Origin of the sequence: Rhodococcus sp. PvR044 (genome assembly GCF_040548995.1) — a bacterium.
GTDB lineage: Bacteria > Actinomycetota > Actinomycetes > Mycobacteriales > Mycobacteriaceae > Rhodococcus_G > Rhodococcus_G oryzae.
Genome location: NZ_JBEPSX010000002.1, coordinates 1 through 55640, shown reverse-complemented (window position 1 = coordinate 55640; position 55640 = coordinate 1). Strand labels below are relative to the sequence as shown.

The 55640-nt window shown below is 70.0% G+C and carries 55 protein-coding genes (1 of these 55 running past the window's edge); 33 read left to right on the top strand and 22 right to left on the bottom strand.

Features of this window, described 5'->3' with window-relative positions; all coding sequences use genetic code 11:
- Positions 1–261, bottom strand: partial view of a nuclear transport factor 2 family protein gene (locus ABIC28_RS06420; protein ID WP_097213472.1) — the 5' portion only. 228 nt of this gene lie to the left of the window's left edge; 261 of the gene's 489 nt are visible here — the first part of the coding sequence; its start codon is at positions 259–261; its stop codon lies off the left edge, out of view.
- 102 nt (positions 262–363) lie between these two features.
- Between ABIC28_RS06420 and ABIC28_RS06415 the strand changes: the two genes are divergently transcribed.
- The 7 genes from ABIC28_RS06415 to ABIC28_RS06385 all read left to right on the top strand — a co-directional run bounded on the left by ABIC28_RS06415 (position 364) and on the right by ABIC28_RS06385 (position 6076).
- Positions 364–1161, top strand: a complete 798-nt coding sequence (locus ABIC28_RS06415; protein WP_209928126.1) for an IclR family transcriptional regulator — start codon at positions 364–366, stop codon at positions 1159–1161.
- A gap of 236 nt (positions 1162–1397) precedes the next feature.
- Complete coding sequence (locus tag ABIC28_RS06410; protein ID WP_097213470.1) at positions 1398–2720, top strand: hypothetical protein; 1323 nt, start codon at positions 1398–1400, stop codon at positions 2718–2720.
- A gap of 87 nt (positions 2721–2807) precedes the next feature.
- Complete coding sequence (bphC, locus tag ABIC28_RS06405; RefSeq protein ID WP_209928128.1) at positions 2808–3728, top strand: biphenyl-2,3-diol 1,2-dioxygenase; 921 nt, start codon at positions 2808–2810, stop codon at positions 3726–3728.
- A 71-nt stretch (positions 3729–3799) separates the two neighbouring features.
- The gene (locus ABIC28_RS06400; protein WP_097213469.1) at positions 3800–4531 is read left to right on the top strand and encodes a flavodoxin family protein; all 732 of its coding nucleotides are present in this window, start codon (positions 3800–3802) and stop codon (positions 4529–4531) included.
- Between the two features lie 44 nt (positions 4532–4575).
- Positions 4576–5154, top strand: coding sequence for a hypothetical protein (locus tag ABIC28_RS06395; RefSeq protein WP_354578056.1), 579 nt, complete (start codon positions 4576–4578; stop codon positions 5152–5154).
- Positions 5151–5552, top strand: coding sequence for a hypothetical protein (locus tag ABIC28_RS06390; RefSeq protein ID WP_354578054.1), 402 nt, complete (start codon positions 5151–5153; stop codon positions 5550–5552). The genes ABIC28_RS06395 and ABIC28_RS06390 overlap by 4 nt, the downstream gene beginning before the upstream one ends.
- Positions 5553–5689: 137 nt before the next feature.
- On the top strand, positions 5690–6076 hold the full coding sequence (locus tag ABIC28_RS06385) for a VOC family protein (protein ID WP_209928130.1): 387 nt from the start codon (positions 5690–5692) through the stop codon (positions 6074–6076).
- 73 nt (positions 6077–6149) lie between these two features.
- On the opposite strand, the gene ABIC28_RS06380 is transcribed toward ABIC28_RS06385, so the two are convergent.
- Positions 6150–8135, bottom strand: coding sequence for an acyl-CoA dehydrogenase family protein (locus tag ABIC28_RS06380; RefSeq protein ID WP_354578051.1), 1986 nt, complete (start codon positions 8133–8135; stop codon positions 6150–6152).
- Between the two features lie 70 nt (positions 8136–8205).
- On the bottom strand, positions 8206–10173 hold the full coding sequence (locus ABIC28_RS06375) for an acetyl-CoA hydrolase/transferase C-terminal domain-containing protein (RefSeq protein ID WP_354578049.1): 1968 nt from the start codon (positions 10171–10173) through the stop codon (positions 8206–8208).
- Positions 10174–10355: 182 nt separating this feature from the next.
- On the opposite strand from ABIC28_RS06375, the gene ABIC28_RS06370 reads away from it, so the two are divergent.
- The 4 genes from ABIC28_RS06370 (at position 10356) to ABIC28_RS06355 (ending at position 13934) form a co-directional block, all read left to right on the top strand.
- Positions 10356–10973 carry a TetR/AcrR family transcriptional regulator gene (locus ABIC28_RS06370; protein ID WP_097213466.1) on the top strand — a complete coding sequence of 206 codons (618 nt, stop codon included), beginning with the start codon at positions 10356–10358 and terminating at the stop codon, positions 10971–10973.
- 13 nt (positions 10974–10986) lie between these two features.
- Positions 10987–11874 (top strand): GNAT family N-acetyltransferase, encoded by an 888-nt coding sequence (locus ABIC28_RS06365; protein ID WP_354578047.1) that lies wholly within the window; start codon positions 10987–10989, stop codon positions 11872–11874.
- A 207-nt stretch (positions 11875–12081) separates the two neighbouring features.
- On the top strand, positions 12082–13284 hold the full coding sequence (locus ABIC28_RS06360) for a lipid-transfer protein (protein WP_097213464.1): 1203 nt from the start codon (positions 12082–12084) through the stop codon (positions 13282–13284).
- Positions 13284–13934, top strand: coding sequence for a PaaI family thioesterase (locus tag ABIC28_RS06355; protein ID WP_209928133.1), 651 nt, complete (start codon positions 13284–13286; stop codon positions 13932–13934). The genes ABIC28_RS06360 and ABIC28_RS06355 overlap by 1 nt, the downstream gene beginning before the upstream one ends.
- Before the next feature lie 25 nt (positions 13935–13959).
- On the opposite strand, the gene ABIC28_RS06350 is transcribed toward ABIC28_RS06355, so the two are convergent.
- Positions 13960–16812: an FAD-binding and (Fe-S)-binding domain-containing protein gene (locus ABIC28_RS06350; RefSeq protein ID WP_354578401.1), complete on the bottom strand. Its 2853-nt coding sequence runs from the start codon at positions 16810–16812 to the stop codon at positions 13960–13962.
- 231 nt (positions 16813–17043) lie between these two features.
- Between ABIC28_RS06350 and ABIC28_RS06345 the strand changes: the two genes are divergently transcribed.
- A complete protein-coding gene (locus ABIC28_RS06345; protein ID WP_097213462.1) occupies positions 17044–17478 on the top strand; it encodes a hypothetical protein in 435 nt (144 codons plus the stop codon).
- 21 nt (positions 17479–17499) lie between these two features.
- Here ABIC28_RS06345 and ABIC28_RS06340 read toward each other — a convergent pair whose 3' ends face one another.
- Entirely contained in the window at positions 17500–18003 is a 504-nt protein-coding gene (locus ABIC28_RS06340) for a nuclear transport factor 2 family protein (RefSeq protein WP_257017706.1), read from the bottom strand.
- Between the two features lie 211 nt (positions 18004–18214).
- Between ABIC28_RS06340 and casI the strand changes: the two genes are divergently transcribed.
- Both casI and ABIC28_RS06330 read left to right on the top strand, forming a co-directional pair.
- Positions 18215–19870 carry a steroid-22-oyl-CoA synthetase gene (gene casI / locus ABIC28_RS06335; RefSeq protein WP_097213461.1) on the top strand — a complete coding sequence of 552 codons (1656 nt, stop codon included), beginning with the start codon at positions 18215–18217 and terminating at the stop codon, positions 19868–19870.
- 90 nt (positions 19871–19960) lie between these two features.
- Entirely contained in the window at positions 19961–20842 is an 882-nt protein-coding gene (locus tag ABIC28_RS06330; RefSeq protein ID WP_097213460.1) for an LLM class F420-dependent oxidoreductase, read from the top strand.
- A 32-nt stretch (positions 20843–20874) separates the two neighbouring features.
- Here the strand turns inward: ABIC28_RS06330 and ABIC28_RS06325 are convergent, their stop codons facing one another.
- From ABIC28_RS06325 to ABIC28_RS06315, 3 genes are read right to left on the bottom strand one after another with little or no spacing between them, the layout of a single operon-like run.
- Positions 20875–21288, bottom strand: a complete 414-nt coding sequence (locus tag ABIC28_RS06325) for a DnaJ family domain-containing protein (RefSeq protein WP_097213459.1) — start codon at positions 21286–21288, stop codon at positions 20875–20877.
- Between the two features lie 32 nt (positions 21289–21320).
- Positions 21321–21728, bottom strand: a complete 408-nt coding sequence (locus ABIC28_RS06320) for a DUF2628 domain-containing protein (RefSeq protein ID WP_097213458.1) — start codon at positions 21726–21728, stop codon at positions 21321–21323.
- Positions 21729–21787: 59 nt separating this feature from the next.
- A complete protein-coding gene (locus tag ABIC28_RS06315; RefSeq protein WP_097213457.1) occupies positions 21788–22348 on the bottom strand; it encodes a helix-turn-helix domain-containing protein in 561 nt (186 codons plus the stop codon).
- Between the two features lie 66 nt (positions 22349–22414).
- Between ABIC28_RS06315 and ABIC28_RS06310 the strand changes: the two genes are divergently transcribed.
- Positions 22415–23092 carry an AzlC family ABC transporter permease gene (locus tag ABIC28_RS06310; RefSeq protein WP_097213456.1) on the top strand — a complete coding sequence of 226 codons (678 nt, stop codon included), beginning with the start codon at positions 22415–22417 and terminating at the stop codon, positions 23090–23092.
- Entirely contained in the window at positions 23089–23412 is a 324-nt protein-coding gene (locus tag ABIC28_RS06305) for an AzlD domain-containing protein (RefSeq protein ID WP_179800673.1), read from the top strand. The genes ABIC28_RS06310 and ABIC28_RS06305 overlap by 4 nt, the downstream gene beginning before the upstream one ends.
- 19 nt (positions 23413–23431) lie before the next feature.
- Here ABIC28_RS06305 and ABIC28_RS06300 read toward each other — a convergent pair whose 3' ends face one another.
- Positions 23432–23890, bottom strand: coding sequence for a nuclear transport factor 2 family protein (locus tag ABIC28_RS06300; protein ID WP_097213455.1), 459 nt, complete (start codon positions 23888–23890; stop codon positions 23432–23434).
- Positions 23891–24059: 169 nt separating this feature from the next.
- Here ABIC28_RS06300 and ABIC28_RS06295 point away from each other — a divergent pair, with 169 nt between their 5' ends.
- The 8 genes from ABIC28_RS06295 to ABIC28_RS06260 all read left to right on the top strand — a co-directional run bounded on the left by ABIC28_RS06295 (position 24060) and on the right by ABIC28_RS06260 (position 31225).
- Positions 24060–25487, top strand: coding sequence for an MFS transporter (locus ABIC28_RS06295; RefSeq protein ID WP_307861309.1), 1428 nt, complete (start codon positions 24060–24062; stop codon positions 25485–25487).
- A 60-nt stretch (positions 25488–25547) separates the two neighbouring features.
- Positions 25548–26714: an acyl-CoA dehydrogenase family protein gene (locus ABIC28_RS06290; RefSeq protein WP_097213453.1), complete on the top strand. Its 1167-nt coding sequence runs from the start codon at positions 25548–25550 to the stop codon at positions 26712–26714.
- 13 nt (positions 26715–26727) lie between these two features.
- Entirely contained in the window at positions 26728–27843 is a 1116-nt protein-coding gene (locus tag ABIC28_RS06285; RefSeq protein ID WP_354578040.1) for an acyl-CoA dehydrogenase family protein, read from the top strand.
- Complete coding sequence (locus ABIC28_RS06280) at positions 27840–27989, top strand: hypothetical protein (RefSeq protein ID WP_179800670.1); 150 nt, start codon at positions 27840–27842, stop codon at positions 27987–27989. The genes ABIC28_RS06285 and ABIC28_RS06280 overlap by 4 nt, the downstream gene beginning before the upstream one ends.
- The gene (locus ABIC28_RS06275; RefSeq protein WP_097213451.1) at positions 27989–28807 is read left to right on the top strand and encodes a MaoC/PaaZ C-terminal domain-containing protein; all 819 of its coding nucleotides are present in this window, start codon (positions 27989–27991) and stop codon (positions 28805–28807) included. Before ABIC28_RS06280 ends, ABIC28_RS06275 begins: the two co-directional genes overlap by 1 nt.
- 5 nt (positions 28808–28812) lie before the next feature.
- Positions 28813–29595, top strand: coding sequence for an SDR family oxidoreductase (locus ABIC28_RS06270; protein WP_097213450.1), 783 nt, complete (start codon positions 28813–28815; stop codon positions 29593–29595).
- A gap of 34 nt (positions 29596–29629) precedes the next feature.
- Positions 29630–30391 carry an SDR family NAD(P)-dependent oxidoreductase gene (locus ABIC28_RS06265; protein WP_097213449.1) on the top strand — a complete coding sequence of 254 codons (762 nt, stop codon included), beginning with the start codon at positions 29630–29632 and terminating at the stop codon, positions 30389–30391.
- A 114-nt stretch (positions 30392–30505) separates the two neighbouring features.
- Complete coding sequence (locus tag ABIC28_RS06260) at positions 30506–31225, top strand: phosphatase PAP2 family protein (RefSeq protein ID WP_097213448.1); 720 nt, start codon at positions 30506–30508, stop codon at positions 31223–31225.
- Between the two features lie 24 nt (positions 31226–31249).
- On the opposite strand, the gene ABIC28_RS06255 is transcribed toward ABIC28_RS06260, so the two are convergent.
- Together ABIC28_RS06255 and ABIC28_RS06250 are read right to left on the bottom strand one after the other, a co-directional pair.
- Complete coding sequence (locus ABIC28_RS06255) at positions 31250–32953, bottom strand: FAD-dependent oxidoreductase (protein ID WP_354578036.1); 1704 nt, start codon at positions 32951–32953, stop codon at positions 31250–31252.
- A gap of 69 nt (positions 32954–33022) precedes the next feature.
- Positions 33023–33934 carry an AurF N-oxygenase family protein gene (locus ABIC28_RS06250; protein ID WP_097213446.1) on the bottom strand — a complete coding sequence of 304 codons (912 nt, stop codon included), beginning with the start codon at positions 33932–33934 and terminating at the stop codon, positions 33023–33025.
- 179 nt (positions 33935–34113) lie between these two features.
- Here ABIC28_RS06250 and ABIC28_RS06245 point away from each other — a divergent pair, with 179 nt between their 5' ends.
- On the top strand, positions 34114–35379 hold the full coding sequence (locus tag ABIC28_RS06245) for an Nramp family divalent metal transporter (RefSeq protein WP_373560287.1): 1266 nt from the start codon (positions 34114–34116) through the stop codon (positions 35377–35379).
- Positions 35380–35421: 42 nt separating this feature from the next.
- Here the strand turns inward: ABIC28_RS06245 and ABIC28_RS06240 are convergent, their stop codons facing one another.
- Positions 35422–36996 (bottom strand): MFS transporter, encoded by a 1575-nt coding sequence (locus tag ABIC28_RS06240; protein ID WP_097213532.1) that lies wholly within the window; start codon positions 36994–36996, stop codon positions 35422–35424.
- 91 nt (positions 36997–37087) lie between these two features.
- Here ABIC28_RS06240 and ABIC28_RS06235 point away from each other — a divergent pair, with 91 nt between their 5' ends.
- The 5 genes from ABIC28_RS06235 (at position 37088) to ABIC28_RS06215 (ending at position 41449) form a co-directional block, all read left to right on the top strand.
- Complete coding sequence (locus tag ABIC28_RS06235) at positions 37088–37765, top strand: TetR/AcrR family transcriptional regulator (RefSeq protein WP_097213444.1); 678 nt, start codon at positions 37088–37090, stop codon at positions 37763–37765.
- A gap of 144 nt (positions 37766–37909) precedes the next feature.
- Entirely contained in the window at positions 37910–38563 is a 654-nt protein-coding gene (locus ABIC28_RS06230; protein ID WP_097213443.1) for a chymotrypsin family serine protease, read from the top strand.
- Positions 38564–38569: 6 nt separating this feature from the next.
- The gene (locus ABIC28_RS06225; RefSeq protein WP_354578032.1) at positions 38570–39424 is read left to right on the top strand and encodes a translation initiation factor; all 855 of its coding nucleotides are present in this window, start codon (positions 38570–38572) and stop codon (positions 39422–39424) included.
- Between the two features lie 45 nt (positions 39425–39469).
- Complete coding sequence (locus ABIC28_RS06220; protein WP_097213441.1) at positions 39470–40642, top strand: acyl-CoA dehydrogenase family protein; 1173 nt, start codon at positions 39470–39472, stop codon at positions 40640–40642.
- Between the two features lie 75 nt (positions 40643–40717).
- Complete coding sequence (locus tag ABIC28_RS06215; RefSeq protein ID WP_097213440.1) at positions 40718–41449, top strand: oxygen-binding di-iron domain-containing protein; 732 nt, start codon at positions 40718–40720, stop codon at positions 41447–41449.
- Between the two features lie 29 nt (positions 41450–41478).
- Here the strand turns inward: ABIC28_RS06215 and ABIC28_RS06210 are convergent, their stop codons facing one another.
- The 8 genes from ABIC28_RS06210 to ABIC28_RS06175 form a co-directional block, all read right to left on the bottom strand.
- The gene (locus tag ABIC28_RS06210) at positions 41479–42135 is read right to left on the bottom strand and encodes a GNAT family N-acetyltransferase (RefSeq protein WP_097213439.1); all 657 of its coding nucleotides are present in this window, start codon (positions 42133–42135) and stop codon (positions 41479–41481) included.
- A 69-nt stretch (positions 42136–42204) separates the two neighbouring features.
- Positions 42205–43245 carry an adenylate/guanylate cyclase domain-containing protein gene (locus ABIC28_RS06205; RefSeq protein ID WP_257017703.1) on the bottom strand — a complete coding sequence of 347 codons (1041 nt, stop codon included), beginning with the start codon at positions 43243–43245 and terminating at the stop codon, positions 42205–42207.
- Positions 43238–44950: a dihydroxy-acid dehydratase gene (ilvD, locus tag ABIC28_RS06200; RefSeq protein ID WP_179800672.1), complete on the bottom strand. Its 1713-nt coding sequence runs from the start codon at positions 44948–44950 to the stop codon at positions 43238–43240. Before ilvD ends, ABIC28_RS06205 begins: the two co-directional genes overlap by 8 nt.
- Positions 44951–44952: 2 nt before the next feature.
- Positions 44953–45540, bottom strand: a complete 588-nt coding sequence (locus ABIC28_RS06195) for a TIGR03086 family metal-binding protein (protein ID WP_097213437.1) — start codon at positions 45538–45540, stop codon at positions 44953–44955.
- Positions 45541–45558: 18 nt separating this feature from the next.
- Complete coding sequence (locus ABIC28_RS06190) at positions 45559–46338, bottom strand: VOC family protein (protein WP_097213436.1); 780 nt, start codon at positions 46336–46338, stop codon at positions 45559–45561.
- A gap of 137 nt (positions 46339–46475) precedes the next feature.
- The gene (locus ABIC28_RS06185; protein ID WP_209928139.1) at positions 46476–47939 is read right to left on the bottom strand and encodes an MFS transporter; all 1464 of its coding nucleotides are present in this window, start codon (positions 47937–47939) and stop codon (positions 46476–46478) included.
- A gap of 85 nt (positions 47940–48024) precedes the next feature.
- Entirely contained in the window at positions 48025–48873 is an 849-nt protein-coding gene (locus ABIC28_RS06180) for a 3-hydroxybutyryl-CoA dehydrogenase (RefSeq protein ID WP_269588743.1), read from the bottom strand.
- Between the two features lie 49 nt (positions 48874–48922).
- On the bottom strand, positions 48923–50542 hold the full coding sequence (locus ABIC28_RS06175; protein WP_097213434.1) for a long-chain-fatty-acid--CoA ligase: 1620 nt from the start codon (positions 50540–50542) through the stop codon (positions 48923–48925).
- A 95-nt stretch (positions 50543–50637) separates the two neighbouring features.
- Between ABIC28_RS06175 and ABIC28_RS06170 the strand changes: the two genes are divergently transcribed.
- From ABIC28_RS06170 to kstD, 3 genes are all read left to right on the top strand, one after another.
- Positions 50638–51486: a response regulator transcription factor gene (locus tag ABIC28_RS06170; RefSeq protein ID WP_354578026.1), complete on the top strand. Its 849-nt coding sequence runs from the start codon at positions 50638–50640 to the stop codon at positions 51484–51486.
- A 182-nt stretch (positions 51487–51668) separates the two neighbouring features.
- A complete protein-coding gene (locus ABIC28_RS06165; protein ID WP_269588742.1) occupies positions 51669–52289 on the top strand; it encodes a TetR/AcrR family transcriptional regulator in 621 nt (206 codons plus the stop codon).
- Between the two features lie 46 nt (positions 52290–52335).
- On the top strand, positions 52336–54051 hold the full coding sequence (gene kstD, locus ABIC28_RS06160; RefSeq protein WP_354578023.1) for a 3-oxosteroid 1-dehydrogenase: 1716 nt from the start codon (positions 52336–52338) through the stop codon (positions 54049–54051).
- An 8-nt stretch (positions 54052–54059) separates the two neighbouring features.
- On the opposite strand, the gene ABIC28_RS06155 is transcribed toward kstD, so the two are convergent.
- A complete protein-coding gene (locus ABIC28_RS06155) occupies positions 54060–54740 on the bottom strand; it encodes a sterol desaturase family protein (RefSeq protein WP_354578021.1) in 681 nt (226 codons plus the stop codon).
- On the bottom strand, positions 54737–55459 hold the full coding sequence (locus ABIC28_RS06150) for a FadR/GntR family transcriptional regulator (RefSeq protein WP_097213430.1): 723 nt from the start codon (positions 55457–55459) through the stop codon (positions 54737–54739). Before ABIC28_RS06150 ends, ABIC28_RS06155 begins: the two co-directional genes overlap by 4 nt.
- Positions 55460–55640 lie beyond the last annotated feature (181 nt).

The window sequence follows — 55640 nt, the reverse complement described above, 5'->3', positions numbered from 1 at the left end:
GATCAGGTGGCCGCTGCCCGCCTGGATGTAGGACTGGTGAGGCTTGGACAACACCATGGCCTCGATCTCGACGTGTCCTCGCAGGGAACCGGTGTCCACGTCGTAGACGCCGTCCTCGGTCCACATCCCGGCGACGGCCGCGCTCTCGCCGCTGTCCACCGCGGGCCCGTACGCGCTGATGATGCGCATCAGGTCGAGCTGGTCCTCGAGGAGCTGGACCCGGGCGGCGAGGGCGATGAGCAGGGTTTCGGTATCGGTCATGGATGAATCCTTCCTCACGATGGAGGTCGGTTGCTAGAGTCAGAATTGATTTCAGTTGTGGCGATCGGGCGGCCCCCCGATCAGGGCCGGAGGAGAATCCCCATGACGGTCGTCACCGAGTACGCGGTGCGCAACGACGCCGGTGAGGCGCCGCCCTCGATGATCGAACGCATGACCCTGATCCTCGATGCGTTCGACGGGCGGTCGGCGCGGTTGACGTTGGCGGAGGTGGCCAGCCGGGCTCGGCTGCCCCGATCGACGGTGCATCGGATTCTCGATTCGCTGGTGAAGCTGAACTGGGTGGAGCACGCGTCGTTCGGGTACCGGTTGGGTCGCCGCGCGCTCGCGATCGGCGGCGGGGACGGCGGGCAGGCGGAGGTCCGGGAGGCGGCAGCGCCGCTGCTGCACGAGCTGCACCTGCAGACCAGGATGGTGGTGCACCTGTCTGTCCTGGACGGGCACGAGGCCGTGTACCTCGACAAGATCGGCGGCCCGCTCGCCTCGTCCGTTCCCTCCCGGGTGGGCGGACGGGTGCCTGCGCACTCCACCGCGGGCGGGAAGGCGATGCTCGCCTGGCTCGCACCCGAACGGGTCGATGCGCTGTTCGGAAGCGGGATGACCGGGTGCACCGACCAGACCATCTCGGATCTCGGGGTCCTGCATCAGGAGCTCAGCCGGATCAGGCAGCGCAGGGGGCTGGCGTTCGAACGAGGCGAGTCCGCGCGGGGGATGGCCTGCGTCGGCGTCGGCATCCGCGGTCACGATGGCCCCGTGGCCGGGCTCTCGCTGTGTGGGGATGCGCGCACGGCGCCGCTGGAGCGGGTCGCGCCGCTGGTGGCCGAGGCCGCCCGAGAGATCACCCGAACGCTGTTCCCCGAGCTCGGTCGCGGCTGGAGCTAGCGGGTCCGGCATCGCTTGGGGCGGCGTCGAATGTCCGGTGAGTGAACCCTTCGTTAATGTTGCGAAGCACCCCGTCCTTGAGTTGAACGATCGTTCATGAAGGGGTGTGATTACCCCGGCCGAGCGGCATCGTCGCTGGCAGCAGGCTGCCGACGCAATCGCCCGCAGTCCTCCACTTCGATCAGTCGGGAACGAGCATGAGCCGGGTTTCACGTCATAGAGGGTTTCGGTCCGCGGTGGCCGCGGGGGTTGTCGCGGTGGCGCTGGTCGGTGGACCGCTCTCGCAGCTCGCCCTCGCCTCGCCCGCGCAGGCCGCCGAGACCGTTCGCCAGGACGAGCCGGTCTGCGTGGGATCCAAGCAGGCCACGATGAGCGCGGTCTTCGACGCGGTCCTGCAGGCGTCGAAGCCGATCCTGCCCCAGCCGTACCTCGACAACTACGAGGGCATCCGCGCGGAGGGGCAGGCGCGGCTCAAATCGGTTGGCATCAGCACCCTCAGCGTGTCGAATCCCGCTTCCGTTTACTCGACCGACGACGAGGCGGGGATCAACAAGTACGGCGATCCGATCACCCAGTACATCGTCACGCAGCTCATGAACGTGAAGGCCGGGCGCGAAGGCGCGGTCATCCGCGCCGAGAACCTCACCCTCGGTCAGGCGATCGAGACGGCCTACGCCGTCATCTACACCACCGCCGTCATCCCGGCGAACATCGTCGCCGGCATGATCCCGTCGATGTTCGCGGTCGGGCCGGTCAGCGCCGGGACGCTCATCAGCCTCCCGCTGAAGCTGGGGACCAAGGGCTTCACCGCCATCTACGAGGCGGCCCGCGAGCAGCTCGAGACGAGCTGCGTGGTCTGGACGACCAAGGCCGTCGCCGACCGGGCAGGCGAGCCGGACCCGGCACTCGACTACGGGTTCCGGGCCCCCGCCTTCGTCGAGGCACTGGCGAGCGAGCTGGACATCGCCGGTCCCGACTGCCTGGCGGTGTCCGGCATGCCGCTGTCTCGGGTGCTGTCGCGGACCACGAGCCACCTGACCTCCGTCGAAGCCGATCCCGCCCGTCGTGCGCAGATCGAGGATCAGCGCTCGCGGCTGGAGTGGATCATGGCCAACGCGATGGTGCCTGCGAGCCTCATCCCCGCGCACCCGGACGACTTCTCGTCGATCGAGAAGTTCCTGTCCATGGGCCTCGGATTGGTCCCGAAGGTCGGCGGCGCGGCGACGGATGCACTGATCGGGTTGGGCCACAATGTCTTTGCCGGGAAGGACTTCAGCAAGCTGGTGCCGCTCGGCACTCTCACGGTCGGGGATTCGCTGACCGCCGCCTACTTCTCGTACGCACTGACCAGCCAGGTGATGGAACTCGTCTTCGACGAATCCATGAACGCGATGTCTGCCGCCTGGACCGGTGCCTCCGGCGGTGTCGGCGCGCTCGTCAACCCCTTCGAGTGGATTCCCTCGCCGTTCCCTCTGATCAATGCGCCGAACGTCTATGGGCTGGTGACGTACCACCACGTCCTGAACTCGGTCTGCATCGCCTCGGAGGCCGACAAGTAGTCCCAGCGGCATGTGTTCCCCAATCGCGGCGATCGGACGATGATCGAGACCACACTCACCCGCGCAGCAGAGGGATTGGTGGAGAACATGTCTGACATCCGTTCGCTCGGCTATCTCAAGGTGCAGACGCAGGACGTCGATCGTTGGCGCGGACTCGTGGTCGACGGCCTCGGCATGGCCGTCGGTTCCGGCCCCGACGAGGACGGGCTGTACCTGCGGATCGACGAGCGCCGGTCACGGCTGCAGGTGTTGCCGGGCGAGGTGGACAAGGTGCTCGCGGTCGGCTGGGAGGTGCGTGACCAGTTCGCGCTGCGAGCCGTGCACGATGAGTTGGAGAAGGCGGGCGTGGAGGTCCGCGAGCTGTCGCAGGGGGAGGCGGACCAGCGCGACGTGGAGCGCGTGATCACCTTTGCCGATCCGGCAGGAACCACCGTCGAGGTGTTCTTCGGTCCGGTGCTCGACCACAGCCCGGTGGTTACCCCGCACGGCGGCCGGTTCGTGACCGGGCCCGCGGGCCTCGGCCACGTCGTGCTGCCGACGCCGCACTTCCAGGAGACCTACGACTTCTATACGGAGGTCCTCGGCTTCCTGCCCCGCGGTGCCATGCGCCTCGGTGGGCCGGGCGCACCCGGCCCGGCCCTGCGGGTGCGGTTCCTGGGCGTCAACCAGCGGCACCACAGCCTGGCGATCTGTCCGGCGCCGCCGTCGGAGGCCCCCGGGATGGTGCACCTGATGATGGAGGTTGACACCCTCGACGCGGTGGGCCAGGCGCTGGACCGGGTCGGCAAGCTCGGGTTCTCGATCTCGTCCACCCTCGGTCGGCACACCAACGACAAGATGGTCTCCTTCTACGTTCGCGCGCCCGGCGGCTGGGACCTCGAGTTCGGCACCGAGGGCATGCTGGTGGACGAGACCCACTACACCGCGGAGGAGATCACCGCGGACAGCTACTGGGGTCACGACTGGTCCGGCTCGGAGCCCCTCGCGGCGTTCACTCCCGAGTCGTAGCGTTCGGCGCCCCGGGGGCCGGGCGGACGCATATCGTGGATTGCCGGGGGCCACTCGCGGAGGAGTCCGGGATGACAATTCCATCGGCACAGGGCATCGCGCCCAGGTTCGACGGCCTGCTGGCCGCCGTCGTCAACTGCACGCTGAAGCGGTCGCCGGAGGTCAGTAACACTCAGGGGCTGATCGACCGGAGCGTCGGGCTGATGCGCGACGCGGGCGTCGCGGTCGACGAGATCCGCGCGGTCGATCACGACATCGCCACCGGCGTGTACCCCGACATGACCGAACACGGCTGGCCGAGCGACGAGTGGCCGCAGCTGTACGGGCGGATCATCGCAGCGGACATCCTGGTGCTGGCGGGCCCGATCTGGCTCGGCGACAACAGCTCGGTGATGAAGAAGGTCATCGAGCGCCTGTACGGCTGCTCGTCGATCCTCAACGACCGGGGGCAGTACGCCTTCTACGGGCGGGTCGGCGGCTGCCTGATCACCGGCAACGAGGACGGCGTCAAGCACTGCGCGATGAACATCCTCTACAGCCTTCAGCACCTGGGCTATGTGATCCCGCCGCAGGCGGACGCCGGCTGGATCGGCGAGGCGGGCCCGGGTCCGTCCTACCTGGACGAGGGGTCTGGCGGGCCGGAGAACGACTTCACCAACCGCAACACCACCTTCATGACCTACAACCTGATGCACGCGGCGGCGATGCTGAAGGAGGCCGGCGGGTTCCCCGCCTACGGGAACCAGCGGTCCGAGTGGGACGCCGGTTGCCGGCCGGACTTCGCGAACCCCGACTACCGCTGACAGCGTCCGCTGCGGCGGGGGTGTCGCTGGGATAACCTCTCGCCATGGTGTCAGCGGCCTCGGTGGGGCGATCGGCCGCGTGGACCGCTATGGCCATCGCGATGACCTTCGGCGCCACGGCCTGTATCGGAGCCGTGGACCGGGCCGACTTCGATGCGGCGATGCGAGCGCGCGGCGGCGGGATGACCACGGCCGTGGTCCGGGACGCGATGGCCGCCCTCGCGCTCGAGTACGGCGTCACCGAGTTGCAGGTCACCTCGGTGAACATCGGACCGGTCGAGACGGTCGAGGTGACCGTACGGAACCCTGCGCGTCCCGATCAGCTGGACAGTTTCACCTTCGACGGCCGATATCTGAGTGAACCGACCCCGGTACCGGTCAGTGCCCACGACGATCTCGACGCGCAATCCTTCAGTCTCGGAGAGGTTCCCGCGCTCGACCGCGTCGAGAGCCTGGTCGACGACGCCCTTGCGGACACCGCCTTTGACGACGGCCAGGTCACCGGCATCTCGGTCAACAGAACCGAGGCGATACGGCCGACGGTCATGGTCGAGTCGCCGCGGTCCCGGGCACTTGTCGTGTTCGATGCCGACGGGGCGATCTCGGGGGTACATCCGCTGTGACCGAACCCGTGGAACTCGGCGTGAACGCCGAGCGCGCGCGGCGACCGGTTGTCGCGCGGGCGTTGATCTGGGGAATGGTGATCGTCTTCGGCGCAGGCTTCCTCACGTTGACCTCCTCGGTGATCTGGCCGGGGCAGGCGCTCTACCTGGCCCCGTTGTTCTGCGAACAACCCATCGCTGAGGCCGTCATCGTCTCGGACACCTACGCCTCGGGGGACGGCACCTCGACGGACTTCACGCTCTACTGCATCGGCGATCGCGGGCAGACGATCGATGAGGGCTGGCTGCGGCCCTTTCTGATGCTCTGGGGTTGCTATGCCGTCGAGATCGTCGTGTTGGTGGTTGTGGTGGCGATCATCTCGCGGAAACCGACTACACCGGAGCAACACTCGCTGTAGCAGACCGTCCACGCATTCGGTGTGGCAGCGGTGGCGGACTTGCGCGGGCGCCGCGGTCGAGGTATTTCTGGATACAGCGTCGCGTGTCGATGACGGACTGCGTCAGGCATGGAGGCGTCGGACCGCAAGGGGTTTCCTTGACCATCTCGTTCAACCACACCATCGTCGCCGCGAAAGACAAGCAGCTCTCGGCGTACTTCTTCACCACGCTGTTCGGCCTCCCGGATCCGGTTCCGGCCGGCTTCTTTCTCGCGGTTCAGCTCGACAACGGAGTCACCCTGGACTTCGCCGAACCACCGCCCCACCTCGACGTGACCCCACAGCACTACGCGTTCCTGGTCTCGGAGGACGACTTCGACAGCATCTACGGTCGAATCCTCGAGCGGAAAATGGAGCACTGGGCCGATCCCCGGCAATCGGCCACGGGAATCAACAAGAATGACGGCGGTCGTGGGACCTACTTCCTCGACCCCGCCGGGCACTTTCTCGAGATCATCACCCGGCCATATGGTTCGGGTAGATAAGGTTCGCTGACACGGTGGTGGCGGCACCCCCGATCGCGGGGTGTGGCCGCCACCGGCCAGAGGATCGGGCTTCTCAGCCGCTCGTCGTCGGAGAGCCACCGCTTCGGGTCGGCGGCAGGAACCTGCGCGCGACGTTCTCCTCGGTGGACGCGCCCGGCGACCACTGCGAGATCCAGGGGCCGGTGCCCTCGCTCGGGTCGAGCACCCCGGCCTCCAGCCAGGTGTACCGGCCGTCGAGGATGCCGTCGGCGAGCCGGTGGTCCACCTCGTCGCTGTTGTCCCACAGGGCCGCGAACAGCCGATCGATCCGGATCCGGGACTGCTGGCAGAACGCGTCTGCCAGCTCGTAGGCGGCGTCGCCCTGGCCGGGGTCCTGCCCGCGCAGCATCTCGGCTCGCACGCAGCTCGCCGACATCGCGAACAGTTCGGCGCCGATGTCCACGACCCGGCCGAGGAACGCCTGGTGCTTCTCCATCCCGGCCTGCCAGCGGGCCATGCCGTAGAAGGTGGAGCGCGCCAATTTGCGTGCGTTGCGCTCCACGAAGCGCAGATGCGTTGCGTTCCCACCGAATTCGCCGTACGACGTCGGGAGCTGGCCCTTGCCGGAGACCAGGTGCGGCAGCCACTTGGCATAGAAGCCGCTGGCGCCGAGCGCAGCCTTGGCCTTGTGCTGCAGGTCCGCCTTGGGGTCCGCGAGGTCCCCCGCCGCGGCCAGGTGGGCGTCGACGGCCTCGCGGGCCACCAGCAGCCGCATGATCTCGCTGGACCCCTCGAAGATCCGGTTGATCCGCAGGTCGCGAAGCTGCTGCTCGGCGGGCACCGCCCGCTCACCCCGCGCGGCCAGCGACTCGGCGGTCTCGTAGCCACGACCACCGCGGATCTGGATCAGGTCGTCGGCGATCAGGCAGGCCATCTCGCTCGACCACAGCTTGGCGAGCGCGGCCTCGATCCGGATGTCGTTGCGGCCCTCGTCGGCCATCTGTCCGGACAGCTCCAGCACCGCCTCCAGCGCGAACGTGGTGGCGGCGATGAACGACAGCTTGGCGGCGACCGCCCCGTGCTTGCCGACCTGCCTGCCCCACTGCACCCGTTCCGCGGACCACTTGCGCGCGATGAGCAGCGACCACTTGCCCGCGCCCGCGCACATCGCTGGGAGGGCGAGCCGACCGGCATTGAGGGTGGTCAGCGCGATCTTGAGCCCGTCGCCCTCGCGCCCGATCAGATTCGCGGTCGGCACCCGCACCTGGTGCAGACGGGTGACACCGTTCTCGATCCCGCGCAGGCCCATGAACGAGTTGCGTCGCTCGACGGTGATGCCGGGTGAATCCGCTTCGACCACGAACGCCGTGATCCCGCCGCGGTGCTCACTGCCCGGCTCGCCGGGGCGCCCCTCGCTGCGGGGCACTCGCGCCATCACCACGAGCAGCTCGGCGACCACGCCGTTGGTGGTCCACAGCTTCACGCCGTCGAGGAGATAGGCGGAGCCGTCCTCGGTCGGGGTCGCGGTGGAGGCCATCCGGGCCGGGTCCGATCCGACGTCGGGCTCGGTCAGCAGGAACGCGGACACCGCGCCCTTCGCGCAGCGGGGCAGGAACTCCCGCTTCTGCTCCGGGGTGCCCGCGAGCTTGAGCGGCTCGGGCACGCCGATGGACTGATGCGCCGACAGGAGCGCTGCGATGCTCGGGTGCACCGTCGCGACGAGCATCAAGGCCCGGTTGTAGGCGACCTGCGACAGACCGAGCCCGCCGTACTCCTCGGAGACCTTGAGGCCGAAGCAGCCGAGCTCGGCGAATCCCTTGACGTAGTCGTCGGGGATCCGGGATTCGCGCTCGATCACCGCCCCGTCCAGGGTGGCGCAGTACTTCTCGAGCTCGGCGAGGAACCGGTCGGTCTTGGCGGCCTCCGCGGGCGGCGGCTGGGGGAAGGGGTGCACGAGGTCGAGCCGCAGCCGCCCGAGGAAGAGCTCCTTCGCGAACGAGGGCTTGTCCCACCCGCTCTCCCTGGCTTCCTCGGCGACCGCTCTCGCCTGTTCCTCGGTGACCTCGGCCGGTGCAACCATGATCCGCCTCCTGGAAGGACGTGCCAGTTGTTACTGGCGAGTATCCTCCGGCGACGCCGGTTTGGGAACCCTACGACCGGGCGAGAATCACGAGTGCGGTCAACCCCGCGTCTCGCGCAAAGCCAATGCGAGCAGGCGCGACTCGATGATCTCGCCCGGGCCGCTCGGGTTCTGCAGCGACATCCGCTCGGCCGCCTCGTGGTCGTTCGTGGCCCCGCCGGGCAATGCGCGTAGCACCGTTCGTAGCCGTCCGGATCGGTCGGCGGTCCTGCCCTTGAGCCAGCCGAGGGCCCGCGCCAGGCGCTGCTCGACGGGGGTGAAGTCGCTGCCGAGCGGGTAGCAGGGTGCCCTCCCGGCGCAGGGGCGCCAGCGCGGATCGCAGTCGCGCGGGGGTGTTCCCCGCGGTGCCTGCGGGCAGGGCGAAGTCCCGCGGCAGTTTGCCTGCGCGGGTGGCCGCCTCGATCAGCGCTGCCTGGAACCGGGTGTCGGTGATCGCGGTCATCGCCGCGATGCAGTCCTCGTCGGTGCGGCCACGCACGTCGGCGACCCCGTACTCGGTGACGTACACGTCGCGCAGGTGCCGGGGGACGGTGGTGTGGCCGTAGTTCCAGAGCACGTTCGAGCCGGCCTTGTCTCCCGCCCCTCGGGTCGAGCGCAGCATCAGTACCGAGTGCGCCTGCGGCAGCGCGTGCGCCATCGCGACGAAGTTGTACTGGCCGCCGACGCCCGATACCAGCCGGCCGTCGTCCAGCGCGTCGGACACGGCGGCTCCGAGCGCGGTGGCCATCATGCAGGTGTTGAAGAACCGCGCGTGGCGGCGCTGCAGCCGTTCGAGCGTTTCGTTGCCGCCGTACAGCTCGTTGACCTCGCTGACGCGCTTCATGCCGATGCCGTCGCGGTCCGGGTACGGGAGATCGCGCAGCCAGCCGTAGAACTCCGGTGAGCCGAGATAGAAAGCGCCGTGGAGGAATTCGCCGTCACGCGCCACGATCGTGTGGTCGTCCTCGGTGGCGGTGCCCGCGTTGATGCGGGACATCACCTCGGCGTCGTCGACCACCCTGCGCTTGACGACACCGACCTCGACCAGTCGCTTGAAGCCCTCGTTGATCATCTCGATGCACCCGTACAGGCCGTCGGTGAACGGTGCCAGCGCGGTGTCGTCCGCGTGGGGTGACCCGAGGGCGTGCAGCACCCTCCGGTAGGTGGCATTGTCGGTGTGCCGCAACGCGAGCGCGTGGCACAGTGCGTCGGCCAGGGCGCCGATGCCGATCTGCAGGGTGCCGCCGTCCAGCACCAGGGTGCTGGCGTGGAAGCCGATCGCGTAGTCGGCGTCGGTGACCGGTTCGCGGGGCAGGCCGAACAGCTTCGGGTGCGGGCCCGGCGGGGTCAGCACTGCGTCGAAGAAGTCGGGATCGACGGCCGCGGTGCCGCCGAGCCACGGCAGTTCGGGGTCCACCTCGGCGATCAGCACCGGCCGCGGCAGGCCGCGCGCCGCGATCTCGTCGAGGGTGTCGAAGGTCAGGTCGGTGTTGCAGGACAGCGAGAGTCGGGTCCCGCCCGGCTCGCGGGCGACCTTCTGCAGCACCGCGTTCACGCCGCGGTCGGCGAGTGCCCGTGCGACGTGCGTGTAGTTGAGGCTCGCGTAGCGCTGCTGCGCCTGGGGCGAGGCCAGCAGCGCGCCCGATTGCAGGTAGAACTCCTCGACCTCGATGTGCGCAGGCAGCGCGTTGCGCTTGAGTGCCCGCACGTACGCCAGCCGCGGGAAGTCGTCGCCGAAGTGCCGCTGCAGGAACGGTCCGAGGAAGCGTGCCTGCAGGCCCTCGCCCGCGGCGGGCGGGTCCAGCGACAGCGCGGTGTAGAGGTGCAGGCGTTGCGACGGGTCGGCTTCGACCCGCTCGTACAGTGCGTTCAGCAGGCGGTGCGGCTTGCCGAGCCCGAGCGGACCCGCCACGTGCAGCGGGCCGTCGGTGCGGGTCAGCAGCCATTCCGTGGCGTCATCGAGCGAATCGAACTGCACAGGCTCCCGGCGTGTCGGCATGGGCACACCCTAGGAGGCGCTCCGCGCCTGTGCGCGGTTGACGAGTCCCTGCCCTCGTCAACCGCGCACAGGCGGCGCAGCCGCCTACTTGTCCCACTGAGCGGAGTCGCCCGGACGGTGGTCCGCGCTTGATGTCAGGATCTATCCTGCGGGGACGGAATGCGGACAGAAGGCGGGGAGACATGCCCAGGCTTGCGGAGGCGCGCGACGCGGCCGAGCCCAGTTCGGTCGAACAGCGGGCGCGGTACGGCCGCATCCTGGACGCGGCCGCCGTGCTGGCCTCCGAGAAGGAGCTCGAGCGCGTCCAGATGCACGAGGTCGCCAAGTCGGCAGGCGTGGCCATCGGCACCCTCTACCGCTACTTCCCGTCGAAGACCCACCTGTTCGTCGCGGTGATGGTCGACCAGATCGACCAGATGGGCGTCGGCCTGACCAAGCGCCCGAAGGGCACCGGCTCGCCCGCGGACGCGGTCTACGAGATCCTGCTGCGCGCGACCAGGGCGCTGCTGCGCAGGCCCATGCTGGCGACGGCGATGATCCAGTCCGCGGCCACCTCCAACGCGGCCACGATTCCCGACGTCGCCAAGATCGACCAGCATTTCGACGCGCAGCTGCTCGACGCCGCGGGCATCGCGAACCCCTCCGTCCGCGACACCACGGTGATCCGGTTGATCGTGTCCCTGTGGTTCGGGCTGATCCAGTCCAGCCTCAACGGACGGGCGTCGATCCCCGAGATCGAATCCGACCTGCGGATCGCGTGCGACCTGCTGCTCGCGGACCTCACCGGCACCGTCCACTAGCGGACCACTCCGCATGCCGCACATACGTCCGTTCCGCCGCTCCGACCGCCGGCAGGTCACCGACGTGGTGAACGCCCACATCTCGGCCGTCGTGCCGGGATGGGCCATCTCGACCGACACCCTGATCTCCCAGCTCGAGGCCGATCCCGGTCAATGCGTGACCGACCCCTTGGTGTGGACCCGCGAAACCCTGGTGGCCGTGGTCGACTCCCGGGTGGTCGGCGCGGCGCACCTGCGGTGCTATCGGGATTCCCCGCACGTGGCGCCCGACCACCGCGGCTCGGGCGAGGTCGCCTGGATGGTCTGCTGGCCGAATCAGGCCGACGCCGCAGCCGAGCTGTTGGGCGCCGCGCTGCGCGTGTTCGAGTCATGGGGCGCACGACGAATATTCGCTGACGGCGACCTTCCGACGCCCGTCACCTTCGGAATCCCGGACTGCTGGCCGCACCTCGAGGAGTTGCTGCTCGGCGCGGGGTTCCTGCCCGCCGAGGGCGCCGTCGAGATACTCCTCGCGGGCGGGATCGAGACCCTCCCGGTGTCGGATGATTCTGCGTCCGAACAGATTCGGCGATCGGTGGGGGAACGCGGGGTTCGATTCACGCTCGGCGACGGCGGGACGGGGCAGGGTCGCGTCGAGACGATCGACGACTGCACCAGGGGCGGAACACTGTTGCGGCTCGCCGGATGGGCGGAGCTGGCAGACCTGAAGCTGCCCCCGGATCCCGGGGCAAGGGGTGCGCTCATGGGGATCGTCGCGGACTGGCTCCGAACTGGCGGCGTCGCGAACCTCTTCATCGCTCTCGGGCGGGGGGACGTCGAGCAGATGGAGTACCTCGAGGACCTCGGGTGGCGGCGACTGGCGACCGTCCGGCGCGGGTGGGAACGTACGTCGCGGCCGTAGCCGGGCATGCCGTTGCCAGGCCCGAGGAAATGGAATACATTCCAAAAAGTGGTCCTGCCACCCCCGGGTGCCGGTAACCCTCCCTGATGTTCGTGAACTCGCAGTGCGTGTCCGTTGCGGGTGATACCACCAATGTGCAGCTGAACACCATCGGCGAGCGCATCCCGGGTCTCCCCGAGACCCCCAGCCCGGAAAGTAGCAACTGTTATGAATCGCACCTTCGTTGTCGGCGTCGGCATGACCAAGTTCGAGAAGATCGAGAGCCGCGACTGGGAGTACCCGGACATGGTGTCCGAGGCGGTCGGCGCCGCGCTCGCGGACGCAGGCATCTCGTACGACCAGGTGCAGCGCGCAGCGGTTGGCTACGTGTTCCAGCCGTCGGCCGCAGGCCAGCGCGCGCTCTACGAGACGGGCCTGACCGGCATCCCGATCGTCAACGTCAACAACAACTGCGCCACCGGTTCGTCGGCGCTGATGATGGCCCGCGAGTGGGTGCAGGGCGGCATCGTCGACGTCGCGCTGGCAGTGGGCTTCGAGAAGATGACCAAGACCGCCCTCTCCGGCACCGGGGAGATGCCCAAGGTCTCCACGCTCGACGATCACCTGAAGGTCATGAAGGCGAAGCACGACTGGGGTCGCGGCCCCATGACGGCGCAGCTGTTCGGCAACGCCGCGCTCGAGCACATGGAGCGCTACGGCACCACCGCCGAGCAGATCGCATCCGTCGCGGTGAAGAACCACAAGCACTCGGTGAACAACCCGTACGCGCAGTTCCGTGACGAGTACACGCTGCAGCAGGTGTTGGACGACAAGATGATCCACGCGCCGCTCACCCGCTCGCAGTGCTCGCCGACCTCGGACGGTGCGGGCGCAGCGATCGTCGTCAGCGAGCGCTTCGTCCGCGAGCACGGACTCGAGGACCAGGCGATCGAGATCGTCGCGCAGGCGCTCACCACGGACACCGCGGAGGCCTTCGCCGACCAGTCGATGATCGACGTGGTCGGGGCCCCGATGACGCGTGCGGCAGCCGCGCAGGTGTTCGCCGAGTCCGGGCTCACGATCGAGGACGTGGACGTGATCGAACTGCACGACTGCTTCGCGATCAACGAGATCATCACGTACGAGGGCCTCGGCCTGTGCGAGGCGGGCGAGGGCGGCAAGCTGGTCGAGTCCGGTGCCACGACCTATGGCGGTCAGTGGGTGGTCAACCCCTCCGGCGGCCTGATCTCGAAGGGCCACCCGCTCGGCGCCACCGGCCTTGCGCAGTGTGCCGAGCTGACCTGGCAACTGCGCGGCAAGGCGGACGCCCGTCAGGTCGACGGTGCCCGTGTGGGTCTGCAGCACAACCTCGGCCTCGGCGGCGCGTGCGTGGTCACGCTGTACCGGGCCGGAACCCTGGAGCTCAGCTGATGGACCTCGGCAGCCACCCCACCTTCGACAGTCATGACGACGGAACGGTTCTCACCTCCGCCCCGCAGGACGCTCCGGTGGACCGGGCCACCGCCGCGGCCCGCCGGGTCGTCGACGCGATGCTGCGCACCGACCGCGCGAACGCGAACCTCGACCGGGTTGCCGAGGAGCTGAACAGCATCGCCGATCACCTCGAGGAGCACGCTCCCGCCGTGGCGGAACGTCTGATCGACATGTGGAACGGCGAGGGCGTGACCCGGCACGACCCCGTCACCGGCCCAGAGAACGCCATCGCGCCGCCGATCGTGCTCGAGGGTCTGAGTGATGGCTCGGTGCGGGGCGAGGTCACCCTGACCATGCCCTACCAGGGGCCGCCGGGGTGTGTGCACGGCGGCGTCTCGGCGCTGATCCTGGACCACGTGCTCGGCGTCGCGAACGCATGGGGCGGCCAGGCGGGCATGACCGCGCAGCTGAACGTGCGGTACCACCGCCCGACCCCGCTGTTCGAGCCGCTCACCGTCACCGGGAAGCAGATGTCCGTGGAGGGTCGCAAGATCAACACCGTCGGCAGCATCACCACCGCGGACGGCGAGGTGTGCGTCTCGGTGGAGGGACTGTTCATCGACGCCGCGGTGCCACGCCCCCGGTAGGCCGCCGCGCCACCCGTGAGTCCTTCTAGCCCTCTGGCGGACCAGAAGGACTCACGGGCGGCGCAGCCGCCTCAAGCAGTTGCGCCAGGTGGACGCCCTCGCGTCCGGCGAGCTGATCGGCCTGGGTCCGGCAGGAGAAGCCGTCCGCCAGCAGCACGGCATCGGGTCCCTCTTCCCTGAGCACGGGCAGGATCCCGTTCTCGGCCACCGCGGTCGAGACGTCGTAGTGGCCGCGTTCCATCCCGAAGTTCCCGGCCAGACCGCAGCACCCGGCGATCTCCCGGACCTCGGCGCCCGCCCGCGCCAGCAGCGCCCGATCGGGGGCGAAGCCCATCACCGCGTGCTGGTGGCAGTGTGGCTGCACGACGACCCGGACCCCGTCGAGCCGAGGTGGCGACCACGGCCTGCCGTCGGCATCGGTTGCGGTGGTCAGGAATTCGGCCAACGTGCGGGTGGACGCGGCGACGAGGGCAGACCGGGGATCGTCCGGGAGCAGCTCGGGCAGGTCGGACCGCAGCACCGCGGTGCAGGACGGCTCGAGGCCGATGATGGGGCGGCCAGCCTCGAGGTGGGGCTGCAACTGATCCAGGGTACCGAGCAATTGCCTTCGCGCGCCGTCCAATTGACCGGTGCTGATCCATGTGAGTCCACAGCAGGCCGACCGTCGCGTGATCAGGACCTGATAGCCGACGTCCTCGAGCAGGGCGACCGCCGCACGGCCCACCGCGGGGGAGAAGGAATCGGTGAAGGTGTCGATCCACAGCAACACCTCGCGGCCGGGCCCCGCGGGGGCGGGCCTGCGCCGCCACCATCGGCGGAAGGTCTGGTCGGCGAAGCGGGGGACCCCGCGTCGCGGGTCGAGTCCGGCCACTCGCAGTCCCGTGCGGCGCAGCGGCCCGATTGCGCTCGCCGCATTGACGATCGACGGCAGCCGTCCGCCGATCCGCGACCACCGCGGCAGCATCCCGAGCGCGTAGTGGGTCCGCGGACGCGGCCGCCGTCGATACCGCCGATACAGCACCTCGGACTTGTAGGCGGCCATGTCAACCCCGGCCGGGCAGTCCGAGCCGCACGCCTTGCAGGACAGGCACAGGTCGAGCGATTCCTCCAGTTCCGGCGAGCCGAAGCCGCCCGTCACCAGTGACCCGTTGATGGTCTCCTGGAGTACCCGGGCACGGCCGCGGGTGCTGTCCTTCTCGTCGCCGGTCGCGAGGTACGACGGGCACATGAAGCCGCCCGCGCCCGAGGTGTCCGCGCGGCACTTGCCGATGCCGACGCAGCGGTGCGCCGCCATGCTCAGGTCGCCGCGGTCCGCGGTCAGCGACAGGCCACCCGCGAAGGGGACCGGCGGCGCCTGCGCCACCCGCAGACCGGCGTCCACGGGCGCCGGGTCCACCAGCACGCCCGGGTTCAGGACATTGCTCGGGTCGAAGACCGCCTTGAAGCCGGCGAACGCGGCCAGGGCCGACTCGGTGTACATCAGCGGGAGCAGTTCGGAGCGGGCACGACCGTCGCCGTGCTCGCCGGACAGCGATCCGCCGTGCCCCGCGACCAGCGCGGCGGCATCGACCAGGAATGCCCGGAAGCGTTGTGGGGCATCGGCGATGGGCAGGTCGAGTCGAACGTGTACGCAGCCGTCGCCGAAATGCCCGTACAGCAGGCCGTCCACCCCGTGCCTGCCGGTCAGCTCCGCGAAATCGCGCAGGTAGGCGCCGAGGCGCTGCCGGGGGACCGCGGCGTCCTCCCAGCCCGGCCAGGCGGGCTGCCCGTCGACGGTGCGGCCGGCCAAACCGACGCCGTCCGCTCGGATCCGCCACAGCGCGGCCGATTCCGGGCCGGTCGGCACTACGCGGCTGTCCAGTGCTCCCGCGTCGCGACAGATCTCGGCGGCCCTCGCCAGTGCCTCGGCCGGCGTCGAGCCGTCGACCTCGACGAACAGCCAGCCGGCGCCGCGAGGCAGGTCCGGGACCGCGCCGGCACCCTTGTGCCTGCGAACCACGTCGACCAACCGGGCATCGATGCCCTCGATCGCCAGGGGGCGACCGGTCAGCACCATGGCGGCACCGTCCGCCGCGGCAGGCATGTCGGGGTAGCCGAGGACCGCGAGCGCGGTGGCGGCCGGGACCGGCACCAGCCCCACCGTCGCATCGAGGATCAGGCCGCAGGTGCCCTCGGAGCCGACGAGGGCACGGGCCACGTGGTGCCCGCGCTCGGGGAGCAGGTGCTCGAGCCCGTACCCCGACCCCTGCCGTTCGAAGCGGCCCAGTTCGGTGCGGATCAGCGCGAGGTTGTCGGTCACCAGACGGTCGAGTCCGGGCGCGGCCGAGAGGTCGTCGGCCAGGCGCCGCTCGACCCCGGTGCCGTCGAGGATCCGCAGGGCATGGACGTTGTCGGCGGTGCGGCCCCAGGCGACGGCCCTGGGTCCGCAGGCGTTGTTGCCGATCATCCCGCCGAGGGTGCAGCGGTCCTGTGTGGACGGATCCGGGCCGAACCGCAACCCGTGCGCCGCGGCCGCCCGCTGGAGGGTGCTCAGCACCACGCCGGGCTGAACGACGGCGGTCCGGAGGTCAGGATCGAGCGCCACGATGCGGTCGAGGTGTCTGCTGAAGTCGAGGACCAATCCGGACCCGATCGCGTTGCCCGCCACGGAGGTTCCGGCCCCACGGGCGGTCACCGGAAGGTTGTGGGTGCGGCCGACCTCCAGGACCGCCGCCACGTCCTCGTCGGAGCGCGGGAACACCACCACATCGGGCACGACACGGTAGTTGGAGGCGTCGGTGCTGTACTCGGCCCGGCGCCGGGTGCTGTCGTCCACCTCGCCCGCGACCCGCGCGTGCAGCGCGGCGATCGCCGAGGTCAGATCGTCGGTACCGCTGATCTGCGACACCCTGCCGATACTACGGCTCCCGCAGAGGCTCCTGCCAGCGTCGGGCGCTCGCCGCCGAATGATCGAGGTAGGCACATTAATTCGATGGATCACCGCAGGTGATGAAAATGCGGGAAGTCCGGATGTGGCCCCGAGAGCCCATGCATGATGGCAGCCGCAGTTCGACTAACCCCGTTTGTCCAGGTCGGAGATCCCGGACAAACCGATATGAAAGGTCATGCAGTGAGGACATCCCGTAAGAGCATCGCCCGTGCCGGCGCCGTCACCGGACTCGCCGCCATCGCCCTGCTCGCGAACCCCGCGCTCGGTTCCGCCGCGGTCGCCGGTAGCGCCGCCGTACACACCGAGGGTCAGCGCGTCATCGTGGACGTCACCGGTGTCGGCTCGCCGAGCCTGCTGATGTGCTTGGTTCAGGTGAAGAACCCCATGGGGGATCTGTTGGAAGGCAATCCGGTCTCACTGACCGGAACGCCGGGCGCGGGCACGTATCGGTCGCAGGCGCTCAGAGACGGGACGTACCGGATCGAGGTGCTCTGCGCCGATGGCGACGGCCTGACGTTCCTCACCCCCTTCGGCGGTGAGCGGGTCGTCGTCGGCGGCGGCTCGGGCAGCAGCGGCAGCTCCTCGGGCAGCGCGGACTCCCCGACCGGAAGCTGACCCACGGGGCTCCCGAGCGCGCTACCGCGCGGTCAGTCGCGACCGCAGCTCGACCAGCAGGTCGGCGCCGTCGCGACGGCCGCGCGGTCCGTCGGCCTCTGGGGTGATCATCCGACCCTCGTCGGAACGGGTCCACTCGCGCACCGCCCAGCGTTCCGCGATCGCCCACCGGCCCGCGCGGCGCTCCATCAGGTCGACATAGCGCGCGCCGCTGGTGAAGTCGCCCCCGGTGGGGTGGCCCCAATGTGTTGCCGTGGAATATGACTCGCTGATCGCGAGGTCGCCGTGCAACTCGACGAGGTGGTTCCCGATGTGGTGCATGGTGCCGCCGAGAAGCTCCAGCTTGGGGCGTACCCAGGCGATGTACTCCTCGACGCCGCCGTCGAATCCCGTGTGGTGATCGATGCCGTCCGGGTGATAGGCGCCGCGTACCAGGTCGAAGTCGAGTCGGTCGATGCCGCGGCAGTAGCGCATCACCACCTCGTAGATGGCCTGTTTGTCGAGGAGTTCATCGAGCGCCGTCACCGCCGTCCCCTTCCTGTCGCCCCGTCACGTTTGCGCTCACGAGTTCTACCGCAGGGCCAGTCCGTGGGTCATGACCTTCCCGGTCACCGGGAGAAGGGAAACCGGTGGTCGCACCGCTGACCGGGACTTCGGACGCCGAGCAGCGGCGGGGTGGCTAGTGTCGAAGCCGCCGAAGCTGTGAACACCGGGACACCCAGTTACAGGAGTCGAGTTGGAACGCGCCACGATCGCCGAGATGCTGCTGGACCGCGTCGATGACGAGCACCTGGGCGTGCGCACCCGCGAGCGGGACTGGACCTGGGACGAGACCGTCCGCGAGAGCGCGGCCCGCGGCGCCCTGGCCGCCGCGCTGCGCGTCGACGGTCCGTTCCACATCGGCGTGCTGCTCGAGAACACCCCGGAGTTCCTTTTCTGGCTCGGCGGCGCCGCGCTGAGCGGGGCCGCGATTGTCGGGATCAACCCGACGCGGCGCGGCGCCGAGCTCGAGGCCGAGGTTCGCTATGTCGACTGCCAGCTCATCGTCACCGACGCGGCGGGCATGGCACAGCTGCGCGGGCTCGATCTAGGGCTGACCGAGGACCGGTTCCTCCTCGTCGACGACCCCGCGTACGCGGAACGCGTTGCGGCGCATCAGGTCGCGGACCCCGCCGCAGATCCGGAGGTCTCCGAGTCGACGCTGTTCCTGTTGCTGTTCACCTCCGGCACCACCGGCATGTCCAAGGCCGTGCGATGCAGCCAGGGCAGGCTCGCGCGCCTCGCGCACGCGAACACCACTAAGTACGGTCACGTCCGCGAGGACGTGGACTACTGCTGCATGCCGTTGTTCCACGGCAACGCCCTGATGGCTCTCTGGGCGCCTGCCCTGGCCAACGGCGCGACGGTCTGCCTGACGCGTAAGTTCTCCGCGTCCAGGTTCCTGCCGGACGTGCGGTTCTTCGGCGCCACCTACTTCACCTACGTGGGCAAGGCGCTGGCGTACCTGATGGCCACGCCGGAGCGGCCGGACGACCACGACAACACGCTGGTCCGCGGCTTCGGCACGGAGGCCTCCACGGAGGACAGGGCGGAGTTCGTCCGCCGGTTCGGCGCCGAACTGTTCGAGGGCTACGGGTCGAGCGAGGGCGCGGGCTCGGTTCGCCTCGACCCGGCCGCGCCCGACGGCGCGCTCGGGCGTCCGGCGCACGCGGAAATCGCGGTGGTGAATCCGGACAGCCTGGTGGAGTGCGAGCGGGCCCGCCTCGACGAGCACGGCCGGGTGCTGAACCCGGACGAGGCGATCGGGGAGATGGTCGACAAGGGCGGCGCCAAGCGGTTCGAGGGGTACTACAAGAACGAACAGGCCGTGGCGGACCGGATCAGGCACGGTTGGTACTGGACAGGCGATCTCGGCTACGTGGACGAAGCCGGGTTCATCTACTTCGCCGGGCGCAAGGGCGACTGGATCCGCGTCGACGGCGAGAACACCTCGGCGCTGATGATCGAGCGGATCGTGCGCAGGCACCCGAAGGTCATCGCGACCGGGGTGTACGCGGTGCCGGATCCGCGCTCGGGCGACCAGGTGATGGCGGCAATCGAGGTGGCCGACGCCTCGGACTTCGATCCGGTCGAGTTCGCCGCCTTCCTCGCGGCCCAGGACGACCTGGGCACCAAGGCGGCCCCGCGTTTCGTCCGGGTATCGAGGAACCTGCCGGTGACCGGGTCGAACAAGGTGCTCAAACGCGAGCTGCAGTCCGAGCTCTGGCGGTGTGTCGACCCGGTGTTCCGCTGGGAGGGACGCGGCGAACCGGAGTACCGGCTGATGTCCGAGGATGACAAGGTCGCACTGGAGGCGGAGTTCGCCTCGTACGGGCGCCAGCGCTATGTATAGGCAGCTGCGCTGCCCGTGCGTGGTTGACGAGTGTGTGGACTCGCCAACCGCGCACGGGCGGCGCAGCCGCCTCTGTCGAAAGGATGTTCCATGAAGCTGGGAGTCGTGATCCCGGTCGAGCTCGGTGTCACCGGAGAGCCCGACAAGATCCTCGAGTTCGCCAGGGCCGCCGAGTCTCTCGGGTTCGACGAGATCTCGGCGGTGGAGCATTCCGTGGTCATCGGGGACACCGACAGCGCGTACCCGTACTCGCCGACGGGCAAGTCCCACCTGCCCGACGACTGCGACATCCCGGACCCGCTGGAGCTGCTGTCCTTCGTGGCGGGGGCCACCACCACACTCGGCCTCGCGACCGGGGTGCTGGTGCTGCCGAACCACAACCCGGTGGTGCTGGCGAAGCGGCTCGCGACCCTTGACCGGCTCTCCGGCGGGCGCCTGCGGATCTGTCTCGGCGTCGGCTGGATGCGGGAGGAGATCGAGGCCTGCGGCGGCCGGTTCGACCGCCGTGGGAAGGTCGCCGACGAGGCCATCGCGGTGATGCGCGCGCTGTGGGCCGGTGGGTCCGAGGGCGTCGACCACGCGGGCGAGCACTATCGGTTCGAGCGGGCGTATTCGTTCCCGAAGCCGGCGCGCCCGTCCGGCGTGCCGCTGTACATCGGCGGCCACAGCAAGGCGGCGGCGCGGCGAGCGGGGCGGTTGGGCAACGGTTTTCAGCCGCTCGGGCTCGGCGGCGAGGACCTCGACGCGGCGGTGGCGCTGATGCGCTCGTCCGCCGTCGAGGCGGGGCGTGACCCGTCCGAGGTCGCGCTGGTGCTCGGCCACCTGCTGACGAGGGTGGACGGGTCGAAGATCGAATGGGCGACCTCGCTCGGGTCCGATCGGATCCTGCTGTCCGCGTCCCGCCACGCGACCACCTTCGAGGCGGTGCTCGACGAGATGGCCGAGTGCTCGAAGCGGCTGGGCCTGGCCTGACCGGTCGTACGGAGCCGCGGGGACGGCAGCCGTCACCGGGTTCGGGGGCGGCGGCCGGTCCGCCACCCGGCCACCGCCGCCTCTGCGTCCACCCGGTGCACCGGCACCCGCGGCGCGCTCGGGGCGCGCAGGTAGTCGGCGATGCGACGGTTCAGTTCCGCGACAGCCTCCCGCACGTCGGCCTCCGTCGGCAGGTCCGCGACCGTCTCGGGCAGTCGCGCGACCTCGCGCCGCAGCTGCAGCGACGGCGGCAGCAGTGCCTCGGTGGACAGGCCCTCGGCCCGCAGCTTGTTCTTCACCCACCACAGCTCGTCGTCGTCGGCGAGGTGCGGGATCGGCTTGCCCGCGCCGGGCAGGTCGTCGAAGTCGCCGCGTTCCTGGGCGACCCGGATCTGACGCTCGACCCACGACTCGAACGGGACGTCCCACGGCTTGCGCTCGGTCATGCCTCAAGGATGCACCGACCCAGTAGGCCCTGCTACAGCGACCAGGTGTGCTTGCCGAGGACCTTCTTCTCGTAGACGTACACGTTCGCCCGCGTCGCGCAGAAGACGGTGAGGCCGATTGCGGCGCCCCGGTCCAGCCACACGGGGGTGTCGGCGAACGTCGCGACGACGCCGTAAGCGACGCCGAGCGCGATGAATGCCACGGCCTTTCGCCACAGGCCCTTGGCGAACAGGTAGACGAAGCCGAAAAATGCTGCCAGCCAGTTGAACTGGAGGATCATGCGTCGACCGAAGGGCAGTGCCTTGAACGCGGCGACCCACTCGGGGCTGTTCTTCCATAACCCGGGCAGTCCGTGCTGGGCGAAGAAATCGAACCGGAACATCCACCTCTCGCCCAGTCCGGAAGCGGGGGCGGTCGGGTTCAGGTGAGTCGGCGTCATGACCAGTTGGACGCACGCCGACGAGATTCGGTTCCGGTCGAGCGCTGGGGTGGTGGAGCTCAGGTGTGCTCGGAGATCATCACAGCGCGGGTGCCGGGTTCGAGTGCCTGGAACACGTGCGCGACATCGCCTGGGTACGCGATGTAGTCGCCGGGGCCGAGTTCGACGGGATCCGGGGTCACCCCCACCAGGGCCCGGCCCGCGCTGAGCACGACGTGCTCGATGACACCGGGCGGGTGCGGCTGCGACTCACGGGCGGGACCGGGTTCGGCCGCGATCCGGTAGACGTCGCGGCGCGCGTTCGGCGGGCAGGAGGCGACCAGCGTCGCCTGGTAGTCGGCCCGATCCGAGTGCAGCGCCGGGCCCTCGTCGGCGCGGATCACCTGGACCCGCGGTCGCGGCGGATCCAGCAGTCGCGAGATCTGGATGTCGAGCGCGGTGCACAGCGCCCAGAGCGTCTCCACGCTGGGATTGCCGGTGCCCGCCTCGAGCTGGGACAGTGTCGACTTGGCCACGCCTGCGCGCCGGGCGACCTCGGTGAGCGAGAGCCCGGCCCGTTCGCGTTCCTGCCGCAGCGCCGACGCGATCGCGTCCAGCGGGGCCTTCCCCTCCGGTGCCATGTGTTCACTGTATCGGTCGTATTGTTCGACTTGACGAACACTTGCCACCTGTTCATTATAAAAGTCATGCGTTCGACATGGCGAACACTTGATCGCGGGCTCCGGGCAGACATCGCCCTCGTGTGCCTCGCCGACGGGATCGTCGGCGTGTCCTACGGCGCCATCGCGGTCGGTCTCGGGTTCGCGCCGTGGCTGCCCGTGCTGATGGCGGGGCTCGTCCTCGCGGGCGCCTCGGAGTTCCTGTTCGTCGGCATCGTCGCGGCAGGCGGCAGCCCGCTCGCTGCGCTCGCCGCGGGCCTGCTCGTCAACGCGCGGCACCTGCCGTTCGGCCTGGCGGTCGGCGACGTGACCGGCGGCGGCTGGCGACGGATGCTGGGCAGCCACGTCCTCAACGACGAGAGCGCGGTCTTCGCGCTCGGTCAGGACGACGCGGTCCGCAGGCGCGCCGCCTACTGGCTGTGCGGAATCGGGATCCTGGTCTGCTGGCCCGCCGGGGCGCTGATCGGCGCGACCGCGGGCAGCGTCATCGGCGACACGGACGTTCTCGGGCTCGACGCGATGTTCCCCACGGTGCTACTGGCGCTGGTGATTCCGGCGCTGCGGGATCTGGCCACCGCCCGGGCGGCACTGGTCGGCGCGGGCGTGGCGCTCGCCGCGACACCCTTCCTGCCCGCGGGCATCCCGGTGTTGCTTGCGCTCGTGGGGCTCTGCGCCGGCGGCGTGCGAAAGGTGGCGGTTCGGTGAACGTGTCTGCGGTACTGATGATTTCGATACTCGTGTTGGCGGCGGGAACGTTCGCCTTCCGATTCGCGGGCCCCGCGCTGCGGACCCGGGTGGTCGTGCCGGATCGGGTGGAGAAGCTGATGGGCACGGCGGCAGTGGTGTTACTGGTCGCGGTCGCCGCCACCACGGCGCTGACCCAGGACCAGGGCGCGGCCGGCATCGCACGACCGCTGGGCGTGCTGGTCGGCGGGGTGCTCGCCTGGCGCAAGGCGCCCTTCCTCGTGGCCGTGCTCGCCGCCGCGGCCACGGCGGCCGGACTGCGCCTCCTCGGCGTCCCCTGATCGGTCCCGGGAAGGTCGGTCAGGCGCCGGGCACCGTCACCGGTCGGTCCTCCGCGAAGTCGACCGTCAGCTCGCGGCGCGCGACCAGCCATCGACCGTCCACGCGCCGGTAGCTGTCCCGGTAGCGGATGGCGAGGCTGTTGTCGCGGAATCCGTCCTCGACCCGGTAGATGTGGTGCGCCTGGCAATAGACCAGGCCGTCCGCGGCGTCGCCGTCCACGGAGAGCATCTGCTGCCCGACCGCGTGATGCGTCGAGTGCAGGTGCCCGACTGCCCCGAGCACCGTCGCGGCGATCTGCTCGGGACCCGCGACGGTGGGGCTCTGACCGCGCCGGACGAGCGCGGCGGGCTGCACGAACTCGGCGTCCGTGGTGAACAGCGCGGCCAGGGCGGCGGTGTCACGGCCGTCCACCGCCGACGCGTATCGTCCGGCCAGATCGGCGAGATCGAGCCGGTCGGCGTGGTTTTGAGTGCTCATGCCCCGAGTATGCGACGCCTGCTGCGGGTGCGGGCCGCGCCCGCGCCCGCTGAGCGGGAAAAGTGCTCCGGGATCCGGCTGCGCGGGCGCATGATCGGGGTCGAGAACTCTGTCTGGAGGAATGTTGGCCGCACAACCGATTGTCGGGAGGCCGACTTCCGCCCGACTCGTGGTCATCGCCCTGGCCTCCTGCGGCATCGCGGTCTCGCTGATGCAGACGATCGTGATGCCGCTGCTGCCCGAGTTCCCGCGGCTGCTGAACACCTCCGCCTCGAACGCGGCCTGGCTGGTGACCGCGACCCTGATCGCGGGCGCGGTCTGCGCTCCCGTGCTGGGCAGGCTCGGCGACATGTTCGGCAAGCGCCGGATGCTGCTGATCGCGCTGGCAGTGATGGTGCTGGGCAGTGCCCTCGGTGCGGTCTCCGACGAGTTCGCGGTGGTGCTCGTCGCCCGGGCGCTGCAGGGCACCGCGATGGGCGTCATCCCGCTTGGCATCAGCATCATGCGCGACGAGCTGCCCGAGGATCGGGTCGGCTCGGGCATCGCGTTGATGAGCTCGACCCTCGGCGCGGGCGGCGCCATCGGGCTGCCGCTGACCGGCGTGGTCGCGGAGCACCTGAGCTGGCATTGGCTCTTCGGTGGCGCGGCCGTGCTCGGGATCATCGAGATCGTCACCGTCTGGGCGCTGGTACCCGAGTCGCCGGTGCGGACCGGCGGGAGGTTCGACCTGGTGGGGGCTGTGGGGCTGTCCGCGGCGCTGGTCTGCCTGCTGCTCGCGGTGACGCAGGGCAACAACTGGGGCTGGTCCAGCGCGGTGGTCCTCGGGCTGTTCGCGGGGTCGACCGCATTGTTCCTGCTCTGGGGCGTCTACGAGCTGCGGCTGGCCTCGACCGGCGTCAAGCGCCCGCTGGTGGACCTGCGTGTCTCCGCCCGACGGCAGGTGCTGCTGACGAACATCGCCTCGATCCTGATCGGCTTCGCCATGTTCACCTCGTTCATGGTGAGCGCGCAGATCTTCCAGGCGCCTGCCGCGACGGGGTACGGATACGGGATGTCGCTGACGCTCAGCGGGATCGCGCTGCTGCCCGGCGGCCTGATGATGATCGCCTTCTCGCCGGTGTCCGCGCACATCTCACGGCGCAGGGGGCCGCGGACGACGTTCATGCTCGGCGCCGTCATCCTGCTGGTCGCCAATCTCACGCGCGCGCTGGTGCCGCACCGGCTGGGCGTGATCGTCGCGTGCATCGCGGTGACCGCGATCGGCGCCGCCTTCGCCTACGGGGCGGTCCCGGCGATGATCATGCGCGCCGTTCCGGTTTCCGAGACCGCGGCCGCGAACAGCCTCAACTCGTTGGCGCGTTCCATCGGTACCTCCGCATGCAGCGCGGTCGTCGCGGCGGTCACCACGGCGTCGATTATGCAGGTCGCGGGCGTGCAGTTCCCGACGGCGGGCGCGTACGCGCTGGTGTTCGGGATCGGATCGGCCGCGGCGCTTGTCGCGCTGCTGGTCGCGGTGTTCATCCCAGGCGACGAAGTCCGCCCGCAGGATCTGCCGCTGAGTGAGACTGAACCGGACCGGATCCGCGCCGCTCAGTAGCGTCCCGTTGGCGCGAGCGCACGTGACCTGCTCGAGTGCCGCGAGATAGGGAGAGCATCGATGGACCTGAGGGAGTCGGCCGCGCAGACCGAGCTGCGCCGCGAGCTGCGCGCGTATTTCGCCACGCTGCTGCCGGAGCAGAAGCGCCGCACCGCCGGTGAGCAGGGCGTCGGCGGCGAGTACTTCCGCGAGATCGTCAGGCTGCTCGGCCGCGACGGCTGGCTCGGCATCGGCTGGCCGGTCGAGTACGGCGGCCAGGGCCGCTCCATCGAGGAGCAGTTCGTGTTCTTCGACGAGGTCCAGCGGGCCGGTCTGCCCTTCCCGTTCGTCACGGTGAACACCGTCGGCCCGACCCTGATGAAGTACGGCACGCAGGAGCAGAAGGAGAGGTTCCTCCCCGGTATCCTCGCCGGGGACATCGTCTTCGCGATCGGGTACACCGAACCCGAGGCCGGCACCGACCTCGCCTCGCTGACGACCCGTGCGGTCCGCGACGCCGACGGCTGGGTGATCGACGGCAACAAGATCTTCACCTCCGGCGCGAACACCGCCGACTACGTGTGGCTGGCCTGCCGTACCGATCCCGAGGCGCCCAAGCACAGGGGCATCTCCATCCTGATCGTCCCGACCGACGACCCGGGCTTCTCCTGGTCGCCGATCAACACGGTGGGCGGTCTCATGGTCACCTCCACCTACTACACCGGTATCCGCGTCACGGACCAGGAAGTCGTCGGCGAGGTCAACGGCGGCTGGCAGCTGATCACCGCGCAGCTCAACCACGAACGGATCGGTCTGGCGGCCCTCGGTGGCCGGACCTACGGGCTGTGGAACCAGGTGCTGGAGTGGTCGCGCGCGAACGGGACCATCGAGATTCCCTGGGTACAGCAGGATTTCGCGCGCACCCACGCCAAGCTCGAGGCGATGCGGCTGCTGAACTGGAAGATGACCTCGGCGGTCGCTCGGGACGCCCTCTCCGGCGCCGACGCCGGGGCGACCAAGGCGTACGGCACCGAGACGCACGTCGACGTGTACCGCACCCTGCTCGGCATCCTCGGCGCCGCGGGCCGGATCCGGCCGGAGTCGCCGGGCGCGATCCTGGCCGGCCAGATCGAACAGATCTCCCGCCAGGGCGTGGTGAACACCTTCGGCGGCGGAGTCAACGAGGTGCTGCGCGACATGGTCGGCACCATCGGTTTGGGCCTGGTCCGGGAGAAGAGGGTCAGATGAGCGAGGAGCACTGATGGACTTCGACTTCAGCGAAGAGCAAGAGGCGATCCGCGCCCTCGCCGATGAGGTTTTCACGAGCAAGGCGGGCATCGACCGGGTCAAGGAGGTGGAGGCCACCGAGGACCGCGTGGACCGCGACCTCTGGCGTGAGCTGGCGGTCACCGGACTGCTCGGCGTCGCCCTGCCCGAGGATCTCGGCGGTGGGGGACTGGGCGTCGCCGAGCTGTACGTCCTGCTCGAACAGCAGGGTCGCCACGTCGCGCCCGTGCCGATCTGGCCGACCGCCATTGCGGCGCTGGCTGTTTCCGAGTTCGGGACCGCGGATCAGCGCAGCGCGCTCGTGCCGGGCGTCGCCGAGGGCAGCACCTTCCTCACCGTCGGTCTCGAGGAGTTCGGGCCCTACGTCGCGGGTGACCCCGAGACCACCGCCGCGTCGTCCGCCGACGGTGTGTGGCGTCTGGACGGCGCGAAGGCCGCCGTGCCGGTGGCGCACCTCGCGCACCGGGCGGTCGTGTCGGCGACGACCGGGTCGGGCGCCGCCCTGTTCCTCGTCGACCTCTCCGGCGACGGCGTGAGCGTCGTGCGGACGCAGTCCACCACCCACGAGATCTGCGCCAACATCGAGTTCTCGGGTGCCACGGCGGAGTTGCTCGGCCCGGCCGACGGATCCGCGGTCTCCTGGCTGCTGGACCGCACCGAGCTCGCGCTGGCCGCGATCCAGCTCGGTGTCGGCTCCGGCGCGGTGTCCCAGGCCGTCGCCTACCTCAACGAGCGCAAGCAGTTCGGGCGCCCGCTGGCGACCTTTCAGGCCGTGAGCCACCAGCTAGCGGACTGCTATATCGACCTCGAGGCCATGCGGGTCACTCTGTGGCAGGCGGCGGTGCTGCTCGCCGCGGGCGCGGAACCCGGTACCTCGGTGCTGGTCGCGAAGTGGTGGGCGACCGACGGCGGTCAGCGCGTGGTGCACCGGACCACCCACGTACACGGCGGCATGGGGGTGGACACCGATTACCCGGTGCACCGGCACCTGTTGTGGGGCAAACAGATCGCGGCCACCCTCGGCGGCGCGAGCTCGGACCTTGCTCGTCTGGGCGCACTTCTCGCATCGGGCATCGAGGTGGGGGCATGACCGCGGCGAGGGTGGTTCCCGCCCAGTGGGTCGCGATGGTCGCCCGGCACCACATCCATCAGTACGGTGCGACGAGAGTGGACAACGTGCTGGTGACGGCTGGAACAGCCGTGCCGACCAGCGGACTGATACTGGGAGCAGCCTGATGAGCACCACCGAGACCAACACCTCGAACGCGGGCCGCTGGCGCGGCGCGGACCTGGGCACCAGAACCGTCAGCTACACCGAGCGGGACGCGATCGTCTACGCGCTCGCGGTCGGTGCCGCCGCGAGCGAGCTGGACCTGGTGTTCGAGGACCGGCTGCGCGTGCTGCCGACCTTCGCGCTGACCCTTGCACAGTGGGCCCCCGACGAGCTGGGCTCCCGCGGCGCCTTCGACACCAAGACCGCGCTGCACGGGTCGCAGGACTTGAAGGTGCTCATGCCGCTGCCGCGCAGCGGTGAGCTGACCCTGACGGCCTCCGTTGGCGAGGTCTGGGACAAGGGCGCCGCGGCGGTGTTCGAGGTGCGCGTCGAGTGCGAGTACTTCGTGGCGACCTGGTCGCTGTTCGCGCCCGGGTACGGCGGCTTCGGTGGCGAGCGGGGCCCGTCCAAGCCCCCGGCACCGGAGGGCGAGCCGAATCTGTCGACGGAGCTGGCGACCTTCGAGAACCAGGCCGCGCTCTACCGGCTGACCGGCGATCTCCACCACATCCACATCGACCCGGCCGCCGCCGAGCGCATCGGCCAGCCGCGTCCGATCCTGCAGGGGCTGTGCACCCTGGCCGCGAGCACGCTGCCGCTGGCGCGCGCGCTCGGCGCGCACCCCGCCGACCTGGTCGAGCTGTCGGGGCGGTTCTCCGCACCGGTGTTCCCCGGGCAGGTCCTGCCCGTGCGGGGCTGGCGAGACGGGGACGCGGTCGAGTTCGAGGTCGGCGCGGACACGGTGGCGATCGCGGGCGCCCGCGCCCGATTCGCGGGCTGACCGCGATGGGTGTCGCCAATCCCGCCGACTTCGCCGGCCGTGCCGTCCTGGTGACCGGCGGGACCAAGGGCATCGGGCGCGTGGTCGCCGAGACCTTCCTGGCCGCTGGCGCGCGGGTGCTGGTGTGCGCCCGCACGGAACCGGACGCGCTACCGGAGGCGGACGGTCGCCGGGCCGAGTTCCGGTCCGTCGATGTGCGCGACCCGGATGCGGTCCGGGCGATGGTCGAGGACGCGCATCGGGCGATGGGCCGGCTGGACGTGCTGGTCAACAATGCCGGCGGCTCGCCCGATGCGGGCGCAGCCGAGGTCTCGCCCCGGTTCGTGGAGAAGATCGTCGCGCTGAACCTGTTGGCGCCCTTCTACGTTGCGCAGGCCGCGAACCGGCTGATGCAGGCGCAGGAGGACGGCGGGTCGATCATCAACATCGGCTCGGTCTCCGCGCACGACCCGCAGCCCGGCACCGCCGCGTACTCGGCCGCCAAGGGCGGCCTGCTGGTGCTGACCAGGGCCCTGGCGCTCGAGTGGGCGCCGAAGGTCCGGGTCAACCACATCACCACCGGGCTGATCCGCACGGAGGCCGCCGCGTCGGTGTACGGCGCGGACGGGGGAGCGGCGGTCACCCGGACGCTGCCGATCGGCCGGATGGCGGTGCCTGCGGACATCGCAGGCGCCTGCCTGTTCCTCGGTGGTCCGCTGTCCTCCTATGTGAACGGCGCCGACATCGCCGTTCACGGTGGCGGCGAGTACCCGGCGCGCTACATTGCAACCCATCCCGAGCTCGGCTGAGCCACACGCATTCTCAAGGATCGGAGCACTGCACATGGGGACTCTCGACGGAAAGGTCGCGCTGATCACGGGTGCGGGTCAGGGGATCGGTCAGGGCATCTCGTTCGCCCTCGCCAAGGAGGGCGTGGCCATCGCGGTGGCCGGACGGACCGAATCCAAGCTCGACACCACGGTCGCGGCGATCCGTGAGTTCGGCGGCACCGCGATCCCCGTGCGCTGCGACGTCTCCGACAGCGACGACATCGCGGCGGCGGTGGACAGGACCGTCACCGAACTCGGCGGCGTCGACATCCTGGTCAACAACGCCAACGACGCCATGCCCGGCAAGCTGCTCGACGTCAAGGACGGGGAGTTCGAGCGGGCGTTCGCCTCCGGACCGCTCGCGACGCTGCGGCTGATGCAGGCCTGTCATCCGCACATGGTCGCGCGCGGCGGTGGCTCGATCATCAACCTGGTGACCTCGGCGGCGGTTCGGTGGGACGCGGGCGGTTACGGCGTGTACGGCTCCATCAAGGAGGGCATGCGGGTGCTGACCCGCGCCGCCGCGTCCGAATGGGGCCGCGACGGCATCCGGGTGAACAACGTTGCCCCGCATGCGCTCACGCCCGCGCTGAAGTGGTGGATGAACAAGAACCCGGAGGAGGCCGCCGAGTTCGTCGCAGGCATCCCGCTCGGCCGCGTCGGCGAGCCGGAGGCCGACATCGGCCGGGCCGTGGTGTTCCTGGTAGGCGAGGACGCCCGCTACCTCACCGGCGCCACCATCCCGCTCGACGGCGGTCAGTCCCGCTGGGGATAGGCGCCTTCGGCGCCCGTGAGTCCTTTCGGCCCGGATAGGGGCCAGAAGGACCCACGGGCGGCGGAGTTGTTCACTCTCAGTTTCCTGCCAGTTTCTCTGGGTAAATTCCCGCGGATGCGTGATCGCCTTCCCTCCCCACCGCGGCACTGGCCGCTCGCCGTTGCCGCCCTGATCCTCGCCGCGGGGATCCTCGCGGTGTTCGGCCCGTCCGAGGTCGCCACCAACCCGGTGTTCGGCGCCTCGACCTCGCTGTACCGACAGGTCGACGCCGTCACCAGCACGTGGCCGAGCGAGATGGGCACCCTGACCGAGCTGGCGGCGGAGGCGCTGCTGTTCGCGCTCGCGGCCATGCTCGCGGCGGCGCTGTGGTGGGGTCGCGGCGATGCCAACACCCTCGCGGTCGGGCTCGCGGGCGGCGCGGGCGCGGCGGCGTCGGCGCTCGCGACGCTCGCGGTGAAGTCGGTCGTCACCGAGGAGCGGCCGTGCACGGCGGTCCCCGGGGTGCACGCCCTCGCCGAGTGTCCGCCGATGGGGGACTGGTCGTTCCCGAGCAACCACTCGGGCATCGCCGCCGCGCTGGCGACCGCGGTGGTGCTCGCGAGCTACGCCGCGCGCCGGATATGGCTGTGCGTGCTCGCGGCCGCGTCGGCGGTCGTGGTCGCGATGCTGCGCGTCGTCAGCGGGGTGCACTACCCGCACGACGTGGCGGCGGGTCTGGTGTTCGGCGCGTCGATCGCGGTGGCGGTCGCGATCGTGTTGACCCCGGTGACCGCGCACCTGTTGCGGAGGGTCGGCCTCGGCGGCCGGGTACCGGCGGGCGAGCCCCGGTACTGAGGGGCGCGTGCGCGCCCCTCCGGGTCAGCGCCGGATCAGCGGGAGGCGGCGGCGGACCCTGGCCACACCGAGCATCTCGTCGACATCGGTGATCTTGACGCGCGGCCGACCGGATGCGGCGCCACCTGCACGCTCGGCGGCATCGATCGCCTGCCAGCCGCGGTAGTCGATCCGGGCGGGCTGGCGCTGCGTAACCAGCTTGGTCAGGTCCTTGCGGCTGCCGACTGGCCTGCTGAGGCTGCCGGACTGGAAGTCCTCGAGCAGCCCGCGGACGGTCTCCTTGGCGCAGGCCTTGTTGGTCCCGATCACCCCCGACGGTCCACGCTTGATCCAGCCGGTGACGTAGACGCCGTCGACCGGCGCACCGCCCGCGGACTCGAGCACCCGGCCGTTGTCGTTGGGGATCGTCCCGTGACGCTCGTCGAACGGGACGCCCGCGAGTGGCCGCCCGCGGTAGCCGATCGAGCGCAGGACCAGGGATGCCCCCAGCGTCTCGGAGTCCGCGGTCGGCCGGGCGCTCGGCGAACCGTCGGTCCCGGCGACCAGCTCGTTGCGCGCGACGGTGACGGCCTCGACGCGGTCGGTGCCGAGCAGCGCCGTCGGCGAGGCCAGATAGCGGAAGACGATCCGCTTGCGGCCGGGGGTGCTCGCGCGTTCGGCGAACTCGCGGGCGAGCTGCACCTTGAACTCGGCGGACGGTTCGTACTCGCCGCTCTCGAGCAGACGGGCGCTGAGCTCGTCGAGCTCGAGCTCGGCAGGGTCGATCACCACGTCGACGTTCTCGAGCTCACCGAGGGCGAGGAACTCGGGGGTGGAATACGCGGCCTGGGCGGGCCCGCGACGCCCGAGCAGCACCACCTCGCGGATATTGCTGTGGCGCAGGGCCTCCAGCGCGTGATCGGCGATATCGGTCGTGGCGAGCTCGGCGATGTCCATGGTGAGCACGCGGGCCACGTCGATCGCGACGTTGCCGTTGCCGACGATGACCGCGCGCTCGCCGGACAGGTCGAACTCGCGATCGGCGTAGTCCGGGTGGCCGTTGTACCAGGCCACGAACTCGGTGGCGGCGTGGCTGCCGGGCAGGTCCTCGCCCGGGATGTCGAGTCTGCGGTCGCTGGAGGCGCCCACCGCGTAGATCACCGCATGGTGGTTGGCCAGCAGCTCGTCGTGGCTGAGGTGCTTGCCCACCTCGACGTTGAGGTGGAACTGGAAGCCGTCCTTGGCCGCCGTCCACTCGAACGCGTCGGTGATGACCTTGGTGCCGGGGTGGTCGGGCGCGACTCCCGCGCGGATCAGCCCCCACGGGGTCGGCAGCTTCTCGAACACCTCGACCTCGACGTCCGAGTGCACCAGGAGTTGCTCGGCGGCATACGACGCGGCAGGCCCGGCACCGACGATGGCGACGCGCAGGGTGCCCAGGTCCACGCGCTTGGCCTCGGTCGCCTTGAGGGGCCTCCAGCCCTCCTGGAGCGGGTATTTCTCGTAGTAGTTCGCGTTGATCTCCGCGTATCGCGCATCCGCCTGGGACAGCTGGTCCGCGGGGAAGATCGCGGCGACCGGGCAGGCGTCCACGCAGGCCCCGCAGTCGATGCAGGTGTCCGGCTCGATGTACAGCATCTCGGTGGTCCTGAACTGCGCCTCGTCCGGCGTCGGGTGAATGCAGTTCACCGGACAGGTCGCAACGCAGGAGGCGTCGTTGCAGCACGCCTGGGTGATCACGTATGCCATGAGAGTCGTTCCTAGGTGCGGGAGCTGGGCTGCGGGGCGGATGACGGTCGGGGGCGGCCCGACCGGCGATCAGAGCAGGTTCACCCTCTTGTAGAGGCGCTTGGACGGGCCGCCGACGAGGCCGGAACTGTCGAGGAACTGCATGAGCTTGGTGCCCGACGTGCGGACCTTGTCCTTGTAGTGCGGATTCGCCTTGGCCTCGGCGATGGCGCGCTCCGGATCGAGACCGGCGTTCGCGTAGACGTCCTTGTTGATCATCGACTTCATCACGAAGTAGACGACGACCGCGGTGTTCACCCGCTCCACCGCCAGCCGCGCCCGGCTCGCGCCCTGCAGGCGGCGACCGACCTCCTCGCGGGCGAAGCGGATGTGCCGGGCCTCCTCGAGGACATGGATCTTGCTGACCGTGCGGGTGATCGGCTGCACGCGCTCGTCCTTCATGAAGTCGCGCTGCATCATGTCCAGGATCTCCTCGGCGGCCATCACGCTGGCGTACGCGTTGGCCCCCTTGAAGAAACCGCCCCAGATCCGGCCCAGCTTGTGGATGACGGGGTGCGGGCCGTAGCTCGGCATGCCGAGCCGCTCGCCCGCGCGGCCGAACATCACCGAATGCCTGCATTCGTCGGCGACCTCGGTGAGGGCGAACTGGACGTGCCGGGAGTGCTTGTCGCGGCCGTACACGTCGCGCAGCAGCATCTGCATGAGCAGGATCTCGAACCACAACCCGACGCCTGCGACGCTGGCGCACTCGTGCTTGGTGAGCTCGACCTGCTGCTCGAGGGTCATCTCCTCCCACAGCGCGGTGCCGTAGAGGGTGCTCCACTCGGGGGTGAGGCCGTACTTGTCGTCCGGTACAGGAGCCTCCCAGTCGACCTCGATCATCGGGTCGTAGGACTTGCGGGCCGAGGACGCCAGCAACCGCTTCGCCGTCTCTTCGCGGTCGGAGATCGCGGGGCGCTGCAGCGGCATCGCGGTTGTCATTGGCAGTCCTCCATTTATGTGACACCGGGTAACAGGTACTGCGACTGTACATCTACCCCCGTGGTGTGACAACTGTCACCGGACAGCTGTCCAGTTAGATCAGAGTTTGGCTGGCCAAACTTCCTGATATGGTCTAGCGAACTAGAGTGGTGGATGCGCGGATAGACAGGGGGACGGCGTTGTCAGTGGAGGAGCTCGGCGTCACGACGCCGGAGAGCGCGCCAAGGGCCACCGGCTCTGCCAAGGGCCGCCTCATCGCGCTGGCCGGGCCGGCATTCGTCGCCGCGATCGCGTACGTCGATCCGGGCAATGTCGCCTCGAACCTGACCGCGGGCGCCAAGTACGGCTACCTGCTGGTGTGGGTACTGGTGCTGGCCAACGCGATGGCCGTACTGGTGCAGTACCTCTCCGCGAAACTGGGCTTGGTCACAGGGCGCTCGCTCCCGGAGCTGCTCGGCGACCGACTCCGCCCTGCCCAGCGCAAGGCATTCTGGGTCCAGGCCGAACTGGCCGCGGTCGCCACCGACCTCGCCGAGGTGATCGGCGGCGCCATCGCCCTCAACCTGCTGTTCGGGGTGCCGCTGCCGCTCGGCGGCCTCATCACCGGCGTCGTGTCGATGGCGATCCTCGCCACCCAGAGTCGCGGCCAGCGGACCTTCGAGTTCGTCGTGATCAGCATGCTCGCGATCATCACGCTCGGCTTCGTCAGCGGGCTGGCGTTCACCGACGTGTCGGGCGGCGAGGCGCTGGCCGGGCTGGTGCCGCGCTTCGAGGGCACCGAGACCGTGCTGCTGGCGGCGAGCATGCTCGGCGCCACCGTGATGCCGCACGCGATCTACCTGCACTCGGCGCTCGCGCGCGATCGGCACGGACGGGACATCGAGCCGGGCAGGCTGCCCCGGTTGCTCAAGGCCACCAAGATCGACGTCGTGGGCGCACTGATCGTCGCAGGCTCGGTCAACATCGCGATGCTGTTGCTGGCCGCGTCCGCGCTGCGCGGGATCGAGGGCACCGACACGATCGCGGGAGCGCACGCGGCCATATCCAGCGCCCTCGGCCCCGCGGTCGCGGTGATCTTCGCGATCGGTCTGCTCGCCTCGGGCCTCGCGTCCACCTCGGTCGGCTGCGCCGCGGGTGCCGAGATCATGTCGGGCCTGCTGCACTTCCGGATCCCGATGCTGCTGCGCCGGACCCTGGTGCTCATCCCGGCGCTGGTCGTGCTCGCGATGGGCGCCGATCCGACGCTGTCGCTGGTGATCAGTCAGGTGGTGCTGAGCTTCTGCATCCCGTTCGCGCTCGTGCCGTTGGTGCGGATGACATCCGAGCGCGGGCTGATGGGCGAGCATCTCAACCGGCGAGGGACCACCGTCGCGGCCTGGGCGGCCACGGCCGTCATCGTCGCCCTGAACCTCGCACTGCTGGTCCTCACCGTCACCGGCGCCTGACGCCCACCCGCCCCGAAAGTGGTTCCAGCACTGCCCCCTTGATCACTCGGGTTCGGTCGCCGCGACCAGGCTGGGGGCGGCTACCTCGGCATCGGTTCCGGCGGGCCGCTCGCGCCCCGGCGCCCAGATGCCGACGAGCACGGCCGACACCAGCATCACCGCGGCCAGCACATACGACGAGTGCGACATCCCCGCCATGAAGGCGTCGCGAGCGAACTCGGCGAGCTGCTCGCCTTGCGGGCCTGCATGTTTCGCGACCTCGAGCGCCGACGCGAGCGACGCCCCGACCGGATCCTTGGCGACCTCCGGCACCGCGGCGACGGCGGGCGCGATCTCGCGGGTGTAGGTGGCGGCGAGCAGGCTGCCCGCCACCGCGATGCCGATCGCCGCGCCGACCTCGCGCGCGGTGTCGTTGACCGCGGACGCGACGCCCTGCTTGTCGTCGGGGGTGTTCTCCATGATCGAGGTGGTGGCCGGCGCCGAGCACAGACCGAGGCCGGTGCTGAACATCAGCAACGCCACCACCGCCTGGCCGTACCCGCCGTCGATATCCAGTCCGCCGAGCAGGATCAGGCCAACCCCTGCCAGCCCCAGTCCGCACAGGGCCAGCACGCGCTGGCCCACCCTCGGGATCAGCCACGGCGTGATCGCGGAGACCGCGACCATCGGGACGACCATGGGGGCCAAGGCGATTCCGGCCTGCAGCGGGCTGTAGCCGAGCACGAGCTGCATGTACTGGATGACCAGGAAGAACAATCCGAAGGAGGCCAGGAACTGCAGCGTCAGCGAGGCCGCACCCGCACCGAACCCGCGCACGCCGAACAGTCGGACGTCGAGCAGCGGATGCGCGCGCCGCATCTCGACGACCGCGAACGCGACCGCCGCGAGCATTCCGCCGACCACGGCGAGCAGCACCAGGGGGTCGAGCCAGCCGCGGGCCGGACCCTCGAGCAGGCCGAGCACGACCAGTCCGACGGCCGCGACGGCGAGCACCGCGCCGAGGAGGTCGAACTGCGGCGAGTCCTCTTCCCGCGACGACGGCACCGTCCAGGCGATCGCGAACAGGGCGACCGCGGCCGCGGCGAAGCCGACGAAGATCGACTGCCACTGCCATTTCTCGAGCAGCAGGCCGGACACCAACAGTCCGGCGATCCCCCCCGACGCCGCGACGCCCGCCCAGATCGCGACGCCGCGGGAACGCTGCTCGGGCGGGAAGCTCGCGGTCAGCAGCGACAGGGTCGCGGGCATCACCAGTGCTGCGCCGATGCCTGCGATCGCCCGCGAGCCGATCAGCCATTGCGGGGAGTCGAGCCAGATCGGCAGCGCGGAGGCCGCCGCGAAGATCAGCAGCCCGACCAGCAGCACCCCGCGACGGCCGTACCTGTCGCCGAGCGCCCCGGCGGGCAGCAGCAGCGCGGCCAGCGTCAGGGTGTAGCCGTCGACGATCCAGGTCAGTTCGCTCTGGGTGGCGCCGGTGTCCAGCGCGAGGGCGGGCAGCGCCGAGTTCAGTCCGGCGGCCGCGGCGATGACCATCGCCACCGCCGAGCACACCACCGTCAGCGTCCATACTTCTCGTAAGGACATCCTGGCTTCGGCGGACTCGGTCGGACGGTTCATCAGCACCTCCGGGGGAGAAAACAAGACTGTCAGTATCGTTTGAAGACCGACGGTTCCACAACCCCGCATACCCGCAGTCAATGGAGGTGACATGGTCGACGAGCCCGCCGAGGCGGCCGAAACCGATTCCCGCGAGGACCCGCGCAAGGTCCGCTCGCGGGCGCGACTGCTCGACGCGGCAACCGCGTTGTTGGCCAAGGGTGGCACCGAGGCCGTCACCATCGACGCGGTGACCAGGGCGGCGAGGGTGGCCCGCGCGACGCTGTACCGGCATTTCGACAGCGGGACCGAACTGGTCGCGGCCGCGTTCGGGCGGCTGATCCCACCGGCCGCGACGGTGCCGGAGGACGGTGACCTCCGGGGGCAGCTCATCGCACTGCTCACCGACCAGGCGAGGCTGATCGAGGCCGCGCCGATGCAGCTGACCGCGCTGTGCTGGCTGGGGATGGGGCCCGGCCTCGACGAACGTGCCGCCAGGGAGGGCGCGGGCGGCATCGATCGCCCGGAGCTGCGGTCGTTGCGCAGCCAGATCGCCGAGCAGTACCGGACCCCGTTCGACCGGATCTTCGCGAGTGCGGAGGCGAGGGCACTGCTCGGGGACACCGATTACGAATTGGCCCTGGCGCAGCTCCTCGGGCCGTTGGTGTTCACCAAACTCGCGACGCTGCGGCCGCTCGGTCCGGAGGCCTGCGCGCGGATCGTCGACGACTTCCTGGCGGCCCGAGTATCGGCGGGACAACCCTCCCCCGCTGAATCCTCCCCCCTCTAAAGGCTGGGTGCCGACGCTGTCGCGGATCTATGATCGAAGGCACCCCACGGTTCGATCGTGAGGCCCAGCCGACAAACCAGTCGATCTTCAATGGTGAGATGGGGCCGAGACATGACGACGACAGACGTCCGGAGGGGACAGACGATGTTGAAAAGACTCGCAGTGCTATTTGCCATGGCGGCGGCCATGGTTGCCCTCGTCGGTGTCGGTCCCGCGGCGGCCGCCGGTCCAGCGGTGCTTGGAGGTGGATCCGGGATCATCGTCGGCGGTGAGGCGTTGTGCACGTTGACCACCATCGGGCACGACGGGGCGGGTCGACTGGTCGGTATCACGGCAGGCCACTGCGGTGAGCCGGGCATGGCAATCGTGTCCTCGCACAACGAGGAAGCCGGCATCGTCGGTCACATGGTCAGCAAGAGCACCCAGTGGGACTACGCGGTGATCGAGTTCAACCCGGCCGCGGTGACCCCGGTCAACCGGGTCGGTGGCGTCACCATCACCGGCATCGGCGCACCGGCCAACTTCCCGGACATCGTGTGCAAGGAAGGCCTTCGCACCGGCAACACCTGCGGTGTCACCTGGGGCGACCTGGTCCAGACCCACGAGACATGGACCCAGATGTGCGTTATCGAGGGTGACTCCGGAAGCCCGGTTGTGCGGGGCACTACCCTGGTCGGCATGGTCAACGCCTACGTGGGATTCGCATGCATCGGACCGGAACTCGGCACAAATATCGATGTGATCATGGCCGACATCAACGCCCAGGGTGGCGTTGGCGCAGGCTATCGCCCGATCTAACCCGGAATGCCACCACGTAAGCGAAGCGGCGACGGCCTCACCGCACAGAACCTGATCGAGCTGACCGAGGCACTCGCCGCGGGCAAGCGCGCCACCGTCTATCTGATCGAACCCACCCCGAGCCTGAACCTGGCCGCGGGCTGTTCCGCGCGGGTGCTCTCCGTGCAGGGCACGACGCTGATACTGCGGCCGAAGGGCGTCAACGACGAGTTGCCGTTCGAGGCCGACGAGCTCCGGTTCACCCGGATCCCGCCCGTGCAGGCAAAGGCGAAGGGCGCCAAGGCTGCTCCCGCCAAGGCCGCGCCGGCGAACGCCGCTCCCGCCAAGGCCGCGCCGGCGAACGCCGCTCCCGCCAAGGCCGCGCCGGCGAAGGCTGCACCCGCGAAGGCCGCAGTCCCGGCGAAGGCCGTCGTCGAGACGACCCCGGCCGAGCCCGTGGCACCCGCAACCACACCGACCCGACCGAAGGCACCCGTGACCGCACCGAAGACCCCCGCATCGATGACGCTGGTGCCGAAGCCGGAGTCGGCTCCCGCGGACGGACCGGCCGCCGCGCAGGCGAAACGTGCACGCAGGCCGAAGGATCCGGCGAGCGTGAGCGTCACCCTGCACGCCGAGGCAGGCAACGAGTGGACGGTGACCGTGACCCACGGTGAGCGTCGCCCTGGCCGCGCGGCCCCCGTGTCGGCCGATGCCGTGGAGCGCGCGGTGCGTGAGCTCGGTGATCCCGCCGCCGAACAGGCGGTCGCGTCCGTGCTCAGCGCGGCCCGTGATGCCGCCGCCAAGCGGGTCGAGGAACTGAGCAGGCAGCTCGCCGAGGCGCAGAGCACGCTGGCTGCGCTCGGCGCCGACGGCGCCTGATCGAACCAGCGCCGACGGGCGCCTGATCGCAGCGGAGGTAACTCGATGCCCGTGCCCAAGAGCGTCTCCCAGCTGTTCTCGCTCGATACGCTGCTCGACGAGGAGGAGCTGGCGATCCGGGACACCACCCGCCGGTTCGCCGCGGAACGGATCCGGCCGCACATCGCGGGATGGTTCGAGGCGGGCACGTTGCCCGCGCGTGAGCTCGCGGCCGAGCTCGGCGGGATGGGGCTGCTCGGCATGCACCTCGAGGGCTACGGCTGTGCCGGGATGAGTGCGACTTCCTATGGGCTGGCCTGCCTGGAGCTCGAGGCGGTCGACTCGGGGATCCGGAGCCTGGTGTCCGTGCAGGGGTCGCTGGCGATGTTCGCCATCCACCGCTACGGCTCGGAGGAGCAGAAGCAGCAGTGGTTGCCCCAGATGGCCGCGGGCGAGGCCCTCGGCTGTTTCGGGCTGACCGAACCCGACTTCGGCTCCAACCCTGCCGGAATGCGTACTTCCGCCCGGCGGGACCGCGGCGACTGGGTGCTCAGCGGCACCAAGATGTGGATCACGAACGGATCGGTCGCCGACGTCGCCGTGGTGTGGGCACGCACCGACGACGGCATCCGCGGGTTCCTGGTCCCCGCCGACAGTCCCGGCTTTTCCGCGCCCGAGATCAAACACAAGCTGTCGCTGCGGGCCTCGGTCACCGCGGAGCTCGTACTCGAGGACGTGCGGCTGCCCGAATCGGCGATGCTGCCCGAGGCGCGTGGGTTGTCGGGACCGTTGAGCTGCCTCGGCGAGGCACGGTTCGGCATCGTCTTCGGTGCGCTCGGCGCCGCTCGCGACTGCCTGGAGACCGCGATCGACTACGCAGCCGGCCGCGAGGTCTTCGACAAGCCCCTGGCCGCCTTCCAGCTGACCCAGGCGAAGCTCGCCGACATGGCGCTCGAGCTCGGGAAGGGACAGCTGCTGGCGCTGCACCTGGGGCGGCTCAAGGACCGCGATGGGTTGCGGGCGGAGCAGGTGAGCCTCGGCAAGCTCAACAGCGTCCGCGAGGCCATCGCGATCGCCCGCGAATGCCGGACCATCCTCGGCGCCAACGGCATCACCCTCGAGTACCCGGTGCTGCGGCACGCGAACAACCTGGAGTCGGTGCTCACCTACGAGGGCACCTCCGAGATGCACCAACTGGTGATCGGTCAGGCCCTGACGGGCGAGTCGGCGTTCCGGTAGCCGCGGCGGGCCTTGTGCTCGCCCTCGCGGACGCGCACGCTGATCCAGGGGGCCGTGAGGCGAGCGGAGCCGGACATGGACACTGAGACGACCGAGATCGCACCGGATGTCTACCGATTCTCGACCTACGTCAGCGACGCCAACCTGGTCATGAACCAGTACCTGATCGACGGCGACGAACCCCTGCTGTTCCACATGGGCCAGCGCGCGCTGTTCCCGTTCACCTCCGCGGCGGTCGGCCGGGTGCTCCCACTCGACCGGTTGCGGTGGATCGCGTTCGGCCACGTCGAGGCCGACGAGTGCGGGTCGATGAACTCGTGGCTCGCGGCGGCGCCCCACGCGGAGGTGGCCCATGGCGGACTGAGCTGTTTCGTCCAGGTCGACGACCTGGCGGACCGGCGGCCCCGACCGTTGCAGGACGGCGAGGTGATCGAGGTGGGCGCTCGGCGCGTGCGTCACATCGACACCCCGCACGTGCCGCACGGGTGGGACGCCTGCCTGGTGTACGAGGAGACGACGTCGACCCTGCTGTGCGGAGACCTGTTCACGGCGTTCGGTCCGCACCCCGCCGTCACCGACAGCGAGATCGTCGGCCCCGCGCTGGCGGGGGAGGAGATGGGCCACGCGACGGCGCTGACCCCCGCCCTCGGCCCGACCATCCGGGGGCTGGCCGACCTCGCGCCCCGGACACTCGGGCTCATGCACGGACCCGCATTCACCGGGGACTGCGCAGGCGCGCTGCGCGAGCTGGCGGCGGCCTACGAGGATCTCCTAGAGGCAGAGGGGGAGCGACTGCGCGGGCAGTGACCGCGGCGGTTGGCTACGGTCCGAGTCGGTCAGGCGGTGAGCGCCTCGTCGACGGTCCGGTATCCGATGGGTTCGCCGCCGAGCGCATCGAGCCGCGCGTGCAGTCCGGACCGCACGGCCGGCCATTCCGCGTGGAGCACCGAGTAGATGGCGGTGTCGCGCCAGGCGCCATCCGCCCTCCGCTTGTCCCGCCTGTGCACGCCCTCGAGCACGGCGCCGAGCCGCTCGATGGCCGAGCGCGAGCGGACGTTCGCGGCATCTGCCTGGATCTTGACTCGGCCGAAGCCGCTCTCGAAGGCGAGCCCGAACAGCAGGAGCTTCGCCTCGGGATTGACCGCGCTGCCCCAGACCCGGGGGTCGTAGGCGGTCCAGCCGATGTGCGCGGATTCGGTGGCCTCGTCGAAGTCGCCGAGGGACGTGGTGCCGACGAGGGCGCCGTCGTGCGCGCCACCGCGGATCCGGACGCCGTAGACGTTGCAGCGGTCGAACTGCAGGTACTCCCTCGCCCAGGCCAGGAAGTCGTCCCGGTCGGCCCGATAGCCCGCGCTGCCGCCGCCGAAGCCGCCCGCGAACACCCGGGGGTCCGCGATCGCCGTGCAGAGCTCGGGAAGGTCTGCGGGAGAAAGGGGTTCGAGACAGATATACCGGCCGCGGAGGGGTGAAACCGGGGGTCGTACTGCTGGCATGGGCCGCAGTGTGCAGGTCTGAGGTGACGGGCCGGTGAATACAGATTTGACGCTCGGCGTCGGTCCGGTTCAGGTGTCGCGAGCCCGCCGCAGCGCGTACGCCTTGAGGCGGCTGAACCCCCGCACGCGCAGCGACCGCAGGGACCTGAGCTGGAGGTCGTCGTCGCCCTCCAACGCGGTGGCGAGCGTGGCGTCGACGAGCACGGCGCCGGGCCGGGCCGAACTCGTCAGGCGCGCAGCGATGTTCACCACCGACCCGTACACATCGCCGAACCTCAACAGGACCGGGCCCATGGCCAGGCCCACCCGCAGGGCGGGCAGGTCCACGGTGGCGAGGGCGGCATCCTGCAGCGCGAGCGCGATCCGCGCGGCGTCGGCCGGGTCCTCGACCGCGAACATCACCTCGTCGCCGAGGTTCTTGATCACCCAGCCGCGGCCCTGATTGATGACGGTCATCGCGGTCGACTCGAAGTCCTCGAGCAGGCGGGTCAGTTCGTCGATGTCGATGCGCCGGGTCAGGCTGGTGTAGCCGACCATGTCCGCGAATCCGATCACCAGGGTTCGGCTGTCGGTGCCGTCGCCCGCGCTGTCGAGGAACCGCGCGGCGTTGGAGGCGAGGTGCCTGCGCCACACGTACGACTGCAGCTTCTCCAGCGCAGGCAGCATCTGCTCGGCGACCAGGGTCGCCTGCGCCGCGACGGCGAGCACGTCGGCCTGATCGGATCCGCCCGCCTGCTTGACCCGGTCGAGGATGTGGCTGTTGAGCAGCCCGAGCTGCCACTCCGCCAGCCGCGCGAAGGACTGGCCAAGCGCGCGGGTCACCGGCACCTCCAGCTCCTGGTCGATGATCCCCATGTCGACGAGCGAGGTGATGGTGCGCAGCGCGTCCACATCCACATCGGTGAACATCGGCGTGTCCGGGTTCGAGTCCACCGCGAAGCCCATCGCCACCCAGAGTCGTTGCGCGCGTTCGAGGGGCACACCGGCCGCCGCGGTCGCCTGCCCGCGCGTGTACTTGACGTCGCCGCCGAGCAGGTTCCGCTCCACCTCGGCCTGGATCAGTGCGTATTCGGGCGGGATGGGGCGGCCGCCGGCCGTGTCCTCAGCCACACACGGCTCCGCGTGACGCCGAGCCGACCAGCTTCGAGTACTTGGCCAGCACGCCCCTTGTGTAGCGGGGCGGCAGCGGCGACCAGCCCTCCGCCCGCCGCGTCAGCTCGGTCTCCTCGACCATCACGTCCAGCCTGCCGGACGCCACGTCGAGCCGGATCTTGTCGCCGTTGCGCACGAACGCGATCGGGCCGCCGTCGACGGCCTCGGGTGCCACGTGCCCGACGCACAGGCCGGTGGTGCCGCCGGAGAAGCGGCCGTCGGTGAGCAGCAGTACGTCCTTGCCAAGGCCCGCGCCCTTGATGGCCGCGGTGATCGCGAGCATCTCGCGCATGCCGGGCCCACCCTTGGGGCCCTCGTACCTGATCACGACGGCGTCGCCCGCGGTGATGGTGCCGTCCTCGAGGGCGTCGAGTGCGGCCCGTTCGCGATCGAAAACCCTTGCCGTGCCGGTGAACACGTCGGACTCGAAACCGGCCGACTTGACCACCGCGCCGCCAGGGGCCAGCGACCCGCTCAGGATCGTGATGCCGCCGGTCGGGTGGATCGGCGAGCTCATCGCCCGAATCACCTTGCCGTCGGGGTCCGGCGGGGTGATGTCGGCGAGGTTCTCCGCCACGGTGCGCCCGGTGACGGTCAGGCAGTCGCCGTTCAGCAGACCCGCGTCGAGCAGGGCCTTCATCATCACCGGCACGCCGCCGATGCGATCGATGTCCGTCATCACGTGCTTGCCAAAGGGTTTCACGTCGGCCAGGTGCGGGACGCGGGCGCCGACGCGGGCGAAATCGTCCAGGCTCAGGTCGACGTTCGCCTCGTGTGCGATCGCGAGCAGGTGCAGCACCGCGTTGGTGGACCCGCCGAAGGCCATCACCACCGCGATCGCGTTCTCCAGCGATTCCTTCGTGATGATGTCCGAGGTGGTGATCCCGCGTCGGAGCAGCTCGACCACGGCCTCGCCGCTGCGCCGGGCATAGCCGTCGCGACGCCGGTCGGTGGCGGGGGGTGCCGCGCTGCCGGGTAGCGACATGCCCATCGCCTCGGCCGCGCTGGCCATCGTGTTGGCCGTGTACATCCCGCCGCAGGCACCCTCGCCGGGACAGATGGCCCGCTCGATCGCGTCCACGTCCTCGCGGCTCATCAGGCCTCGCGAGCATGCGCCGACCGCCTCGAACGCGTCGATGATCGTCACCTCGCGCTCGCTGCCGTCGGACAGCTTCGCGATGCCGGGCAGGATCGAGCCTGCGTAGAGGAACACGCTGGCCAGGTCGAGGCGGGCCGCGGCCATCAGCATCCCGGGCAGCGACTTGTCGCAGCCGGCGAGCAGGACCGAGCCGTCGAGCCGCTCAGCCTGCATCACCGTCTCCACGCTGTCGGCGATGACCTCGCGGGAGACCAGCGAGAAGTGCATCCCCTCGTGCCCCATCGAGATGCCGTCCGAGACCGAGATGGTGCCGAACTCGAGGGGATAGCCGCCGCCCGCGAACACGCCGTCCTTGCAGGCCTTGGCGAGTCGGTCGAGCGAGAGGTTGCACGGGGTGATCTCGTTCCAGGAGGACGCCACCCCGATCTGCGACTTGCCCCAGTCGGCGTCGCCCATGCCGACCGCCCGCAGCATGCCGCGCGCGGCGGTCTTCTCGAGGCCGTCGGTGACGTCGCGGCTGCGGGGCTTGATGTCGGGGGCGTTCGGGTCAGTGGGCACGGTCATCATCATCCTCCGGTCGGTCCGGCTGTGGGCGCGGAACGGGCGTCGCGTCCCGTCAGTGCCAGCAGGCGCACCTGCAGCGGGGCGTCGTCGGGCACGGAGACGGGAGGTGCGAACAGCCCACTGGCGCTCAGCATCTCGCGCTGCGCCTCGGCCTCCTCCCAGACCGCAGCGACCAGTTCGGGGTCGAGGGTCTCGTCGAGGCCTGCCGCCCGGGCCAGGTCCCAGCTGTGCACGGTCACGTCGAAGACCTGCTCCCGCAGGTAACGCTCGAGCGGCACGGTGCCGTACGAGAGGTGCACCAGGGTGGCGGGCGGCGCCACGGCCCACGCCGCGGTCGCGAGTCCCGAGTAGCGCCGCCACTCCGCGACGAGATCGTCGCCGAGCGGGTGCACGTGCGCCTGCGCCTTCTCGACGGTGAGTCCGCCGACCAGCGGCAGCACCCACTGCTGCTCGGTGATCACGTGGCGTACCAATTGCTCGGTGTCCCAGTCGGTGTCGGGGGTGGGGGCGGACCAGTCGGTGACCGCCTCGATCCGGGTCCCGAACTCGACGTGGGAGCGGCGTTGCAGCTCCAGCCATCCCAGCGCCATGTCACGCTCCTCCGGTTCTCACTGCCCGGCCGGTGGCTGGATCACGCTGAACACCGCGCCCTGCGGGTCCGCGACCACGGCCATCCGGCCGACCTCGGGCACGTCGAACGGCTCGGCCACCACCTTGCCGCCGGCCGCCTTGATCGCCGCGACGGTGTCGTCGGTGTTCTCGGTGTCGAAGTACACGTGCCAGTGGGCGGGGACGCCCGGCATTCGGGGCTTGGCGCAGCCGCCGACCTGATCCTCACCGACCTGGAGGACCGTGTACTGCCCGCCCTCCATGTCGGTGGTCGTCCCGGTGAGGCCGAGCACGGCCTCGTAGAACGGGAGGGCCTTTTCCGGTGCGGCGGTGATCAGCTCGTTCCAGATCAACGTGCCCGCCTCGTTGACCAGTCCAGCGCCGATGTGGGTGCCTGCCTGCCACAGGCCGACCGCGGCGCCGACCGGGTCGACGACATAGGCCATCCGGCCCGACGGGTCGATGTCGAAGGGGCCTGCCAGTACCGTGCCGCCTGCGGCGGTCGCCCGCGCGGTGGCCGCGTCGACGTCGTCGACCGCGAGGTAGGTGTTCCAGACCGGCGGCAGGTCCTCGGGGACATCGGGCGGCATCGCGGAGGCCGCGGCGACGTACTCGCCGCGGAGCTTCGCCATCGAGTAGATGCCACCGTCGGCGGTCGGCATGTCCTCGAACTCCCAGCCGAAGAGCCCGGCGTAGAACGCCTTCGCGGCCTCGGGGTCGGTGGTGGACAGGTCTACCCAGCTCGGGGTTCCCTGCTTGTAGCTCGAACGGGTGGGCATTGCTGCTCCTCTCGGTCGGTGCGGGCGTGACGCCCCACGGACAACGGTTCCAGCACCCGCGACGTTTGGGAAGAGGCAACCCGACCCGAATCGGGCCGGTGTCAGATGGATTCGTCGCACCAGGCGTCGCGAATCGTTCATGGCCCGGTCGCCGACTCCGGCTGTACCGCGGGAGCCGAGATGTCACAGTGCGGTCGGCAGGCCACGGACTCCTCGTCGACCACCTCGGCGACCCCAGCCGGGATCATCGCCGCGGCGATGACCGCGCCGAGCACCAGCAGGCCCGCGCAGATCAGCATCGCCACGCCGAATCCGTGCGAGAAGACGTCCGGATCGGCGAAGTCCGCGCCTGCGATCCCGGCCAGGCCCGGCAGCGCGGCGACGGCGAGCAGCTGGCTGCTGCGCGCGACTGCGTTGTTCACCCCCGACGCGATCCCGGCCCGGTCGGTCGACACCGAGGTGAGCACCGCGGCGGTCAGCGGCGCCACCAGCGCCGACAGCCCGAGCCCGAAGACGATGACGCCGGGCAGCACGTCGGTCAGGTACGAGGCGCCGGGGCCGATCCGCAGCATCAGCAGCAGGCCCGTCGCGGCGAGCAGTGGCCCGACCGTCATCAGCACGCGCGGCCCGTGGTGCTGGGCGAAGCGGCCCGCCCGCGACGAGAGCACCAGCATCAGGGCGGTGATGGGCAGCGTGGCGAGACCGGCGGCCAGCGGCGAGTAGCCCGCTGCGAGCTGTAGTTGCAGCACCAGGAGGAAGAACACCCCGCCGAGCGCGGCATACACCGCCAGGGTCACCAGGTTCGCGGCGACGAACACCCGCGAGCGGAACAGGAAAGGCGGGACCAGCGGATTGTCGGAGCGCCGCTCGACGACGACGAACGCCGCGAACAGCAGCAGCCCGAGGACGACGGGCGCCCACCGCCCGCCGATCAGGCCGTAGGTCAGCGCGCCGAGGGCCAGTGCGGCGAGCGCCGCGCCGAGCAGGTCGAGCCGGCCGTGGGCGTGGGGGTCGCGGCTCTCCGGGACGTGACGCGCGGCCACCCACACCACCGCGACCGCGAGCGGGAGGTTGATCAGGAACACCATCCGCCAGCTCGACACCTCGACGATCCAGCCACCGAGCAGCGGACCGATCGCGCCTGCGACCCCGCCGAGGCCGGACCACAGCCCGATCGCGGCGCCGCGATCGTCGGGGTCGATGGCGGCGGACAGCAGTGCGAGGCTGCCGGGGGTCAGCAGGGCGGCCCCGACACCCTGCAGGATCCGGGCCAGCACCAACAGCTCGATGCTCGGCGCCAGCCCGCACAGCAGCGAGGAGGCGGCGAACCAGACGGTGCCCCAGATGAACACCTTGCGCCTGCCGAGGCGGTCGCCGAGCGCGCCCGCCAACAGGATCAACGAGGCCAGGGTGAGGGTGTATCCGCTCAGCACCCACTGCAGGCCCGCGACATCGGTGTCGAGGTCCTCGCCGATCCGGGGCAGCGCGATATTGACGACGGTCGCGTCGAGCATGGCAAGCGAGGAGCCGAGGACCGTCGCGAGTACCACCCAGCGGCCCTTGGTCGAGCGCAGGCGGACCGTCGCACCCAGCGCGTCCATGCGCTGAACGCTACAAGGCGGCTCCGCCGCCTGTGCGCGGTTGATGAGTCCAGGGACTCGTCAACCGCGCACGGGCGCGAAGCGCCTAGCTGTAGTCGTAGAAGCCGCGGCCCGACTTCTTGCCGAGGCGACCGGCCTCGACCATCCGGCGCAGCAGAGCAGGCGGGGCGTAGTGCGGCTCGGCGAACTCGGCGTACAGCGATTCCGCCGCGGCCAGCGTGACGTCGAGGCCGACGGTGTCGAGCAGCGTGAGCGGGCCCATCGGGTAGCCGCAGCCGCCCTTCATGGCCGCGTCGATGTCCTCGGCGGTGGCGTAGCCGGACTCGAGCATCCGGATCGCCGACGTGAGGTACGGGATGAGCAGCGCGTTGACGATGAAGCCCGAGCGGTCGCCCGCCTGCACGGTGGTCTTGCGCAGGGTGTTCTTGGCGTAGTCGGTGACGGCTTTGGCGGCCTCGGGGGAGGTCACCAGGGTGGAGATGATCTCCACCAGCGGCATCACCGGCACCGGGTTGAAGAAGTGCACGCCGACGACCTGCTCGGGGCGCTGGGTGGCGCCCGCGACCTTGATGACGGGGATCGAGGAGGTGTTGGTCGCCAGGATGCCGGACGGCTTGACGATCTTGTCGAGCTTGCCGAAGATCTCGTACTTCAGCGACTCGATCTCCGGGGCGGCCTCGATGACCAGGTCGCGGTCCGCGAACTCCTCGATGTCGAGGGTCACGCGCACCCGCGCGATGGCGGCGTCCGCCTCTTCCTGGGTGATCTTGCCCTTGGCGACGCCGCGGCCGATCGAGGTCGCGATCCTGGCCTTGGCGGCGTCCGCGAACTCCTGCTTGGTCTCCAGGACGAGAACCGAGCTCCCGGCCTTGGCGCACACCTCTGCGATGCCGGCACCCATCGTGCCGCCACCGATCACTCCGACTAGCTCCACTGTCATCTCCAAACGCGTGTCGGTCGTCTTGTCTCGGGGGGTCATTCTGCTACCCGCGGGGAGCGGCCTCGGCGCCGGACCGCAGCTGGTACTTGAGGATCTTGCCGGTGGGGGTGCGCGGCAGGTCCGTGGCGAAGGCGATGTCCCTTGGCACCTTGTAGCCGGCGAGCAGGCCACGGGTGTGCGCGACCAGCTGGTCCACCGTCGCCTCGGCGCCTGGTCTGAGCAGCACGAATGCCTTCGGCCGCTCGCCCCACTTCTCGTCGGGCACGCCCACGACCGCGACATCGGCGACGGCCGGGTGCGAGACGATGGCCTGCTCCACCTCGACGGTCGAGATGTTCTCGCCGCCGGAGATGATGATGTCCTTCGCCCGGTCCTTGAGCTGGATGTAGCCGTCCGGGTGCATGACGCCGAGGTCCCCGGTGTGGAACCAGCCGCCCGCGAAGGCCTCCGCGGTGGCCTCGGGATCCCGGTAGTAGCCGAGCATCACGTTGTTGCCTCGCAGCACGATCTCGCCCATCGTCTCGCCGTCGGCGGGCACGTCGCGCATCTGCGGATCGATGATGCGCGCCGTCTCGGCCTGCAGCATGCCGACGCCCTGCCGCGAGATCAGCACCGCGCGCTCCTCGGCCGAGCACTCGTCCCAGGACTCCTGGTACTCGCAGATGGTGTACGGCCCGTACACCTCGGTGAGGCCGTAGACGTGCACGACCGTCGCGCCGAGCGACTCGAGCTGCCCGATGACCGTCGGGGACGGGGGAGCCCCCGCGGTGGTGATCCGCAGCGGCGTCGAGAGGGGATGCGCCTGTGGCGCGTCCGCGATGGTCGAGCACACCGTCGGCGCGCCGCACAGGTTGGTGATGCCGAGCGTGTCGATGGCGTCCCAGATGGCGTCGGCCCGGACCGCGCGCAGGCACACGTGGGTGCCGCCCGCGGCGGTGACGGCCCAGGGCGTGCACCAGCCGTTGCAGTGGAACATCGGCAGCGTCCACAGGTACCTGGTGTTTCCCGTGAAACCGTTGTGGAAGGTCTCGCCGAAGGAGTTCAGGTACGCCCCGCGGTGGGAGTACATGACGCCCTTGGGCTTTCCGGTGGTTCCCGAGGTGTAGTTGATCGCGATGGTCCGCTGCTCGTCGTCGATGCCCCACACCAGCGGCTGCGCCTGCGCCGCGTCGACGCTGCGCAGGAACTCGTCGTAGGCGGCGGTCGCGACGCCGGTCACCGGGTCGGCGAGGGTGATGGTCGAGTCGGGGATCTCGACGATCTCGTGCACCGACGGGACCCGGTCGCGGACGGTCGTGACCGATCCGAGGAACTCTGAGTCGACGAACAGGATGCGGGTGCCCGAGTGCTCGAGGATGTACTCGAGCTCGGGACCCGCCAGCCTCGAGTTCAGCGCGATCAGCACGCCCCCGGCCAACGGCACCGCGAAATGTGCCATCAACAGTTCCGGGGTGTTCGGCGAGAGGTAGGCGACCCGGTCGCCGGGCTCGATCCGCCCGCGCAGCGCGTGCGCGAGCTGCTCGACCTCGGCCGCGAACTCCCGGTAGGTGTAGTGCCGGTGGCCGTGGATGATCGCGGTGCGCTCGGGAAAGACGGCCGCCGAGCGTTCCAGGAAGCGCAGCGGGCTGAGCTCGGAGTGGTGGGCGGTCGGGGTGGTGGGCATGCGGCTACCTCGAGTGACGGGGCTTACAGACGGTTGTCGACGACGCTATGGCCCACTCTGCGGCGGCCGCTACCCTACGAAGTGGGTATGTGCTGATGAACGACGTGATGAGACCGAGCGACGAGGACGCGCTGCGCGGCGAGCTGCGACTCCTGCGCGGGCGCACCGCCTTCCCCGTCCTGTTCGCCGGTGCCGTCGAGAACGGCCGGATGCGGCTGTCGGGGTTCGCCGGGACCCGCAGCGCGGTGCTCCGTGGCCTGGTGATCGACGCCCGTTGCGGGCTCGGCGGTCGCGCCATGGCCGAGCAGCGTCCCGAGGCCGCCGCGGACTACTTCAACTCCAGCCACATCACCCACGACTACGACGTCCAGGTCGCCAGGGAGGGCATCGAGTCCCTGCTCGCGGTCCCGGTGGTGGTGCGCGGCTCGACGCGGGCGGCGATCTACGGTGGGCTGCGGTCGAGACAGCCGATCGGCGACGTGATGGCGGGCGAGGTGATGCGGTCCGCGTCCCGGTTGGCGAGGGAGATCGAGATCCGCGACGAGGTGGACCGCCGTGTCGCGCTGCTCGCCTCGGCCGGTGCGGGGCCAGCGACGCCGCGCGGTGCGGCGGAGTCCGAGCGGATCATCGAGAGTTATCTCGCGCTGCGCGGCCTCGCCGGAGAGGTCGAGGACGAGGCGGTCGCCGCGCAGCTGCGCGCGGTCGAGGAGACGCTGCGGTCGCTGACCGGCTGCGGTCCGGATCCGTCGGTGACGCTGTCCGCGCGCGAGTTCGACGTGCTCTCACACGTCGCGCTCGGCTGCCGCAACGCCGAGATCGCCGATCGGCTCTCGCTCAGCGTGGAGACGGTGAAGACCTACATGCGCAACCTGATGGCCAAGCTCGAGGTGAGCAGCCGCCACGAGGCAGTGGTCGAGGCAAGGCGCCGGGGGCTGCTGCCCTGACGCGTGCCTCCCGATCCGGGAGGCATATTCCGATCAACCCGTTCGAGTCCGGGCACGAGTCCATCTTCGCTCTTGACAGACACTGTCATGTTTAGAGATGCTGTCAATTAGCGATGACATCGCAGACGACATCGCTGGTGGGTTCGGTATCCGGGTTTCTTCGTGAGTGGAAGGCATTGACGATGTCGCTACGTGAGAGGCAGCGCCTCCAGGTTCGTGCGGACCTGCAGCGCGCCGCGTTCGAGTTGTTCGCCAGGGACGGCTTCGATGCCGTGACGACCGAGCAGATCGCGACGGCCGCGGGGGTGTCGCCGAGCACATACTTCCGCCACGTGCGCAGCAAGGAGGACCTGCTGCTGGAGCCGGTGCACGAAGGTGGAGCCGGCATCGTGGCGCTCGTGGAACAGCGCCCGGAATCCGAGCCGGCCGACGAGGCGCTCGCGCGGGCGATCCTGGCCCGCTCGACCACCCTCACCGCGGCGGAGATCGATCCGTGGCGTGCAGCCTTTCGGACCGCGCCCCACCTGATGGACCGCGTCACGCTGATCGCACCCGAGCACCGGGCTCGGCTCGTCGAGCTCGTCGCACGGCGTATGGGTTGTGATCCCGAGATCGACAGTCGCCCTGGCCTTCTCGTGCACCTGATGCTCGCCGCCGCGGAGTTCGGCTACCGCCAGTGGATACGCAGCCCGCAGAACCGTGGGGCGTCGCTTCCCGTCTGCGTCGAGGGGGCGCTCACCGCGGTCCTCCACCCCCGATGGGCAGCCGCGGACGGCGCCGAGGGTGAAGGGGTCGAAAGCTGATGATTCGCAATCTGATTCCAGTGAACGGACATACGGAGGTTTCGAAATGACAGAGTCGACCGTCGCGGCGCGAGACAGCGCGGACAGCATCGTCGATCTGGTCGTGGTGGGGTCGGGCGCGGCGGGGATGGCTGCGGCCATCACCGCCGCGAGGCACGGTCTCACCACGGTGATCGTCGAGAAGTCGGAATTCTGGGGCGGCTCGTCCGCGCGGTCGGGTGGCGGGGTGTGGATCCCGGGCAACTCGGTGTTGCGCAGCCAAGCGCCCGCGGACGATCGCGAGGCGGCGAGCGACTACCTCACCAGCATTGTCGGGGAGGACGCCGACGCGGATCGCATTGCCGCGTATGTGGATCGCGGGCCCGAGGCCCTCGACTTCCTGATCGACAACTCGGCGCTGAAGCTCGAATGGGTGCAGGACTACTCCGACTATTTCCCGGAAGCACCCGGCGGCCGGGCCACCGGGCGTTCGTGTGAACCGGCACCGTTCGATGCGCGCGCCCTGGCGGATGAGGATCTGGCCACGCTGCATCCGCCCTATATGAAGGCGCCACTCAATGTCGTGGTCCAGCAGTCCGACTACCGGTGGCTCAGCACCGGGCTGCGGAGCTGGCGTGGCCCTCAGCGCATGCTGAAGGTGGGTGCTCGGTCGATGCTGGCCAAGGTGCGTCGACAGAAGCTGCTCGGTCTTGGCCCGGCACTGATGTCGCAGTTGATGATCGGTGTGCGCGCCGCGGGCGTGCCCGTGCGGCTCAACACGGCGATGACGGACCTGATCACCGACGGAGCTCGGGTGGCCGGTGTGGTCATCGAGAGCGACGGAACCCGATCGCGCCTGCTCGCTCGCCGTGGGGTGGTGCTCGCGTGCGGCGGGTTCGACAACAACGGTGCGATGCGGGAGAGGTACCACCGCGCGCCCAGCAGCGCCGAATGGACTCTTGGCGCCCCCACCAACACCGGCGACGGGATCAATGCCGCGCTGCAGTCGGGTGCGGCGATCTCGTACATGGACGACGCCTGGTGGGCCCCGTCGATCCCGTTGCCGAAGGGCCCGTGGTTCGCCCTCGCCGAGCGGTCACTGCCCCGCAGCCTGATGGTCAACGACCGGGGACAGCGCTTCATGAACGAGTCCCTGCCGTATGTCGAAGCGACCCATGCGATGTTCGGCGGCCCGTATGGGCAGGGCGACGGCCCGGCCGAAAACCTCCCGGCGTGGCTGATCTTCGACCAGACCTACCGGAATCGGTATCTGTTCGCGGGTGTCCCCGCCCGTAGGCCGCTGCCGCGATCCTGGCTGCGATCGGGAGCGATCGTCACCGCGGGGACGATCGCAGAGCTGGCGCTCGAGATCGGTGTGCCCGTGGACTCCCTCACGGGGACGATCGAGCGGTTCAACGCCCACGCACGCACGGGCACCGACCCCGACTTCCACCGCGGGGAAAGCAAATACGACCACTACTACGGCGACATCACCAACAAGCCCAACCCCAGCCTCGGCGAGCTGACCAAGGCGCCCTTCTATGCCGCGAAGATGGTGCCGGGAGACCTGGGAACCAAGGGTGGCGTCAACACCGACAGCGCAGGCCGGGCGCTGCGCGAGGATGGGTCGATCATCGAGGGGCTCTACGCCGCGGGCAACACCAGCTCGCCCGTCATGGGCCACACCTATGCCGGTCCCGGCGCGACCATCGGTCCCGCGATCGTGTTCGGCTACCTCGCGGCACTCGACGCGGCCGGCCGCTCGTCAGGAGATGAGTCCTAGGCTCAGGCTCAGGCGCCGCGCGCGGCGCCCGCGTGCAAGTTCTTCGCCGTCGGCGAGGTCGGCACCTGCTTGGCATCCGGGTACGTGTGCAGGACCCGGTCGGCGGTGCCGGCGGTGGTGACGGTGAACCAGTAGTGCTCGTTCTTGTAGTGGTGCTGGCGATGGTTGAGCCAGATCGCGTGGTAGATACGGGATTTCGGACGGTAGTCGCTGTGGATCAGGTAGTGCGTCCACTCGTACACGAGTCCGATCGCGCCGATGACGGTGAGGAAGGTCAGGGCGAGGCCCGGCCGGGGGAAGGCGAGCGCCGCGAGCACGGCCAGGGTCGGGATCAGCCAGACCAGGGTCTGCCAGGGAATGAAGATCAGCGGCACGTCGCGCGGGTCCGCGTGGTGTTCGCGGTGACTCCGGGCGAGCAGGGAATCGAGCGTCATGCCCGCGACGGTCTTCGGTCGCCAGTGCAGGATGCAGACGTGGATGGTCCACTCGACGAACGGGAACGCGGCCAGCATGACGACCGGCAGCACGGCGTCGCTCAGCTGCCAGTCGCCGACGACGAGGCGGCCGATCAGCGCGGTCACCAGGATCGCCGAGATCATCCAGGGGGAGGGATGTCGCCAGAATTCCGTTGCGGCGGTCCGCAGATCGACGGGCTTCCTGCCGCGCGCGGGCCGTGTATCCGTGCTCATCTCGTTCCCTCCAGGCTGTCGATGATGGTGCTGATCGCGGTGGTGCCCAGCTCCAGGAGCTCGACGGCCAGGCGTTCCGCGGCGTCCTCGTCCCGCTCGGCGATGGCGTCGGCGAGGCGGATGTACGCGTCCGTTCGGCCCACTTCGGCCTTCATCACCTCGCCGAGGGCGGCCATCGTGGGTTCGTAGGCCTGACGCAGGCTGTTGAAGATCAGGCGGAAGGCGATGGAGTCGGCGCCGTCGACGACGCATTCCCAGAAGGCCAGGGCATGCCGTTGCAGGGCGACGGGGTCGTCGTCCGTGCCGAGCGCGTGAACCGCGTCCCGCAGCTGTGTGGCGAGTTCGGTCCCTGACCGGGCGGCCGCCAACCGGGCGACCTGGGAGCCGATCATGGAGCGGGCCTCGAGGACGCTGCGCACCACGGCCCAGTCGGGCTGCCCGCCACGGATGAGGAGCCTCGGCAGCAGCTCGGGGCCGCCGTGGCGCCGGAAGTCCTTGACCGATGTCGAATCCCCCTGCCGCACTTCGACGAGGCCGGAGTGCGCCAGCTTCTGCAGCGCCTCCCGGACGGCGGGACGGGAGACCCCGAGCGCTTCCGCCAGGTGGCGCTCGCTCGGGAGCGAATCGCCGGCGGCGAGCTCGCCGCCGAGGACGCGGGCGGTGATCTGTTCGAACACGGCGCCTGAGGCGGACTGCCGCACGATCGGCTCGAAGGTCATGTGACCGACGCTAGGCCTGATGTGGTCAGTGGTCAAGTGGTAAGACCAGTTGCAGCTGCGCTGCCGTGGGGGGGGGGGGGGGGGGGGGGGGGGGGCACCCCCCCCCCGGGGGGGGCCCCCCCCCGCCCGGGGGGGGGCCCACCCACCAGACCGCGTGCCTCGCCCCCCGGGGGGGGGGGCG

Excerpts from the sequence above, each read along its gene's own strand:
- ABIC28_RS06415 (WP_209928126.1), top strand. The coding sequence starts at position 364 with ATGACGGTCGTCACCGAGTACGCGGTGCGCAACGACGCCGGTGAGGCG.
- bphC (WP_209928128.1), top strand. The coding sequence starts at position 2,808 with ATGTCTGACATCCGTTCGCTCGGCTATCTCAAGGTGCAGACGCAGGAC.
- ABIC28_RS06400 (WP_097213469.1), top strand. The coding sequence starts at position 3,800 with ATGACAATTCCATCGGCACAGGGCATCGCGCCCAGGTTCGACGGCCTG.
- ABIC28_RS06395 (WP_354578056.1), top strand. The coding sequence starts at position 4,576 with ATGGTGTCAGCGGCCTCGGTGGGGCGATCGGCCGCGTGGACCGCTATG.
- ABIC28_RS06380 (WP_354578051.1), bottom strand. The coding sequence starts at position 8,135 with ATGGTTGCACCGGCCGAGGTCACCGAGGAACAGGCGAGAGCGGTCGCC.
- ABIC28_RS06375 (WP_354578049.1), bottom strand. The coding sequence starts at position 10,173 with ATGCCGACACGCCGGGAGCCTGTGCAGTTCGATTCGCTCGATGACGCC.
- ABIC28_RS06370 (WP_097213466.1), top strand. The coding sequence starts at position 10,356 with ATGCCCAGGCTTGCGGAGGCGCGCGACGCGGCCGAGCCCAGTTCGGTC.
- ABIC28_RS06365 (WP_354578047.1), top strand. The coding sequence starts at position 10,987 with ATGCCGCACATACGTCCGTTCCGCCGCTCCGACCGCCGGCAGGTCACC.
- ABIC28_RS06360 (WP_097213464.1), top strand. The coding sequence starts at position 12,082 with ATGAATCGCACCTTCGTTGTCGGCGTCGGCATGACCAAGTTCGAGAAG.
- ABIC28_RS06355 (WP_209928133.1), top strand. The coding sequence starts at position 13,284 with ATGGACCTCGGCAGCCACCCCACCTTCGACAGTCATGACGACGGAACG.
- ABIC28_RS06330 (WP_097213460.1), top strand. The coding sequence starts at position 19,961 with ATGAAGCTGGGAGTCGTGATCCCGGTCGAGCTCGGTGTCACCGGAGAG.
- ABIC28_RS06325 (WP_097213459.1), bottom strand. The coding sequence starts at position 21,288 with ATGACCGAGCGCAAGCCGTGGGACGTCCCGTTCGAGTCGTGGGTCGAG.
- ABIC28_RS06320 (WP_097213458.1), bottom strand. The coding sequence starts at position 21,728 with ATGACGCCGACTCACCTGAACCCGACCGCCCCCGCTTCCGGACTGGGC.
- ABIC28_RS06315 (WP_097213457.1), bottom strand. The coding sequence starts at position 22,348 with ATGGCACCGGAGGGGAAGGCCCCGCTGGACGCGATCGCGTCGGCGCTG.
- ABIC28_RS06310 (WP_097213456.1), top strand. The coding sequence starts at position 22,415 with ATGCGTTCGACATGGCGAACACTTGATCGCGGGCTCCGGGCAGACATC.
- ABIC28_RS06300 (WP_097213455.1), bottom strand. The coding sequence starts at position 23,890 with ATGAGCACTCAAAACCACGCCGACCGGCTCGATCTCGCCGATCTGGCC.
- ABIC28_RS06290 (WP_097213453.1), top strand. The coding sequence starts at position 25,548 with ATGGACCTGAGGGAGTCGGCCGCGCAGACCGAGCTGCGCCGCGAGCTG.
- ABIC28_RS06285 (WP_354578040.1), top strand. The coding sequence starts at position 26,728 with ATGGACTTCGACTTCAGCGAAGAGCAAGAGGCGATCCGCGCCCTCGCC.
- ABIC28_RS06280 (WP_179800670.1), top strand. The coding sequence starts at position 27,840 with ATGACCGCGGCGAGGGTGGTTCCCGCCCAGTGGGTCGCGATGGTCGCC.
- ABIC28_RS06275 (WP_097213451.1), top strand. The coding sequence starts at position 27,989 with ATGAGCACCACCGAGACCAACACCTCGAACGCGGGCCGCTGGCGCGGC.
- ABIC28_RS06270 (WP_097213450.1), top strand. The coding sequence starts at position 28,813 with ATGGGTGTCGCCAATCCCGCCGACTTCGCCGGCCGTGCCGTCCTGGTG.
- ABIC28_RS06265 (WP_097213449.1), top strand. The coding sequence starts at position 29,630 with ATGGGGACTCTCGACGGAAAGGTCGCGCTGATCACGGGTGCGGGTCAG.
- ABIC28_RS06260 (WP_097213448.1), top strand. The coding sequence starts at position 30,506 with ATGCGTGATCGCCTTCCCTCCCCACCGCGGCACTGGCCGCTCGCCGTT.
- ABIC28_RS06255 (WP_354578036.1), bottom strand. The coding sequence starts at position 32,953 with ATGGCATACGTGATCACCCAGGCGTGCTGCAACGACGCCTCCTGCGTT.
- ABIC28_RS06250 (WP_097213446.1), bottom strand. The coding sequence starts at position 33,934 with ATGACAACCGCGATGCCGCTGCAGCGCCCCGCGATCTCCGACCGCGAA.
- ABIC28_RS06240 (WP_097213532.1), bottom strand. The coding sequence starts at position 36,996 with ATGAACCGTCCGACCGAGTCCGCCGAAGCCAGGATGTCCTTACGAGAA.
- ABIC28_RS06235 (WP_097213444.1), top strand. The coding sequence starts at position 37,088 with ATGGTCGACGAGCCCGCCGAGGCGGCCGAAACCGATTCCCGCGAGGAC.
- ABIC28_RS06230 (WP_097213443.1), top strand. The coding sequence starts at position 37,910 with ATGTTGAAAAGACTCGCAGTGCTATTTGCCATGGCGGCGGCCATGGTT.
- ABIC28_RS06225 (WP_354578032.1), top strand. The coding sequence starts at position 38,570 with ATGCCACCACGTAAGCGAAGCGGCGACGGCCTCACCGCACAGAACCTG.
- ABIC28_RS06220 (WP_097213441.1), top strand. The coding sequence starts at position 39,470 with ATGCCCGTGCCCAAGAGCGTCTCCCAGCTGTTCTCGCTCGATACGCTG.
- ABIC28_RS06215 (WP_097213440.1), top strand. The coding sequence starts at position 40,718 with ATGGACACTGAGACGACCGAGATCGCACCGGATGTCTACCGATTCTCG.
- ABIC28_RS06210 (WP_097213439.1), bottom strand. The coding sequence starts at position 42,135 with ATGCCAGCAGTACGACCCCCGGTTTCACCCCTCCGCGGCCGGTATATC.
- ilvD (WP_179800672.1), bottom strand. The coding sequence starts at position 44,950 with ATGACCGTGCCCACTGACCCGAACGCCCCCGACATCAAGCCCCGCAGC.
- ABIC28_RS06195 (WP_097213437.1), bottom strand. The coding sequence starts at position 45,540 with ATGGCGCTGGGATGGCTGGAGCTGCAACGCCGCTCCCACGTCGAGTTC.
- ABIC28_RS06190 (WP_097213436.1), bottom strand. The coding sequence starts at position 46,338 with ATGCCCACCCGTTCGAGCTACAAGCAGGGAACCCCGAGCTGGGTAGAC.
- ABIC28_RS06185 (WP_209928139.1), bottom strand. The coding sequence starts at position 47,939 with ATGGACGCGCTGGGTGCGACGGTCCGCCTGCGCTCGACCAAGGGCCGC.
- ABIC28_RS06175 (WP_097213434.1), bottom strand. The coding sequence starts at position 50,542 with ATGCCCACCACCCCGACCGCCCACCACTCCGAGCTCAGCCCGCTGCGC.
- ABIC28_RS06170 (WP_354578026.1), top strand. The coding sequence starts at position 50,638 with ATGAACGACGTGATGAGACCGAGCGACGAGGACGCGCTGCGCGGCGAG.
- ABIC28_RS06165 (WP_269588742.1), top strand. The coding sequence starts at position 51,669 with ATGTCGCTACGTGAGAGGCAGCGCCTCCAGGTTCGTGCGGACCTGCAG.
- kstD (WP_354578023.1), top strand. The coding sequence starts at position 52,336 with ATGACAGAGTCGACCGTCGCGGCGCGAGACAGCGCGGACAGCATCGTC.
- ABIC28_RS06155 (WP_354578021.1), bottom strand. The coding sequence starts at position 54,740 with ATGAGCACGGATACACGGCCCGCGCGCGGCAGGAAGCCCGTCGATCTG.
- ABIC28_RS06150 (WP_097213430.1), bottom strand. The coding sequence starts at position 55,459 with ATGACCTTCGAGCCGATCGTGCGGCAGTCCGCCTCAGGCGCCGTGTTC.